Here is a 57,671-nt window from a genome sequence, read left to right on the forward strand (position 1 = left end):
ATCTTTAGCAAGAGAAATTGAAAGTAGTGTTAATTCCTCAAGTTGATCTGACATTCCTGCACGTTCTAAGATTGGTTGAGTCACTGCATAATTATTAACAGTGATATATTCAGCTCCTGCTTCAATATAATCTAAATGTATTTGTTTTATAACTTCTGGGTTATCAATAAGAGCTAAAGCAGACCAGATTGACTCAACATGAGAAGGTACTTCGACTCCTCTGAATCTTAATTCAGAGCCCATTCCTCCATCACCTATGATTAGATTCTTCAAGTAGTTCCCCTAAAGTGTTAATTTTTAAGTAATTTAATTAAATAGTCGAGCACTTTGTTTGGCTCTTCCATCATCAAGGAATGTCCAGAGCCAAGTATTTCCTCTACGAGAGGTTGATTGAAATTATCAATTAAATCTTGTGCTTTAATCCTTGGTGTTAAGAAATCATTAGAACCTAAAATTAATTGTACTTTAGCCTCAACTTTTTTTGCCTTATCAAGACCATCAGTAAATTCAGAGCATGCCTTCAAGTCCTTATAAATAATTCCTTTTTTACTTTTCTGCATCAGTCTTTTAGTTGATTCTGTCATCCACATCCCGGGTGTTTTATTGCCACCTAATCGTGAAGAAAAACTATATCCCATAAATGTGAGTATATTTATAGCAACTTGAGGATTACTTTTTGCAGATTCCAATAATGCTTCATTTACCTGCATTGGAAAAGCTGTTCCTATCATAGATATTGCTTTGACTCTTTCAGGTCGAGAAGATGCCATTTCTAATGCTATTAGAGAACCCATACTATGTCCCACTAAGGAGCATCTTTGAATTTTATATCTATCTAGAAAATTATAAATATAGGTTGAAATCTTAGATATTGAGTCCAGTGGTTTATCTTTATTTTGTCCGTGACCAGGCAAATCTATTGCCAGTACATCTGTTTTTTTTCTAGAAAAGTATCTCACTGGTAAGGTCCATACCGTATGATCCATGCCAGTACCGTGAATAAAAATAATAGGTTCACTTTTATTAATTTTTTGTTGGATAGGATGATAATACATTTTATCGATTCGCTTGTTTTAATGCTTCATCAAGATCTTCTTTTAAATCATTTATATCTTCGATACCTATTGAAAGTCTTACTGTAGATTCACTAATTCCAGCATTTTTTAACGCTAGAGTATCCATTCTATGGTGAGTCGTGCTAGCAGGATGAATTACTAATGATTTTGCATCACCTACGTTTGCTAAATGAGAGAAGATGTTTAATGATTCAATAAATTTCTTACCAGATTCAAGTCCACCCTCAATTTCGAATGTAAAAACTGCTCCACAACCTCTTGGTAGAATTTCTTGAGCTAGTTTATTGTCCGGATGATTCTCTAGTTCAGGATAAGAAACACTTTTAACTTCTTTGTGTTCATTGAGAAATGAAACAATTTCACGAGTATTTGAAATATGTTTTTCCATTCTTAAACTAAGTGTCTCTAATCCTTGCAGAATCAAAAAGGCGGTGTGAGGACTCATGCAAGCACCAAAGTCTCTTGCTCCCTCTTTTCTGGCTCTATTAATAAAGGCGGCAGGTCCAAACTCTTCTACAAATTTCATATTATGAAATCCGTTATAAGGTTCATTTAGTGTTTTAAATTTTTTATTTGAACTCCATTCAAATTTACCACTATCCACCAGCAGTCCACCTATAACAACTCCATGTCCTGAGAGGAATTTGGTAGCTGAGTGAAAAATCAGGTCAGCTCCATAGTCGAAAGGTTTCATTAAATAGGGCGTGGTAAAAGTAGAGTCTACCAAAAGTGGTAATTTATTTTGATGTGCGATATTTGAAACCATTTCAATGTTCATAACATCAAGACCAGGATTACCTAGAGTTTCACCAAATATCAAACCTGTATTTTTTTGTATAGCCGACTTTATATTTTTAGGTTTCCTAAAGTCCACAAAAGAAGAGGTAATTCCAAATCTTGGTAATGTATATTCAAGTAAATTATGACTTCCTCCATAGAGACTCTTAGAAGCTACTATGTGTGAACTTTTACCTAATATTGTTGTAATTGCTAAGAAGAGTGCAGCTTGTCCGCTAGCTGTTGAAATTGCACCTATTCCACCTTCCAATGAGCTGATTCTCTCTTCCAGAACTGCATTAGTAGGGTTTGTTATCCTAGAATAGGTATGACCAGCTCTTTCATTATTGAAAATTCCTGCTGCTGTTTCTGAGTCTGGAAAGACAAAAGATGAGGTTTGATAGATTGGTGTAGCTCTTGAGCCAAAGTCTGAATCAGGTTTATTTCCTGCATGTAAAGATAATGTTTCTAGATTTAAATCTTTAGGTTTTTTCATAATTATTAAAAACTTTGATATAAGTTATGACATTAGAATTCATAGCAGCACATATAGCAATAAAGTCAACGAAATAAAGTTTACTAGGTACAATTGTAAGAAATTGAGAAGTACAAAATATGAGTAAAATCTTATTATTAATTTTTTTTCTTTCAAGCTGGATGATCGCAGCTATAGAGTTAGATAAACAATTAATCATTGGGGATGTTGAATATCTAGCTAAATATCAAACAGATAGCAATACTTTCATTTTCAGAGGAATACCTTATGCAGAACCTCCTATTAATAACCTTAGATGGAAGTCTCCAATACCTGCAAAGAAAAACTTAAAGATTGATGCAAGACAATTTAAACCCGCATGCATGCAAGATAGATACAATACGGATTGGTATCATAATGTCATAAAGGCTTTTGGAAGCGATCCATCTCTTTTTGAGCACGTCAATTCAATATCAGAAGATTGTCTCTATCTGAATATTTGGACCAAATCATTAGAAACTTCTGCTAGAAAACCTGTAATGGTATGGATCCATGGTGGAAATGATACCGCTGGTTGGAGTTATGAGCCTGACTACATTGGTCATAATTTGTCCAATAAAGATGTTGTAGTTGTATCAATTGGCTATAGGTTAAATATATTTGGTTTTTTTAAACATCCAAATATGAGCAAACAAACAGGTAATTTTGGCCTAGAAGATCAAATTCTTTCTTTGCAATGGTTAAAGGAAAACATTAAATATTTTGGAGGCGATCCTAACAACATAACTATCTTTGGAGAATCCGCAGGAGGTGCTCATATTTCATACCATCTAGTTTCGCCAGCTTCTGAAGGGCTATTTGAAAAAGCTATTATACAAAGCGGTGGTTATAACCTTGTTAGCCCATATAGCTTATTAGACATTCAAGAAGCTTATAATTTCGCAAAAGAGGCCACAGATATTATTAGTCCAAACAATTTTGAAGCTTTAAGAAACATAGACTCAAAGAGATTATTAGATGTATCTAAGGCCATGGGTTATCCATTTCATCCAATTATCGACGGGAATTTGATAGAAAAACAAATCTTAAATATTTACTCAAGAGGAAATTTAAATAAAGTTGATCTTATTATTGGAAGTAATAAAAATGAAGAATACCTTTATATAGACAAAGAGATGTCTCTTGAAGACTTGATCAAACAAATTAAAGAAAGAAATCCTGATAAAGCCGATAAAATAATATCTCTACTGGATTTATCTGATATACCTTTAGCATCTGATAGAGTTGGGACAAACCAATTGACAGCTTGTCCTTCAATTTTTATTGCAAGACAAATGACTAAATCTGGCAACAAGGTTTATCAATATTTATTTAGTAAACAAAGAATTAAAAGTGAAAATATTCTCTCTTATCATGGAGCTGAGATTCCATATGTTTTCAGTACTCATGATGCATATCTCCCTACAACAAATAATGACCTAAAGCTTACTGACAGCATAATGAATTATTGGACCCAATTTGCTAAAAAAGGAAATCCAAACTCCGATAATACTGATGTTTATTGGGACGAATTTGGTGATGAAGAGAACTACATAATTCTTGATACTACAATTAAGACTGATCAGAAACTTGAAAAAGAGCTTTGTGACTTAATATTCACAAATTAGTTAAAATCTTGAAATTAATTTGCTATATTGAAAAGTGCAACTGGGGAGAATTATGCGCAAATATATACCAGCCTTTGAATTAAAAGATTCAGTTCTAAAAAAAGCTTTATCTTTCGGAAGTATAGCTACTTTAGGAACAATGCATTCCGGTGATTTACTTAGTGATGAAACAGAAGAACTTAACGATGTAGAAGAAATTATCGTTACTGCTAGTAAGAGAGAATCTAAAATAGAGGACCTCCCAATGAGCGTACAAGCTATAGCTGGGTCAAGATTAGAGAGTGCTAATGTTAATGACTTTATGGATTATGCTGAGCTAATTCCTTCTCTTTCTTACATCCAGTATGGACCTGGAAGATCCGCTTTTTATATCAGAGGCACCTCAGATGGAAACTTTGGGAATCTGGCTGGTCCCAATACAACTGTTGCAATGTACATAGACGAATCTCCTATTAATACAGTTGGCTTAAATCCTGATTTACATATCTATGATATGGAAAGAATTGAGGTACTTAATGGACCTCAGGGGACCTTGTACGGATCTAGTGCTCAAGGAGGAACTGTCAGACTCATAACTAAAAAACCTCAATTAGATGAATTTGATCTGGGTGCAGAATTAGACTTATCTTCTGGATCAGATGCCGATAATTCTGAGAGTCTAGAGGCTTACATAAATTTACCTATATCAGATAATGTTGCAGCAAGAGTCTCTGCCTATAATGTGACAGAAGGTGGCTTTATAGACCTTGTAGGCGGTACTAGAACTTTTTCAGGTAGCGGCTACGAAGTTCCACTATTAAGTGAAGATGATCACAACGAAAGTGAGGTTGAAGGTTTTAGAGCTTCAGTGAGAGCATGGATTAATGAAAATTTAATGGCGACTCTTACTCATATAAGTCAAGAATCTTATACCTCTGGAAGTTGGGATCACCAACCAGATACCTTGGGAGATCTAAAGACCAGTCGGATTAAGGACGAATTTACCGATGATCAATGGGATCAAACTAGCCTTACTCTAGAGGGCAATATTGGTGAATCTTCTTTTACCTATGCAGGTACTTTCTTTGATAGAGATGTTCGTTATCTTTGGGATTACAACGATTATGTTGAGTACTATAGTCTCGATGCAGTAGGTGTAAATGGTTTCGGTTATGCAAGCTATTACACTTGTGATTACTATTCCTATTATTATTACGGTACATACGATTGTAATAATCCAACAATGTGGGCCGATTACTCTCTCAGTATGGAAAGAGATACTCATGAATTAAGATTTTCTGGTGGTGAGGAAGGAGATAAAGTCCAATGGTTAATTGGCGTATTTTATGACAAATTGGAAAACCCTTATCAATACACTTATAAATGGCCTGGTTTACAAGACGAATGGTCAAATGGTTCTTTTGGAGGCACAGGCATAGCTGGAAGAGAAGGAATCTGGTGGGATGCAGATAATCTTAGGAAAGATGAGACTAAAGCAGTTTATGGTGAAGCTATTATTTCTCTAAATGAAAATACTGATCTAACCGTTGGCTTAAGAGCGTTTGACTCAAAATTAACTTTTGATGCAAAGGATGGTTATTTTGGTGGGTACGGAATAGATTATTATGGACATGAAGCCAATAGAACGGAAAAAGATTCTGGCATTTCTCCAAAATTAGCTATATCTAGAACATTAGAAAATAATGCTCTTTTATATTTTAATTTTTCTCAAGGTTATAGGCCCGCGGGAACAAATAGAACTAACAAAAATAGTGACTCAGCTCCTTTATATTACGACTCTGATGAACTAAACAATTACGAGGTTGGTTATAAATATTCGAATTCTGATGGTACTCAGAGATTTAATATTGCAGGATATATGATGGATTGGAAGGATATGCAAACTGCTGTATATGACCGTGATTTAGCAACTATACAATTTAATACAAACATTGGTGATGCAAGGATCACTGGTGTCGAGCTAGATTGGACAATCATTACAGATAATGGATTCTTAATAGTTTTAGGAGCATCTCTTATTGATCCAAAGCTTGAGGAAGACTTTGTGCTTAACGGTGTAGTTCAAGCAACTTCAGGTACTCAATTAGCAAATGTTGCTAAGCAGAAAGCTTCGATTGCGATTAATAAAGAATTTAGTTTTGCTGGAAGAAATGCGTATTGGGATTTAAATTTATCCCGTACAGGAAAAAGAGAGTCTTCTATAACAAACCCTGTAAATCAACCTGCATATACTTTAGGAAGTTTTTCTTCGACTCTAGAAGGGGAGAATTGGGATGGCACTTTGTATGTAGACAATATTTCTGATGAAAGAGCAGTTATATGGGAATATCAAGGCTTTAGACCAGAAACGAAATTTACTAATAGACCAAGAGAAATTGGTATTAGACTTAAATATAAACTGTAAAGATTATTTTTTTATTAGCTCCATTATTATTGATACTGCCATTAAGGGGTAAATAAATAGTAACGGCAATGATGTAATTAGTATTAAGTCTAAAGCCACACTGTGATCTGAATATAAGACAAGTACGGCAGGCAAGATACCTAAAACAACAGCCCAAGCCAATCTTAAATTTTTATGAGGCTCTTTTATTTTTCCTTTTATATTCAGAACATGAGACGAGATTACATAAGACATCGAATCGTAAGAAGTAGTTATAAATACAATTGTAATAATGCAAAAGATACAAAGCATTATTGAACTAGCGGGCAGGGAGGTAATTACAGATATTGCTGTCTCTGCATGACCTATATCTTTCATATTTTGTACTACATTTATTTCATTATTAAGTTCACCATTCATTGAATAGCCTCCCAGCACAAGGTAAAAGAGCCAAGTACCAAGTGTGCCGAAAAACAACATTCCTATAATTACTTGCCTCAGCGATCTACCTTTAGAAATTCTTGCTATGAATAATCCTACTAAAGGTCCAAATGCTACCCACCAAGCCCAGTAAAATATTGTCCATTCTTTTGCAAAATCTGACGGTTCACTAATACCAAGCGTGCTCATGCTCCAGAAGTAGCTAAATGAATAATGAATGCCAGATACTGATAACTTGAGTAATTCTTTAAAGTCTGAAGAAAATACTATCAAACAAAGAAAAACTAAAGCCAATATAAGATTAAAGTTACTGAGGATCTTTATGCCATTTTCTAAACCTTTATAAACACTATAACCATACAAGGCCACACATAAAAGTATTACTCCAATATTTATATGTATACCATTGTTTATATTTAATAAACTTGTAAATCCGCTTGATAACATTGGTATATAAGAACCAATAGTGCCACCAGCCGCTCCGACTGTAGCTAGGATAAAAATAAGATCTATAAATCTACCAAAATAAGAGGATTCAATATCAGGTATTCCTAGACCCTTTAAACTAGAGCTCAATCGTAGTGAATTAAGGTTATATTTATAAAATGCTATTGATAGTGCGATAGCAGGTATACCGTATATTGACCATGCACTTAACCCCCAATGAAATAATCCATATGCAGTTGCAAGAGAGTAAGCTTCAGATGAATATGCCTCAATACTAAATTGCGGTATTCCGACGTAATACGCCCATTCTACTCCTGACCAGTAAATGATACCTCCACCTATTCCGGAACAAAATAGCATTCCTATCCAGCTGAAATATGAGAACTCAGGAGAAGTATTTTTGCCTCCTAAGGTATATTTTCCATAGTTAGTAGTTGCAAGAATGATTAGAAAGAGAAAGCTCACGATTGTTAGAATGAGATAAGAAGATCCAAAATATGAAACTACTAATGAATAAATATTATCGATTATCTTTTTAGCCAAATTTGCATCCCATAAGATGAATGAAGCAGTTGCAATAACGGAGATAAAACTAATAAAAAGCGAAATGGCATCTATGCCATATGACTTTATTGCTTTATAAATATCTTCCATCTAGTGAAGCATAACTCCGTCTAAGATAGAATGAAACTATGTCTAATAAATCCTATACAGAGGTAAGTATTAAAGAAGCATATGAAAATGCTGCATCTTTACTTGAATCTGGTGAAATAGACTTAGCGGAATACCAGCTGACTGAAATTCTAAATAAATTTCCTGATGAGCCCAATGCCCTTCGTTTAAGTGGGCTATCTAGTCTTCAAAAAGGAAAGCCAGAGATTGCTCTTATTCCATTAAAAAAGGCTTTGAAAGTTGCGCCTGATTTTTATCAAGTATATGAAAATCTATCACAAGCATGGGTTTTATTGGGTAATCTTGAAGAGGCGGAGATTTGCTTAAAAAAATATTTAGAACATAATCAGTCGAGTTTTTCAGCCTGGAAAGCGCTAGGTGATATTCTTTTTGATCAGGGAAAAGAAGAAGAATCCGAGAAGGCATATAAGAATGCCATATCTACAGATCCTAAATATCTAAAACTTCAGGAAGCAATGGTATTGATACAAAAGGGAAATCTTGGAGAGGCAGAAAAAATATATAGAGAAATATTAGCTGAGGATCCTGAAAATGTAGATGCAATAAGACTCTTAGCACTGCTAGCATCAAGAGCTGGATCTAATGACCATGCAATAAGAATGTTAGAAAGTTGTGTAAGAATTGCCCCAGATTACGCGTTGGCATGGGAAAACCTGGCAAAACTTTACAGGCAAAAGGATGATCAGGAAAGCCTTATTAAAGCATCTAAATGTTTTTTAAAAGCTACTGAATTAAGACCTGACTGGGCAGAAGGTTGGGCAGGATTAGGAACTATGCAGACAAGAAGTTCACAACATAACGATGGCATTGAATCGTATCAAAAATCTTTATCTCTAAAAGAGAACCAGCCAAGAGTGCATTTGAGTCTAGGGCATGTTTATAAAACGACAGGTTCACAAGATAAATCTATAGCCGCTTATAAAGATGCAATTAAATTTGACGAAAAATTTGGAGAAGCCTATTGGAGTCTGGCAAATTTAAAAACATACAGATTCGATGAAAAAGAACTGAATAATATGGAAGTGCAAATAGATAATCAGGATCTATCAGAAAGAGAAAAAATACATTTTTTATTTGCATTAGGTAAAGCTTATGAAGATATTGGTGATTACGAAAAATCCTTCAAATATTATGATCTTGGAAATCATTTAAATAGAGGAAGGACTTCATATGACCCAAAAGCAATAGAAGCTCTAACAGATCGGTTGATATCTTTTTTTAATCTAGATCTATTTCATCAATTTGAAGATTCTGGTTATCACACAAACGAACCTATCTTTATAGTCGGCCTTCCTAGATCAGGATCAACTCTTGTTGAACAAATTCTCGCATCTCATTCTTTGGTAGAAGGAACTATGGAACTTCCTAATATTATGAATATTGCAAGAAAATTAGGAAATTCATCAAAAGAGAATACCGCATACCCAGAGATAATAGGCAGTCTTAATAGAACTGATTTGATTAATCTAGGCAAGACTTTCATAGAAGAAACTAAATTTATAAGAACTGATAAGCCAATTTTTATAGATAAGATGCCTAATAACTTCAGTCATATTGGATTAATAAAATTGATATTACCAAAAGCTAAGATTATAGATGCCAGAAGAAATCCAATGGATACATGCTTTAGCTGCTACAAACAATTATTTGCCAGAGGGCAGGCTTTTACTTATGACCAAACTGAAATAGCTAGATATTATTTAAATTATATTAGGTTAATGGATCATTGGGATGAAGTCCTTCCAGGACACGTTTTTAGGGTTCAACATGAGCAATTATTAGAAGATCAAGAAAAGGTTACAAGAGATTTATTGAACTTTTGTGATTTAGATTTTGAACATGCAACTCTAGAATTTTATAAGAATTCTCGGGCGGTAAAGACAGCTAGTTCCGAACAAGTTAGAGAACCCATTAATAATAAAGGGCTCCATCAATGGAAAAAATATGAGTCTTATCTTGGTGATCTAAAATATCACCTTAAGAACTTAATCTAAAGGTCTTTAGTGAAATTACAATTTCTATGTATACAATACGCACCCTGTTATGACGGATAAGAAATTTAATAAAATAGTTTTAGCATATTCAGGCGGTTTAGATACTACTGTCATACTGCACTGGTTAAAAAATACCTATGATGCTGAGGTCATAGCTTTTACAGCAGATATCGGACAAGATCATGACCCTGAACAAGTCAAGGAAAGAGCAAATGCTATTGGAGCTTCAAAGATTCTTATAGAGGATTTGAAGGAAGAATTTACAAAGAATTATATTTTTCCAATGATCAAGGCAAATACATTGTACGAAGGTGAGTATCTTTTAGGAACATCAATTGCAAGGCCATTAATTAGTAAAAGGTTGATTGAAATTGCAGAAGAAGAGGGTGCAGACGCAATAGCTCATGGTGCAACTGGTAAAGGAAATGATCAAATTAGATTTGAAATTGGATCTTACTCATTAAATCCAGATATTCAAGTCATAGCTCCCTGGAGAACCTGGGACTATTCTTCAAGAGCTGACTTAGTAGATTATTGCAAAGAACATCAAATAGAAATTGATGCAAGCCCAGATGATCCTTTATATTCAACTGATGAGAATTTACTTCATACGTCTTATGAAGGAGAGATACTAGAAGACCCATCTATAAAAGCACCGGAAGAGATTTGGCAAAGAACATCCTCATTAAAAGATGCTCCAGATGAAGAAGAGACAATTTCGATAGAGTTTAGATCTGGTGAACCAATTTCAATCAATAATGTTATTAGTTCTTCTTCGGAAATCCTGTCAGAATTAAATCATCTAGCCGGAAAACATGGAATTGGTAGACTTGATCTTGTTGAAAACAGATATACGGGCATGAAGTCAAGAGGATGTTATGAAACTCCTGGAGGAACTATTCTTTTGAAAGCTCATCGTGCAATAGAATCTATAACACTAGATGCTGAAGCTGGACATTTAAAGGATGGATTAATGCCAAAATACGCTCAACTTATCTATGATGGATATTGGTGGAGTCCAGAAAGAGAAGCTCTTCAAGCCTTGATTGATAAGACTCAAGAATTCGTTTCAGGTAGTGTCAAAATGTCATTGTATAAAGGCAATATAACTATTTTAGGTAGATCTTCAGATCTAAGCCTTTATGATTCAAAAATTGTCACTTTTGAAGACGACGAAAATACTTATAATCAAGAAGATGCAACTGGGTTCATCAAGATCAATTCTCTTAGATTGAAACAGATAGCAAGAAGGAAGAAGAAAGAAGAAAGTTAATCTGCAACGCCTAGTTTCTTTTGTAACTTAGTATTGGAAGTCGTATAACCGAAAGGAACTCTTTCGCCAGGATTCGATCTTCTGAAAGCTTCTTGGACCGCTAAGGTTGTTTCATGAAATCCACAAAGAATAAGATCTAGCTTGCCAGGGTAATCATTTATATCTCCAACTGCAAAGATTCCTTTCGTTGTTGTTTCATATTTTTCTGTATCTACGGAGATTTTTTTGTTATTCATATCTATACCCCAATCAGCAATAGGGCCTAATTTTTTATTAAGACCAAATAAGAATAGAACTTCATCACATTCGATCTCTTCTATTTTCTTTGACTCAAAGTTTTTAACTAAAACCCCCTCAATTTTTTCTGTACCAACTAGATCTTCTATGACGTATGGAGTTTTCAAATCGACATTACCTGTTTCTACTAATTCTCTCATTTGAGCTTCAGTATTAGGTGCACCTCTGAACTCATCTCTTCGATGAATTAATTTTATCGATTTTGCTATATCAGCTAATTCAACTGTCCAATCTAATGCACTATCCCCACCTCCAAAAATTAGCAGATCTTTGTCTTTAAATTTCTCTTTAGATTTAACAGAGTAGGAAACACCTTTATCAAGAAAGCGGTCAGGATTATGAATATTTGGAGGCCGTCTGGGCTCAAAAGATCCGGCGCCTGCAGCTATAAAGATACTTTTAGCTTTAAATTCGTTTCCTTCAGATGTAGTTATCTTCCAAGAAGAGATATCCTCGTCTTTAATTTCTTCTAAACTCTCGACTCTTTCATTTAAGAATACATCATATTTAAAAGGTTTTATCTGTTTCAGTAATGCATCAACATGTTCTTGTGCTGTTTGATTGGGGACACCAGGTATATCATAAATTGGCTTTTCAGGATAAAGCTCACTACATTGGCCTCCTATTTTATCAAGATTGTCTATAAGGATGCATTCAAGTCCTAAGAGTCCTGCTTCGAAGACAGTAAAAAGACCAACTGGTCCTGCACCGATGATTATAATATCTGTCTCTTTAGTCATTACCTTACTTGCATACCAGGTATTGCACCTTCATCCGGTGATAAAATGAAAATTCCTTTGTCATCATCACCTGCAGCTAATATCATTCCTTCTGAAGTACCAAATCTCATTTTTCTATGTTTCAGGTTATTTACACAAACCACTAATTTATTGACCAAAACTTCTGCATCATAAGATTTTTTCATTCCAGCAAATACCGTTTTATTTCCGTAATCTCCTACATCAAGTTCTAATTTTAATAATTTATCAGCTTCTTCTACAGGTTCGGCATTGATAATTTTGGCTATTCTTAAGTCCAATTTCATAAAGTCTTCGATACTAATTTCATCCATTTTAATTTCCCATTAATTTAGCCAAATGATTGTCATCTATTCTTGTGACTATGGCTTCAAAATTATCTATTTTACAATTTAAAATAGTCTTATTTATTGAATTCCATTCTATTTTATCTTCTTTTAAGAATTTTGAACTCTTATCAACAAAACCAGGTATAACAGGTTGTAACATTATAGTTAGTATTCGAAATAAGTTTAATGAGGTAGTGCAAATCGAGTGTACCAATTGCTCATTTCCTTCTTCTTTCATAAGGACCCACGGTTGCTTTGAATCCACATATTGATTCGCTTTATCAGCCAATAACATTATTTCTTTAAGTGCTTTACTAAATTCAAGTTTTTCATAATGATCAGCTATTTTCTCTGAAGCAACTTTAAATTCTTCGATCAACTCTGGAGAATCTAATGTTTTTGAAAGATTATTATCAAAATTCTTATTTATAAATTTTGCTGATCTGCTGGCAATATTTGCATACTTATTTACTAAATCTGAGTTACATTTTTGTTTGAATTCATCCAAATTTAGATCAATATCATCGACGCCAGTACTTAGTTTGGATGCAAAGAAATATCTAAGATAGTCTGAATCTAAATTTTCGATGTAGTTTTCTGCAGATATAAAGTTACCTCTTGATTTAGACATTTTTTCGCCATTGAGTGTAAGAAAACCATGAACAAAAACTCCATTTGGAGTCTTTAGATCTGCATTTGCTAACATTGCAGGAAAAAATAACGTATGAAAGTACATTATATCTTTACCTATAAAATGGAAAACTTCCGAGACTGAATCCTTGCTCCAGAAACTTTCGAAGTCTTTTTCGCAATCTTGTTTTATTAAGTAATTTAAATGACTGGCTAAATAACCAATTGGTGCATCGAGCCAAACATAAAAATACTTATCATCGTATCCTGGTATTTTGAAACCAAAGTAGGGCCCATCCCTGCTAATGTCCCAGTCTTTTAAATCAGCATCTAACCACTCATTAAGCTTATTTCTTACTGGTTCTTGTATTTTAGATGAGTCTAGCCATTCATTAATCTCATCTTTTAATAGACTAAGTTTGAAGAACAGATGTTCTGATTCTTTAATTATTGGTTCTGTACCTGTTAGAACAGATATAGGATCTTTTAAATCTATTGCATTATATGTAGCACTGCATATCTCACAATTATCTCCATATTGACCTTCTGCTCCACAATTGGGACATGTTCCTTTGACATATCTGTCAGATAAAAACATGTTTCTTGAAGTATCAAACAGTTGGTTTATAACTTTCTTTTCTATAAGGCCCTTTGCATGCAAAGCTTTATATATTCTTTCAGAAAGAATTTTGTTTTCACTACTATGTGTTGAATGATAATTATCATGTGAAATTTTAAAATCTTCAAAAGTACTTTTATGTTCTTTATAGATCTTTTCAATTAATTCTTCAGGGCTAATAGAAAGCTCTTCTGCTTTTAACATTATAGGAGTACCGTGCGCGTCATCTGCACATACGTAAGTACATTCATTTCCATATAGTTTTTGGAATCTAACCCAAATATCAGTTTGTGTATGTTCTAATATATGGCCAAGATGTAATGGTGCATTTGCGTAAGGTAAAGCGCTCGTAACTAAAATTGATCTTTTTTCAGAATCTTGTGCCATTGTAGGGTTAGAATATTAGATAAATGTTAATTATAACCTACTTGCACGAGATCTTTTTTAACAAAATATGGCGCAATCAGATAATAAACTAAGGATTCCTGAAACTCTCAGAAAGGTTAAGAATATCGTAGGTATTTTTTCAGCTAAAGGAGGAGTTGGTAAGTCGGCTATTTCTCTCCAAATCGCTCTAGCTTTAAGGGATAAAGGATTTTCTGTAGGATTAGTTGATGCAGATATTTATGGTCCATCACAACCTATAATGCTTGGTTCATCTGCAGGTGAATTGAAGTTATCAAAAGCACAGGTTATCGAACCACTAACCAAAGAGGGTATTAAATTCATTTCGATGGGCTTAATTTCTGGTGAAAATATGCCTGTGATTTGGAGAGGTCCAATGGTAAGTGGAGCCGTTATGCAGTTACTATCTCAGACTGATTGGGGAGAATTAGATTATCTTATTGTAGATACTCCTCCTGGAACGGGAGATGTTCAATTAACCTTACTCCAAAGAATACCTTTAACTTCCTCAATAGTTGTTACAACTCCACAGAAAGTTTCAATTTCTGACTGCAAAAAAGGTATAGAAATGATTAAAAAATTAGATAAACCAATAACAGGACTTATTGAGAATATGAGTTGGTTTAAGCCTGATGATCAAGATAAAAAATATTTTTTATTTGGAAAGGGCGGTGGTAAAAAACTTTCTGAGGAATATTCTATAGATTTATTGGCTCAACTCCCTTTGGTGGAAATCTCTGAAGATTCCAATATTCAAAATCATCCACTTTTAAAAATGGAATTTGATAACATAGCAGATAAATTAGTAAATTCATTAAAAGCTCTTAAGGAAAAGAAATCATCTGGAATACCACAGATCAACATAATCAAATGAATATAATAAAGATTTGTTTTATTGGAATGATATTAATTTTAAGTGCTACTGCTGCGTCTGAAATTGATCCATTAAAGAATATTAATGAGAGAACACATGTTTTGAATCAAACTTTAGATCTTCAACTTGCTTCTCCGATCGCTAGGTTTTATAAAAGAGTAACCCCTGACTTTATAGAAATATCAATTACAAATTTCACAAGTAATATAGAAGATCTCAGCATAGCAATTAATAACATTTTACAAGGTAAGCTCACTGATGGAATTTCTGACATTACAAGATTTACAATAAATTCAACTCTTGGAATTGGTGGATTTATTGATGTTGCATCTGGACTCGGTCTTGACAAAAATGATGAAGATTTTGGTCAGACATTAGCAGTTTGGGGTATACCCGATGGTCCTTATCTAGTTCTACCAGGTTTAGGACCGAGTACAATGAGGGATACACTGGCCATGATTCCAGACGCATTTTTGACTCCTCTGTGGTTGATAGATCATGATCGTACAGCTTATTCTCTTACTGCAATTGATTTAGTTGACACTCGGGCGAGATATCTTGGTTTGGAAAGTGTTGTAATAGGTGATGAGTACCTTTTCTTTCGTGATGCTTACTTACAAAGTAGAGAATTTGAAATTCTTGATGGACAAGTCAATGATGATTTTGACGAATTTGATGATTTTAATTAATCACCCCTGACTTCTAGCTTTATATTTATGTAGTCATTGTGACTTATGTGAATTAAATCAGAAATTTTTCTTAAAAGGTGCTCCTCGTATTTGTCAAGATTTCCATCCGCATAGGCGACTTTCCAAAGATTCTTTAAAAGACTTAATTTATCATCATACTCAAATTCATCATTTACAATTCTGGTGTACCCATAAAGTGAAGTGCTTTCAGCAACAGTATTTTCTGCATCTTTTATAATTTCATCGATATCAGCTTCTTCAATAGCATAAGTCTCCATCAGTGTTATCTTCAAAGAAGTTTTTTCAGTTTCATCGAATTCTTTGTCCGCGAAGGCAATTTCAACTAATAATGCTGCACAGGCATTATTGAGTTGTGACAAATCAGATTCTTCCTCAATTTCTTCTTTATTACCAAATTTTTTTATTAATTCTTTAATTTTGTTAATCATATGGCTATTTCTGATAGAAAATTCTTATATTTGTCTATTGGATGTACTTCATTGCTTAAAGATACTAAGTACTTTCTTATATTTTTTGCACCATCAAATCCTTTAAACAATCCCATTAAATGCTTTGTTATGTGAGATATTTTAGTTCCTTTATCTACTTCAGATTTAATATACGGAAGAAGTCTATAGAGAATGTCACTACTTCGAATAGGATTCTCAGCATCGGAAAAGATCTCACTATCAACTTTGGTCAAAATAAATGGATTATCGTATGCTTCTCTACCCAACATAACACCATCCACATGTTCTAAGTGTTTTATAGATTCACTTATTGTCTTGATTCCTCCATTAATTATGATGTTGAGATCAGGAAAAGTTTCTTTGAGTTTATAGACTCTTGGGTAATTAAGAGGTGGTATTTCTCTATTATCCTTGGGACTCAATCCATTAAGCCATGCTTTTCTTGCATGAATTATGAAGGTCTCACATCCTGATGAACTGACTTCTTTTATAAATTTATCTAGGTAAACGTTTTCGTCCATATCATCGACTCCTATCCTGCACTTAACAGTAATAGGTATATTTACCGACTTTTTCATAGCATCAATACATCTAGATACTAATTTTGGTTCTTTCATCAGTACAGCACCAAATCTTCCTTTTTGTACTTTGTTGCTAGGACATCCAACATTCAGATTTACTTCTCTAAAACCAAATTCCTCAGATATCATAGATGCCTCGGCTAATGAGCTTGGATCAGATCCTCCTAATTGAATAGCTAAAGGGTGTTCTTCAGTTTTAAACTCAAGTAATTTTTTTACATCACCATTTAGAATAGCGTTCGAATGTAACATTTCAGTGTATAACAAACTTCTCTTGGTTAACAATCTGTGAAAGTATCTACAATGACGGTCTGTACGATCCATCATTGGAGCTACGCAAAATCTATGATCCATCAAGGATGGAGCGGTAGAGCATAATAATCAAAGAACAAGTACATGATTATCGTGCAAATTACCAGCGTCAATAGCATTACTGGTAAACCTTTTTTCGCCCACTTAAGAGGCGTAATTGCTAGATCAGGATTACCTGTTGTCTTCGCAAGTTTTTCCGAAACCGTAACAATGTATACATTAGCTGTAGAGCCAATGTGTGTACCATTACCGCCCATTCCAACACCTATCGCTAGACACCAGCATAAAGCAGCAATATTTACCCCAACCGATTCCAACGAAGCAATGATTGGTATCATGGCCGCAGTAAATGGAATATTGTCTATGGCTGCTGACATAACAGCTGCAACCCACATTAAAGCGATACAAGTCAACATAAAGTTCTCTTGTATAACTTCTCCACTCACAGGATCAACGATGAATGGGACAATATATTGACCTAAATATTCAAGAAATTTACTTCCCTCAACACCACCAACAAGCATGAAGAGTGCAACAAAAAACATTAGCAATGGGATTTCATGTGTCATATTTTTCATAACATCTTCAAATTCAATTTCTTTTGCAAGAATGGTTAAAAGAATCAAACCTGTTCCAGCTACCATCCACGGCTCCCAATGGATTGTGTTATGAATTATGAAAAGAACAACCATCAATCCAAGTATTGAGAGAGATTTATTCCAAAGACTCTTATCTTTATATGGAATGGTTTCTTCAAATTTCCCTTCAGGTACTATTGCTAATTCTTCTTTAAATAGGAATTTCATAAAGTACAAAGTTGCTAACCAGGCGACTAAGACAATAGGGAACATCTTATAAGCGAAGGGCATAAATGCTATGTCGAATGCAGAACCAATCATTAAATTTGGTGGATCTCCAACAAGTGTCGCTACACCTCCTGTATCTGAGAGTAAAGCTGCTGCCATCAGATATGGAATAGCACTGACTCTCATTTTTTGACATATCAATACTATCAAAGGCCCAAATATTACGACTGTAGTAACGTTATCTAATAACAGAGATATAACAGTTACTGCAGTTCCAAGTAGAGCAAGAAGCAAATACTGTCTTCCTTTTGCAATTTTTCCAATATTCCCAGCGAGAACTTCAAAGCCTCCTGTATTAATCATAATAGACACAACAGCCATCATGGCACCTAATAGAAATACAACGTTCCAATCTACTGCTTCAAATGCCGCTTCAGGTGAATAAAAACCATAGGATTGACCAACAACAAGCATGACTGCAGCTCCTGCCATCGCCACTTTAACCCTATGAAATCCATGAAGTGTTTCTGTAAAAATAAGAATAAAACTAGCTGCCAGAATTATTCCAGAAACTAGCATTCCTTGATTCATCACTATTTCGTGCATACTTTATTCTCTTTTAATTTATTTATATATTTTAAACTATTCTCTAATAGCTTAAACTTAAAATATGATTCCCGCAGATAATAATTTAGTGTTTAGACCAGAAAATATCAACACTTCGTCTGAATCGTGTATATCAATTATCTTGAGAAATCAAGAATTCTTAACATCTAAGGCATCAGAAGTCTTGTTATTTGAAGATGATGATCTTAAGTGGTCTGAAATGGAATTTTCACATCGACATTTCTTAGGTTATCTCAACAACAGACCTTGCTTTGTTAGGTGTTTAAAAGACTCTTCACCAACAGCACAAGACACTATACTAAGTCCTTTAAGAAGTCTCCTTGGAAGAATACCTGATACATTGTTCACAATTTTCTCCAGATCACTCCAGATAGACAACTGGTATATCTCTAATCAATTTTGTGGAAGTTGTGGTAAGGCTGTAAAGCCTCATGAAACTGAGCGGGCTATGATATGTGAATGTATGAATAAGCTTATATATCCAACTATTTCACCATGTATCATTGTACTAGTAACAAATGGTGAGGAACTCTTATTAGCTCATAATAAGAATTTTCCTGGTGAGTTTTACAGTACTCTAGCAGGCTTTATTGAACCTGGTGAATCCGCGGAATCAGCGATTGAGAGGGAAGTGTTTGAAGAGGTGAGTGTAAGAGTTAAAAATATTACTTATTATGGAAGTCAATCTTGGCCTTTTCCGAGTCAACTTATGCTCGGATATCATGCAGAATATGATGAAGGAATTATTAGTCCCGATGGAGTAGAAATTGATAAAGCAGGTTGGTTTAACTTTAAAGATTTACCCCAAGTTCCAACAGGAAATATTTCTATTTCAGGAAAGTTAATTGAAAGTTATATTGAAAAATTAAATGGTTAAGATTTATTTCTGGGATCATTTGAAGCTCTTCCCCAATCTTTTGCACTTTTAACCTTTTCTTTAACCTCAGTTTCTTTAACTATATCTGGTTTAGACTCCTCAGAAACTCCTGTATTCGTTTTATCCTTTTGTAAAGACTCAACTTCAACAGATTTTTCAATCCGTTTATTCTCTACCCTATGACTTTTCTTTGCTTCTTCCTTCGAAGGTTTTTGTTTGCTATCGACCTGGATATTATCAATATCTTTATCAGCAATATTTTTCTTAACATCATCCTCTTTTGGCTTCCTTGATTCTTTATTAACTAATTTACTTTGAAATTTTTCCGCATCTTGTTTATTTTGTTTGTGAGAAACTTTCTTTCCAGTCTGTGATTTTGGTTTAGAGTCTTTAGTTTGAAAATCTTTTTTATTTTCTCTAGATTTTTCTCTATTTAAATTTTTATTTTGAGGTTTTTGGATATCTTTATTTCCAAGATTAGGTTTAGATCTTCTTTTATTCTGATTATTGTTATCAGAGTTAATTTTATCTAGACGAGTGTCATTGGATCGCGAATTATTTCTATTTTGTTGTTTCCTATTTCTGTTATCTGGTCGCCTCTTATTCCTTTGATTTCTCTTACTTGATTTTGAATTTGATTTCTTATCATCTTTTGACTCAAATAAATTCAATAATTTTTTAAATAAACTTTCGCCTTTTTTTTTGGGTTTTTTTGGTGGAGTAAGATTTACTGCAGGTTTTTCAAATTTAGGTTTTTTATAAGTTTCTTTATTTGCACCATTAGCTCCAATCTCGCTTTGAATATCATAGCTTGTATTATCTTTGGTTTTCTTTCCACCGGTTTTAAGCCTACTAACTTCAAACCTATTATCAGAACGGGTAGGATCAGAGACAACTATTACTCTAGCATTAGTCCTTTCTTCAATTTCGTTTACTCTGCCTCTTCTCTCATTTAGTAAAAATGTAGACATATCAGATGAAACCACAGCTCTGACTTCTCCACTTTTCTTTTTACTTGCCTCTTCTTCGATAAGCCTAAGGACTGCTGTAGATAAACTAGCAACATCCTGTGTCCATCTCTCTTGCAGGGAAGGCCTTAGCCTTTGTCTGGACATTTCCATCAAGCCAAATCTAGATATTCTACCTACTTGAACTTTTGCTCTATCTATTGAAAGAGCTGACCATAATTTGTCTTCAACTGCACGCTTATTTTTTAGAGAAAGCATATCTATAAAGTCTATTACTACGAGACCTCCGATATCCCTCAGTCTTAGTTGCTTGCCTATCTCAACAGCAGATTCTATGTTTGTATTTAATGCTGTTTCTTCTATATCACTACCACCGGTAGCCTTTGCTGAGTTAACGTCAATTGCAACTAAGGCTTCTGTTTGGTCTATTACTATAGATCCTCCGCTTGGAAGAGAAACTTCCCTTTGATAGGCGGTTTCTATCTGACTTTCAATCTGATATCTGGTAAACAGGGGAATGGTCTCATCATATTTCTTAATCTTTTCTTCGAAGTCTGGCATTAATTTAGAAGTAAAATCGTGAGCCTTTTCAAATTCTTCATCAGTATCAATTAAAACTTCCGTAATATCATCTCGCAGAAAATCTCTTAATGAACGTGATACGAGGTCATTTTCACGAAAGATTAGGAAGGGAGCCTTTCTTTGCTGATTAGCTTCTGTAATTGCATCCCATAGATTCACTAAATAGTCTAAATCCCATCTTAATTCTTCCAAAGAAACGCCATCACCTGCAGTTCTTACTATTAAACCCATATCTTTTGGAATATTGAGTTGTTTAAGCTTATCTCTTACTTCATCTCTAGCCTTTCCTTCAATGCTTTTAGAAATTCCGCCTGCTTCAGGACTATTTGGCATTAAAACTAAATAATGACCGGGTAGAGATATAAATGTACTTATTGCAGCTCCTTTTGTTCCTCTCTCTTCTTTTTCGACTTGGATGATAATTTCATCACCTTGTGTCAAAATTTCATTAATAGGAGCTTTTTGACTTTTGCCTTTGTAAAATCCTGGATGTAGTTCTTTGATGGGTAAAAATCCATGTTTTTCTGAACCAAAATCAACAAATGCTGCACCCAAACTTTGTTCTACGCGAGATACACGTGCCTTATAGATATTTGATTTTTTTCTTTCTTGACCAACTTGTTCTATGTCGAAGTCATATATACTTTGACCATCAACAAGTGCTACGCGCAACTCTTCTGGCTGAGTTGCATTAATAAGCATTCTTTTCATTTTTTACCCTATATAGGGAAGCAGAAAGCAAAAGCCAATTATTATGGTTGTTTTGATAGGCGAATTACTTAATTTGCCACGCCTACGTAGCGATCGTTCTTGTGAGCTTTTTAGCTAATCTGCTTCTTAAATTAAACTCTAATTCTTTATGCGCCTTACAATTAACTCATTAAAATGCGCAATCTGGCGAGTATAATAGCTCATAAACCATCTATTACAAAGCTAAGTTAAATATGGAAGAAATTTTTCATCAAGTATCATCATATAAAGTAACTTCTGATTTCGAAGGGGTAAGGCTTGATAATTGTTTAATTTCAAAGCTAAAAGGGCTTCCAAGAACAAAAATTTACTCCATTATCAGAAAAGGTGAAGTAAGAGTAAATAAATCGAGAGCCAAACCAAGTCAAAAGCTTAAATTAGGAGATTTAATTAGAATTCCACCCTACAAACAGTCTATTAAGGTGTCGGGCATAGCATCAAGGAAAGATAAGGACAAAATTTTTGAATCTATAATAAAAGAGGAGAAGGAATTTTTAATATTAGACAAACCTGAAGGTATAGCATGTCATGGAGGGAGTGGAATTTCTTTTGGAGTTATTGAAGTAATAAGAAAGATAGATAATAAATATAAAGATGCTCATCTAGTTCACAGAATTGATAGAGATACTTCTGGCTGTCTTGTAATTGCACTAAAAAAATCTTTTTTGAGAAAATTGCATGAAGAGATAAGAAATAAGCATGTAGATAAAATCTATGATCTCATTGTTTTCGGAGAGTGGCCAAAGAGCTTAAAAAGTATAGAAGCTCCATTATCTAAAGAAAAAATAGGTTCAGGAGAGAAAGAAGCCGTTATTCACTCAGATGGAAAACCATCTATAACTCAATTTCAGGTTATCAAATCAACACAAAAATTTTCACAGTTAAAAGCAAAAATCTTAACGGGTAGGATGCATCAAATAAGAGCTCACACTAAATTCCAGGGATATCCAATTGTAGGAGACAAAAAATATGGTGACGAGAATCTTAATAAAAGTGAGAGAAAAAACGGTTTAAATAGAATGTTACTTCATGCCTTTTCAATCAATTTTAAAAACCTTGGTATAGAGTGTACTGCGGATACACCAAAACTATTCTCTGAGATAATGTCATGAAAATATTAAATTTAAATGAAGGCTCATTTCCTATAGTAATGGATTTAAACTTAAATTCCATCGATGTACCTGGTATAGGAATCTTAAAAGATACTCTTGTCGTAGAGTTAAAAATATCGAAATTATCATTAAACCTTCTTAAATGTGATGGCTATATCGGTGCTCAATTTATTGATACCTGTCAAAACTGTCTTGAAAATACAGCGGTTCTGGTTGAAGGATATATTGATACAACAATAAAAGACATAAAAGAAATCCATGCAGATTCCTCAGAACAAGATCAAACACATTATCAGGATTTAGAGTACTTCAATATTGATAATCTCATAGAAGAAGAATTAGCCTTAATTTATCCGGATATCGTAAAATGTGATCGGAAATGTCTCAAAAAAGAAGATACTTTGATTGAAGAAAAGAACTTACCATTTAAAAAAATTAGAGACTTGATCGATTAGTTAATTTAAAATCCGCGCCGGAGCGTATTATGGCAGTACAAAAAAGTAAAAAGTCTAAATCAAAAAAGTTACAAAAGAGAGCTCATCAATCTCTTTCTAATCCAACTTTATCCAATGATCCGGTTACTGGTGAAAGGCATCTCAGACACCAAATGACAGCAGACGGATTTTATAGAGGGAAAAAAGTTGTCGAAATTAAACAAAAAGAAGAGGAAATAGAGGAATAGTAACTTGTCGAGAAAACTTGGTTTTGTTTTCCCTGGACAAGGTTCACAGTCTATTGGCATGCTCTCAGAGCATTTCGCTGGCTCAAAAATTTTTAATAATATCTTCGATACTGCAAGAGAAGTTCTCGGAGTCGATTTCAAAAAACTAATTTTTGAAGGAACTTCCGATGATTTATCTGCAACAGAAGTTACTCAGCCTTTACTATTAACTGCTAATCAGGCTATTTGGAAAACTACCAATTTGAGTCCATCAAAAGTCGAGCTTATGGCTGGACATTCTCTTGGAGAATATTCTGCATATGTTGCAGCTGAATCCTTGAGTTTTGAAGAAGCTTTAATCTTAGTTTCTTTAAGAGCTAAATTCATGCAAGAAGCTGTCAAAGAAGGAGAAGGTGGAATAGCAGCAATCATAGGTTTAAATTATTTCGAGCTCTTGACTATTTGTAATGAAATTACCGAAGATGGAGATTTAGTCAGCATGGCAAATATCAATTCTGATAATCAGATCGTTATATCGGGGACAAAAATTGCTATAGATAAAGCCATAGAGATATGTAAGGCTAAAGGAGCTAAAAGGGCTATACCTTTAGCAATGAGTGTGCCATCTCATTGTAAATTGATGACACCCGCATCAGTAAAATTTTCAGAAGAATTAAACAAAATAGATTTTCTTCCTCCAAAAACTCAAATATTGCAAAACTTTTCCGTATCACACACTAATGACTTAAATGTCATTAAAGAGAATTTAGTATCGCAGCTGTATAGTCCTGTTAGGTGGTCAGAAACAATGGATTTTTTTGAAAAAACAAAAATTACAAATCTTTATGAATGTGGACCAGCAAAAGTTCTAACCGGTCTTGTCAAAAAAAGATTTAGAGATATTGAGATATCTTCCTTAAGTGATTACGATGAATTAAATTCCTTAAGAAATGTCTGAGATTAAAACTGCATTAGTAACCGGAGCCAGCAGAGGTATAGGTAAAGCTATAGCTGTGAAACTAAAAGCAGATAACTATAAGGTTCTTGGAACAGCTACGAGTGATCATGGGGTTGATACACTTAATAGTAATGGTATTGAAGGTTATTTATTAGATCTCAATTCAAAAGATTCAATTGATAGCTTTTGGAGTCAATTAGAAAGTGATAACAAAATAATATCTGTATTGGTGAATAATGCCGGCATTACAAGAGATAATATTGTTCTAAGAATGTCTGACGAGGAATGGTCAGATATTATGAATGTCCATCTTTATGGAACAATGCAATTAAGTAAAAGAGCATTGAAAATGATGCTAAAAAATAAATGGGGCCGCATAATAAATCTTTCGTCTGCTTCAGCCTCAATTGGCAATAGAGGTCAGTCTAATTATGCTGCTGCTAAAGCTGGCGTTGAAGCATTTACAAAATCCCTTGCAAAAGAGGTAGGGAAAAGGGATATAACTATAAATGCAATTGCTCCAGGATTTATTTCAACTGACATGACTGAAAATAACAAAGGAGTAAATGCAGATTATCTTGTAAAGGAAATACCACTAGGAAGATTTGGTGAACCTGAAGAAGTAGCATCTTTGATCAGTTTCATATGCTCTGATGGAGCTTCTTATATAACTGGACAAACCATACACATTAATGGTGGTCTTTACATGTAGGTATTTGACATTTTATTTATTTATAAAACTCAACAGAAGAATATTTTTTTAAAATTAGTATAATGCAGAGTTTCTAAAACCCACATCCTTGTTTTAGATAGGAGAGATAATATGAGTGTTGAAGATAGAGTTCAAAAAATCGTTTGCGAACAGCTTGGTGTCTCAGCAGAAGAAGTAAAATTAGAAGCTTCTTTTATAGATGATCTAGGGGCAGATTCACTTGATACTGTTGAATTGGTTATGGCTTTTGAAGAAGAATTTGAAATAGAAATTCCTGATGAAGAAGCAGAAGCAATTCAAACAGTAAAAAACGCTGTTGACTATATAAATAGTAATTCGTAAGTTCCAGCCTTAAGGCTTCTATGGCACGAAAAAGAGTAGTAGTTACTGGTCTTGGTATGTTGTCGCCAGTCGGTAACAACGTCACTTCTTCATGGAAGAAAATAATTGAAGGTTACAGTGGTGTTAAAGTAATAGACAGATTTGATACTTCAGATTTTGAGACTAAATTTGCTGCTACCGTAGATATTAATTCTGAAGATTATCTAGACAAAAAAGAAATAAGAAGAACAGATCCATTTATTCAATATGGTTTGATCGCATCTAATGAATGCTTGGATGATTCAGAAATAGATCTGGAAAATATAGATCTAAATAGATTTGGTGTTTCTATAGGTTCAGGTATTGGTGGTCTTGGGACCATTGAAGAAAATAAAACTTTACTTTTTGAAAGAGGTCCAAAAAAGATTTCTCCTTTTTTTGTGCCAGGAGCTATATCCAATATGGTATCCGGATATGCTTCTTTAAAATTTGGGTTAAAAGGTCCAAATATATCTATTGCCAGTGCTTGCTCTAGTGCAAGTCATTCAATCGGTTATTCGTTTCGTAGTATTGTTCATGGAGATGCAGACCTCATGCTTACAGGTGGCTCTGAAATGGCTACTACACCTCTTGGAATAGCAGGTTTTAATGCAGCCAAAGCTTTATCTACCAATAATGAAAATCCAACAGAAGCTAGTCGCCCTTGGGATCAAGACAGAGATGGATTTGTTTTGGGAGAAGGAGCAGGTTGTTTACTTCTTGAGGAATATGAACATGCTATTGCACGAGGAGCAAAAATCTATGCAGAGATTATTGGTTTTGGAATGAGTGCAGATGCCCACCACATTACCTCACCACCAAATGAAGGAGAAGGAGCTGCATTATCAATGCAAAACGCAATTTCTGATGCCGGCATAGAAGTTTCCTCGATTGACTACATAAACGCTCATGGAACATCTACTCCTGCTGGAGATATCGCAGAAACTAAAGCAATTAAGTCAATTTTTGAGAATGAAGTAGACGACCTGATTGTAAGTTCAACTAAATCTATGACAGGACATCTTTTGGGAGCGGCTGGTGCAATTGAAGCTATATTTTCAATATTAAGCATTAAAGATAATATCTGTCCGCCCACCATAAATCTGGATAATCCTGATCCAGATTGTGATCTTAATTACTCTGCGCACACCGCAACAAAAAAGAAAATAACCCAGTCTCTTTCTAACTCATTTGGATTTGGAGGCACAAATGCTACTCTAATTTTTAAAGAATTAGATTAAGTGAAAAATTTCAAATTTATCTCCATATCATTAGTATTTTTTGCAGTATTCTCTCTAACATTAGTCCATTTCAAAATTTACAAAGAGTCTTCAGTGATAGTAGATATCCCTGAAGGATCAAGTATCTCTTCGATATCAAATATATTATTTGAAGAAGGTTTAATTCTTAATCCAGTTCTTTTTAAAACTTACGCGAGATTTACTTTATCAGATAAAAAATTACAAGCAGGAGAATACTTCATTGATTCATCTCAATCTGTATACACTTTGAATAAAAAACTTGTAGAAGGAGATTTTTACTACAGAAAATTGACACTTTTACCAGGTTCCACTTTGAAGACTATATTAAATCTTGCTAATTCATCGAGTTTAGTGAATGACTTAGATAGTATTGATATTATTCTTGAAGAGGGAATATTTTATCCCGACACTTATTATTACTTGAAGGGAGAGACTTTCTCTTCTATTCTTGTTCAGTCCCATATGAGATGGAAAGAAATCTCCAATAAGCTATGGGAAAGCCGGGATGATGACCTTCCGTATGCCAACATAATGGAAGCAACAACAATGGCATCAATTATTGAAAAGGAAGGTGTTGAAAAAGAGACTATAGCAGGTGTATTTGTTAATAGATTGAAACTGAATATGAAATTACAATCTGATCCAACAGTGATTTACGCATTAGGTGATAATTTTGACGGTGATATTAAAAGAAAAGATCTGAGTATAAACAGTCCTTATAATACTTATCGATATAGGGGCTTACCGCCTGGACCAATATCTATTGTGAGTGAGGATTCATTGCGTGCAGCACTTAGACCTAAAAAAACTGATTATTTATATTTCGTATCTATGGGCAATGGATTTCATAAGTTTTCAAAAAATCTGATAGATCATAATAAAGCTGTTTTAGAGTATCAAATAAATGAAAGGTAAATTTATTACGTTAGAAGGGATTGAAGGATCCGGAAAATCTACAAGCCTAGAACATATCGCTAATACACTCGACAAAAAATCAATTGACTATATCTTAACTAAAGAACCAGGAAGCGGTTCTTTAGGGAACGAGTTAAGATCACTATTATTGAGCAGTGACAATAAAATTTCAGGCGAAGTAGAGCTTTTGTTAATGATGGCCGATAGAAAGAATCACCTTGATAGTTTGGTAATTCCTAATCTTAAGAATGGAATTTGGGTCATATCGGATAGATATTTAGACTCTACATATGCTTACCAAGGTGGAGGTAGGAAGATGGACGTTGCTCTAATTGATGAATTATCAAGTAGCTTAAATTTACTAGCTCCTGATTTGACTATATTATTTGATTTACCTGTAGAAATAGCTTTGGATAGAGCTAAACGAAGAGCTAGTTTAGATAGATTTGAAAAAGAACCAATAGACTTCCACAATAGAATAAGAGATATATATAAATCTAGAGCTGAGGAAGACTCAAATAGAATAAAAATAGTTGATTCTTCAGTTAGTTTTAAAGAAGTAAAAGCTCAAGTTGAATATATTATTTCTCAATTCCTAAATGAATAGCAATTTACCCAGTTGGTTGCAAAGACATATTAATATTTTTGATATTGAGCAGATTCACCATGCATTTATTATTTCTGGTTCAAAGGGTATAGGAAAAAGTCTTCTTATTGAGAGTCTATCTGAAAAGCTCTTGAATAATAAAATATCATTAGAGAACAATCCGGATTTCCATAATCTAAAAATACTTGATGAAAAAAAATTAATAGGGATAGACCAAATTCATGAATTAAGAGATAAGTTATATGAATCCTCTTTTTTAGGAAAAAATAAAGTTGCGGTCATAAATGAGATAGAAAAAATCTCTATAGATGGTTTAAATGCTATCCTAAAAATTCTAGAAGAACCTCCAAAAAATACTTACTTTTTACTTTCTACTAACTTTTTAAATCAAATTCCTTTAACTATTCAAAGTCGATGTTTGGATTTACGAATTTCCTCACCAGATATTGAGCAAAGCTTAGAATGGCTTTCTCATTATCAAACAAAGGATGCATTAAAGGCTTTAGAAATAACTAACAATTTACCTATTAAAGCTAAATATTTTTTAGATAATAATTTACTTGATACTAGGGATAATTTTGTAAAAGATGTTTCGGGTATCATTAAAGAAGGTAAAGACATTATTTCCATCTCCGAAAAATGGATCAAAGATAATGATACCCTTAATTTAAAATTAGAATGGATGTCACAAATTCTTTCTGACTCTATAAAATTTCATGCGGATAAATCTATTGAGAGTCTTACCAGCGATACTGATGCTATCAGCAAGTACTTAAGTGGTGTAGCTTCTCCAGAAAAAATACATAAGCTGATATCTAAAACTAATTATTTATGGAATTTATTTTCCAGAGAAACAAATCTTAGAAAAGATTATCAACTAGGTGCTTTGTTTATAGATTGGGAAAAATATTTAGGAGTCAGCAAAAAAGTTTAATAATTTCTTATTAAATTCATCAGCTTTTTCTAAATGTAGAAAATGGCCACAATCATCTAGAATTTCCATTTCTAAGTTTTGGTAGAAGTCTTGCATTCCATCAGCTAGTTTGTAATCAATACATCCATCATTCTTGCCATGAAAGTAAAGACAGGGGGGCTTAATTTTAGTTCCAAGAAGTTCAGATGACTTAGTATTAATTCTCTCTAATTGAAGTGATGCTTGAAAACTACACCTATAATAAGCTAAGGCCTTGGATAGTACATTTGATTTACTCAGCACGTTCACAACATTATTAGAATATTTTTTATAATCATTTAAGTCAGGAGACCATTCCCTCCATAATCTATGAATAAACTCATACTCATTCATTGGAACTGAAATTTCAGCTAATGGGAGTTGAAAAAAGAACATATACCAAGATTTTCTTTGTTGGTCACCATCAGTTAGCAGTGCAGTTTGGAAACTAACTCCGTAAGGAACAGATGCAGTAGAAAATTTATGTATTAAGTCAGGTCTCAATTGAGCTATACCATTTACGATTGGTGCACCCCAATCATGACCATAAATAAATATTTTCTCTTTACCGCTGACCGACTCAATAAAATCAATCATTATTTCCGATATTCTCAATGTTTGATAAGTATCTAACTCATTATCATTCTCTGAATAACCGGGCAAAAAGGGAGCTATTACTTTATATCCATTTTGTGAAAAAAAGTTAATTTGAGACTCAAAATTTTCTGCACAATCAGGAAAACCATGAACGAAATAAAGAGGTTTACCCGAACCCTTAGAGTAATAATTAATATCATTAGAAGTTTTTTTATCCATAAATGATGCAAACTTTAGTAATTAGATGTAGAAAATTTAATACCTTCAAGTATTATTAAATCTGGATATAGTGACAATTTAATAAGGAAATATCAATGATAGAAATATGGTCTAAACCTAATTGTGTATTTTGTGATAAAGCAGTAATGCTTTGTAAAATGAAATCGCTAGAATTTAAAAAATATATGATCGATGTGGATTATACGAGAGAAGATTTCATAGAAAAATTTCCTGATGCAAGAACCTTTCCACAAATTACCATGGATGGTGTATACATTGGTGGTTTTACTGAACTAGATGCGCACCTAGATTAGTGGAAACATTCACTAATATTTTAGAATTTCTAACCTACTGGTTAGTTGATCAATATTGGTTTCCTGTCTTCTTAATTGGTTCAGGTATCTTTTTTACAATTTACTTGGGTTTTCCTCAGATTAAATACTTTAAACATGGTTGGAGGATTCTGAGCGGTAGATATGTCAAAGATGATACTCAAGGCGAAACAACTCCCTTTCAAGCCCTTACAACTGCATTATCAGGAACTGTAGGGACTGGAAATATTGGAGGTGTTGCTTTGGCTATATTTCTTGGCGGTCCAGCAGCTATCTTTTGGATGTGGATTACTGCCTTTTTCGGCATGACTACTAAATTTGTTGAAGTAACTCTTGCACACAAATATCGAGAGATATTGCCCGATGGATCTATCTCTGGTGGACCAATGTATTACATTGAAAATGGTCTCAATATGAAATGGTTAGCAATTTTGTTTTCAATTTGCTTGCTTCTTATGTGCATTGGCACAGGAAATATGCCCCAAATTAGTAGCATCGCCGTAATTATGAACGATACTTTTGACATTCCTAAATATGTCACTGGAGCTATTCTCGCAATATTACTCTGGATGGTGATTATTGGAGGTATAAAGAGAATAGCACAAATTGCATCAAAATTAGTTCCGTTTATGGCTTTTTGGTATCTCGTGGGATCATTTGCAGTGATTATTTCAAATTATGAAAATATTATTCCTTCGCTTCAATTGATTTTTATCCATGTATTTACTCCCGCTGCAGCTGTTGGCGGTTTTTTAGGGGCTTCAGTAGCTGCTGCCCTCACAAGAGGAGTTAATAGAGGATTATATTCAAATGAAGCTGGTCAAGGTTCAGCGCCTATTGCCCATGCTTCCTCTAAGACTGAAAATCCCATTGAGGAAGGGATGGTTTCAATTTTAGAACCATTCATAGATACCATTATCATCTGTACAATTACCGGTCTTGTTATTCTCTCATCAGGTGTCTGGACTGAGAAATTTGAAAATAAATTTGAAGAAAGTGCGATGTGCTACCTTGATGGAAATTATTCTGATCAAAATCAAGAGGATATACCACTCCTTCAAGACTATCTCTTATCTTGTTCTGGAAATGAAACTTTTACTGGAAGAGAAGAGATAGTTGATGGTGTGATGCAAAATACTTCAGTTACATTGATGCATAATCGTTCTGTTGCAGAACAAATTTTATATAAGCTGGACGGAGAGGTTTTTAATGGTTTTGTAGATATTGAAAATGGAAAATTAAATTCTACCAACTTAACTGTAGAAGGAAATTCATTATTAATAGGCGCAGATCTAACTGGAAAGGCTTTCACGAGAAGTATATTTGGTGAATATGGTCAGTATATTGTTGCAATAGGTTTACTGCTATTCGCATTTTCTACTGCAATCGCTTGGTCTTATTACGGCGATAGGGCAACAGTACACTTATTTGGGGAAGGGTGGGTCCTTTATTATAGAATTATTTACGTCGGAGCTTTTTTTACTGCAGCAATAATCGATACAAAAATTGTATGGGATATCGCAACAGTTATAGGACCCATTGCCACTGTCCCCAACCTATTAGCAATTTTGTTTTTAAGAAAAGAAATAAAAAAACTTGATGCAGAATATATTGTCGTAAAAAATTAAATGACACTCAAAGCATACTCAATTTTTCTTTTGATCTCTATTTCGATCTTAAATCTCAAAGCTTCTGATTATGAAATTACAGTTTTAGCCACGAATACTGCAAATTTCGGAGGAATTGGTGAGTGGAGCTTTTCGGCTCTATTAGAGAGTGATGATGAAAAAGTTTTATTTGATACTGGATTTAATGAGAATACAGTACTTCATAACGCAAAACTCCTTGGAAAAGATTTAAGTCAAGTAGAGAAGGTGATCCTTAGTCACTTTCATGGCGATCATACTGGTGGTCTGATTAAACTTAGAAAAACCTTCATGGAAATAAATCCAAAAGCATTCTCAACTGTTTACGTTGCGGAGGGTTTTTTTGAACAAAGGTATGATCAAAATGGAGAATTAAGAGGTTTTATTGGAGGTTTTAACAAAGTTGATAACTTCCTAATGGAGACTGATAAATTAGGTATTAAATTTATAATCCTTGAAGAACCAAAAGAAATTTCTAAAAACTTATATTTATCTGGACCAGTTGAAAGAATACATGAAAAAGTTGTTGTATCTCCAGGTTTTTACACAAAAAAAGATGGGAAACTTTATGATGATTTAGTACATGATGATCAATCTTTAGGAGTATTGACTGAGCAAGGCTGGTATATGATGTCTGGATGTGGACATGCCGGCATGATAAATACCGCACAAAAATTTCAGAAAATTAAAAATAAAGATGTAATAGGAGCTATAGGTGGATTTCATCTGTTTAGGGCTAGTGAAGAAGTGGTAACAAAAACGGCATTGGCATTAAAAGAGTTCGGATTAAAACAGCTTGTAGGTGGACACTGTACAGGTATTCATGAAGCAAGAAAGATTGCAGACATTGCAAAAATACAAAATAATGATCTTTCTCATGGAGCTATAGGAACTGTTGTCACTAAAGATCTTAAAATTTTAAGAAGTTCTGTTGAGTGATGTTCGAACGTGAACTGATCATTTTAATTGTACAGATTATTGCTGCACTTGGCGTTGTTGTATCTGTTGTTTATCTTGGAGTACAAATAAATCAACAAAATAAAATAACCAAAGCTCAATTTGGTCATTCACTCACGCAGAGACTTTATGAAAGATATTTTGAGACTTCAACTAATAAAGATTATGCCGAATTTTTAGCAAAAGATTGGAATGCTGATGATTTAACCCCAACAGATATCACAAGAATTCAAATGGCTGTGATAACATATTTAGTAGATATTTTCGATGTATATGACAAGGTACAAGAAGGACTAGTTAATAAAAGTCATCTTGAAACAAGAATGAATACTCTGAAGTTAGGTGTCATGAAAACAACGGCTGCAAAAGTTGTTTGGTCTTATTGGAAAAATAATAGAGAACAAAGCTTTATAGATTGGTTTGAAAGTGAGATTTATGATGATGAAGCAGCAGGGAATGTCTCTCTAGAAGAGTCTCTAAAGATGTCTAAGGAAGTTAACACTGTTAGATAGTCTTCAGAGTAGCAAGTAGTTTTTTTAAATTAAAAATTTATAGTAATATTGATATAAATATTTAAGGGGAACAACTTGATCAAGCTCTTACTAAAATCAGTAATTATTTTCTTTCTTTTCAGCTGTGGAAAATCTGATGATAATAAAATTGAATTATTTGTATCTGGAGCTCAAATAGCCGGTGTGAATGGTATGCATTTTGGACCTGATGGTCTTCTTTATGCTGCTTCTGTTATAGGTTCAGATATTTCAATCATAGACACAGAAACCAATAAAATTGTAAAAAGATATGATTTGTCAGATGGTGTCATTGGCCCTGATGATGTAGCTTTTAATTCTAAAGGAGAATTTTATTGGACTTCAATTCTTACAGGTGAAGTAGCAGGCTTTGATATAAATGGAGAAAAGGTTATAGCAGGTAATCCTGGACCTGGCGTTAACCCAATCACATTTTCTGATGATGATAGATTATTTGTTGCTCAATGTTTCTTTGACAATGGATTGTTTGAAATGGATCCCACAGGACAAACTGCTCCTAGAATTATAAAAGAAGAGATAGGAGAATTTTGTGGATTAAATGGTATGGATTGGGGCCCTGATGGAAGACTTTATGGACCTAGATGGTTCAATAATGAAATAGTTAGTGTAAACGTAGATACAGGCGAGATCAGAAAGGAAGTAGGGGGGTTGAATGTTCCTGCTGCTGTGAATTTTAACTCTAAAGGTGAACTTTTCATTTTGGATACCGGTGATGGAAAAGTTGTAAAAGTTGCCGATGGCATCAAATCAGACTATGCCTATGTGGAACTTGGTTTGGATAACCTGGCTATTGATTCTAATGATGATGTCTTTGTTTCAAGTTATTCAGAAGGAAGTATTTTAAAAGTGTCTCCAGATGGTATTGAAAAGGTTTTACCCGGAGGCATTTCACATGCAGGTGGCATTGCAGTCTCGGGTAATGATATTGTTGTTGCTGATATACAATCTGTTAAAGCTTATAGCTTAATAGATGGCTCTGAATCTTGGAATTATAAAAATGTGTTTAGAATTTCACCTCATGGTGCAAATACATCGGTCTCAACTTTCGATGATTATGTAATATTATCTAGCTGGTTAGATAATCACGTTAAGATTATGAGACCAGATACTGGTGAAATTCTAGAAAGTCTTGATGGATTAAATATACCAGTTTCAGCAACTAAATATGGAGATCGAATAGCGGTAGCTTTGCAAGGCGATAAATCAATCACTTTATTTAATGTCCAAAATGGAGAAGGGGAGATATTAGCAGACGGATTCATGGCTCCTACTCATGTAATAAACTATGAAGAAGACTTGCTTGTTTCGGATAGATTAAGGGGCCAAATAATACGTGTTAATAAAGGAGGAGATCAAGAGGTGATAGTTGATGGTCTAGATTCTCCTGAAGGAATTGCGATAAAAGATAATTCCATCTACATTTTTGAAGGAAATACCGGTCAAATAAAAAAGTTTACTGAAGGTCAGATTACAGTTATAGCTGAAGTCATGCCTGGAAGTCCGGTACAATCAGAACTTCAACCTCCTTCAATGGTATTCAACGGACTGGCTATTAAGGATAATTATCTATATATATCAGGGGAACTGGAAAGGTCCTTGTTTCGTCTAGCTCTTTAGACATCACATAAAAGTCATATAAAAATTTGTGACAAAAATAAAAAAATGAATTATCTTAATCACAAGGAGAATTATATGAAAATTTTAAGAAATTTATTGCTCACAACTATTTTGTCATTTACTGCATTCACTTATTCTGATGTTGCAGAAGTATATCAATGGAAAGCTTTTCCAGGTAAAAGTGCTGAAATGATGGAAAGTATGGCGAAAGCTGCTGAAATCCACAGAAAACAGGGTGCTCATGTATCAATTGATGCTCACAATGTAGGATCTACGCAACTAGTAAATTATGTTTTACGTTGGGATGATGGAGCATCATATGCCGCCACTAAAGATGCACAGACTAACTCAGAAGAATGGGTCGAGTTTTGGGCTGAATCAAGTGCTAACCCTTCTGGTGAAATGATGGCTAGTTTTCAAGGAGCTAATATAGACCAAAGTGTCATGGCGTCTGATTTTGATGGTTCTTATGTTTATTCCGTAGCTGTATGGGAAGTACAACCCGGTAAGGCATTGGAATTAATACAGAGATTTCAAACTGCAGAAAAAATACTTGAAGATGCTGGGGCGCGTGTAGAAATATATCAAGGAGGTTGGGGTTCAGTGAATGAATTTCATTATGTTTTGATGTACGAAAATTGGGCTGCTCTTAATGAAAGCTTCACTAAAATGGGCCCGGGTAGTGATTGGGCTGAGTATATGGCTAGTTCAGCTCAACAAGAAATTATTTCTACTCAAACAGCATTTTTCACTGCACAAACAATGGGACAATAATCATGAAAAACTTTATTTTATTAATTTCATCATTTTTATGTTTAAACCTAGCTTCTCTACCTACTTGGACTGCTCTAGAAGTTGAAATTAAGCCAGGGAAATATGAACAGCTGCAGCAGGGTTTAGATGAATTGATGAACTCACCAGTAGGAAAAATGTATCCAGGCTCAGTAGAACTAAACTGGCATTTAAATAATGGCGACAATCCAGCAACACATACAATAGTCAATCTTTTTCCATCTATGGTAGCTTCAAATGAGTGGGGGGCTGTATTTTGGTCTCCAGAAGCAACATCTATTAGACAAAAATGGTTTGACACCCTCAACGACAGCGCTGATGTTGTTAGGGACATGTCATTTATTCAAATTGCGAATTGGCAACCAGAGGAAAATCCTCAAGACTATCCTTATGTTGAATATGTACCAATGCAAACAACAGACACAAGAGCTGTGATTGAGGCTTTAAATAAATTCATAGCAACTGATGATGGGAAGAAGTTCCCAGGATTAGTTTCTATGCATCAATGTAACTATTGCGGAGAATCAGATACTAATTCTGCTCTAATAGTTCAATTTAAAGATGTAAAGGATTTAGAAAGCTGGTATGAAATAACTACTACTTCTGATGCTTTTGTAGATTACTTAAGTGATGCAAGAGAGGGGACTACCTTCCTTGGAAATTCGTTGGTTCTAGTTTTAAGTACATGGAACAATACACCCGAGACTTTCAATCAATAGAAAGGAAAAATAAAAAAGGCTCCAAAGCGGAGCCTTTTTTTATGCTGCTGTAAAACCTCCGTCTGCTAAATATACACCACCATTACAGTATGAAGATTCATCTGAACCTAGAAAAAGAGCCAAATTGGCCATTTCTTCATTGGTTCCATATCTACCTGAAGGTATATTGGCAGTTACGTTTTCTCTGAAATTAGATGGATCGTCTGGTTGGGATTGAGTGCCCAAGGATTCCATCATTCTGTTATCAATGGGGCCTGGGGCTAGAGCATTAAATCTTATACCTTTCTCTCCGTATTCTAGACAGGCGGTTTTAACCATTCCACAGACAGCATGTTTACTAGCAGAGTAGGGACATAAACCGGGAAAGCCTACGACGCCTGCGCCAGAAGCAACTGCTACTATAGAACCATAGCCTTGATTTTCCATATGAGGTATTGCGTATTTAAAGTATAGCCAGACACCTGTGACATTGACAGTCAGTGTATGATTAAAATCTTGCACTGAATAATCAACTAAAGGTTGCACAACCCCTTCAGTTCCAGCATTTGCAATTACGATATCAACTGAACCAAAAGTGTCCTTAGTTTTTTGTACCGAATCCCTAATAGCTATTTCATCTGTAGATTCAGCGACACAAAAAGCAGCATTATTAGGTTTGCCTAAACGATTATGTACTTCAATAAGTTTATCTTCGCTTCGACCAACCATCATTACATTGGCTCCCTCGTCTAAATATTTTGATACAGTTGCAAAACCAATGCCGCCAGTTGCTCCTGTAATGATGGCATTTTTATTTTCTAATCTCATAGAGATAATTAATAAACTCTTTTTAATTCAGCTATATTTGTAGTTGGTGACCCATCTAACATAACCGTGTTCTGAAAAGTTATTGAATCATTATTATTCATAACCCATTTCATGCCTGTAACAAAACTTTCATGTTCAGCATGTAAATCCACCTTAGATCTGTCTAATTTAAAAATCATAGTATCTTCAGATATACTTTCAACTGCAAAGACTGGTTCAGTTCCTAAGCCACAATAGTGTCTTATAACCAGATCTCCATCGTCATCACTATATGTCGTTAGCATTTGGACTCCGTCTTCAATTAGAGTCTCAGTAATAGTATTACCTCCAGAAGTAAGGGCAAATTCATAGGAAACGTTTATAACAGTTCCATTCAGTCCCTGAATCATTGTTCCTTCCCATTTACCTAGCTTCTTCTTAACTTGTTCAAACGCTACACTTTTTTTCTCAGATGCCATTTCAACATCTCCTATCTTTACTACTTCATCAGCAGCAAGAGAAAATGAAAATAAGAGAGAAATAAGCAGATAAATTGTCTTTATTTTAGTTTTCATTTGTTTCCTCATTAATTAAAACCTATCTATAATTTATAACATCTTCCAATAATTGCAATAGAAGTCATATTCTTTGTCTAGCTGTTTTGATACTAGATATAGGTGATATAAAATCCTAAAACACTATATTAGGTTATTATATATGCGCATAATATATATTATGTTAAATTAAATATTATCCACATAATTATCAAAAGCTATTATCACGAGTAAGGTTTATTATGCTCTACCCTAAATACGTATGGTTCTAATACTTCGTATTCCTTAGATTTAACAGTAGAAACATATTTGAATTGGACCTCTACATCTAATTCCGTAATATTTAATGAAACGTATCCTTGGTTTCTGCCGTTCACCCATACTAAATCTTTATTATCTTTTATGAATTCATCCTCAATGATTTCAGTTTTATCTTTAAAAGTGTCACCAAAACTAGGCGATGATATTGCAGGTGCTCCTATCTCTATTCCAACAAATTCATTATATTTGTCATATAAATTTGAAAACCAAGAATTATGTGAATCACCAGCTAATATCAAGTTAGATTCAGAATTTGATATATTTTTATAAAACTCTTCCCTTTCTCTTGGATATCCATCCCACTGGTCAGTATTAAACGGTAGTTCTTCTCCTGCTAATTCACTTGTGTAATAAGAACTATCATTTGAAATTTCTTCATTTTTAAATATTTTAGGTAAATATTTTGGTCCTATTAGAAGTTGTTGTCCGAATATTGACCATCTATATTTCTTATCAACTTTATTTCTAACCCATTCCAATTGCTCCTTACCAAGCAAAGCTCTAGGCTTTAGAAGGTCTTTTTTAAACTGCTCTTTATTTAATTTTTTGTCATAAAAATATTGTCCAATCTCTAATTGCTTTTCTCTTCCATAAAGTCTCGTATCCAGCATCATTAAATTTATTAAATTACCTACTGAAAAACTTCGCCATATTTTTTCTCTTTCCTTAACTTCACGGATAGGCATCCATTCATAATATGCACGTATAGCATTATTTTTTCTGTCATAAAATGAGCCTTCATCTGGCGAATGGTTTTGTGCTCCTAACTTCCATGTATCATTAGTTATCTCATGATCATCCCATACAACAATCATGGGTTTTGATTTATGTAGGAGTTGAAGATCCTTATCGCTTCTATAGGTAGCATATCTTTTGCGATAATCATCTAATGTAATGATTTCATTTGATGGATTAACTTCTCTTCCCATTTTCTTGGCATCAGACGACGCATAGCCCTCTCTACTATATTCATATATGTAATCACCTAAATGTAAAACTAAATCTATATCGGCATCTCTTGCCATTTCTTTATATGCATTGAAATATCCTGATGGATAATTAGAACAGCTGCAAAACGCTATGTTGAATTTATTCGGATTTTTTACTGGTAATGTAAAAGTTGTACCTGTTTCTGAATAGACTCCTCCTGATTCAAATCTATAAAATAATTTCTTTGCATTAACTTCTATTGGAATCTGAGCATCTATCTTTACTATGAAATTATTTTCTTTTTCTGAGATATATGATCCATTGACAATAATATTTAAGAAATCTTTATCGGATGAGACTTCCCAATTTACCTCTTGATTTGTAGAGCTAGGAGTAGTTAATTTTGTCCATAAAATCACATGTGTGTTAGTAGGATCACCACTTGCAACTCCGAAATCGAATGATATTGGTTCTTTTTTTACTGAAGGAAATATCTTGAAAGAAAAAGAAGCAATTGTTAATGCTAGAGCTTTAAAAAACAATCTTCTGTTCATAAATGGAACACTACCAAATATCTATTACATTAAAGTCACATTACTGTGTATTTTTATGGGAAAGAAGATCAATAAACTATGGAAGAATTAATTGAAATATCCGCCCTACCCCATATTTCCTTAAACTTATTGAGAGCTTCAATAGACTCTTCTTGATTATTTAATTTTTTTTGTGCGAGATGTAGTCCGAAGTAAGACCATCCATTTCTTGGGTAATCTTTTAAATCTTTTTCAAAAACTAACGCTGCTTCCTCAAATGAATTATTCATTAAAAGTGCATGACCTAAAGTTTGACGGGTTGGATAATACCAAAATGGAGGTTCTGTATATGGAAGAGTATCTTGGATTATTACAGCTTCTTCAAAAGAAGTTATAGCCTCACTATATTTACTGGAGTACATATCAATCGATCCTGAAGCAAGTAAAGAAGCTATTTTCATTAATGATTTTGTTGGGTGACCTGCCATTACCATGGCGTTTACTTCTTCAGACTCAATATCATTTAATATCATGCTTTGAAATCTATTTGCCTCAAGTGAGTTTCCGTTAGCAGCATGTGCAACAGACATAGCATAGTTGAAAATAGAATTGGAAAATTTGAAATCATCATCTGGTCTTTCATAAGAAAAAACTTTATCCCACTTTGCAAATCGCACGTAAGACAATAAAGGTATTGTGTGAAAGAATTCTAAAAAAGGTATATTTCTAATTTGCTCTGGCGAAACATAATTTGATACCTTTATTGCTGATTCAATAGACAAGTCGCTCATACCTTCCATTGTTGATGCGGCCCAAAGGAAATGGACATTATGAGGATAATACAAGGCCGGATAAAAACCTTGAGCATTACATTGAGCAATATACTCCTCATCGACCTTTGCTGCTGCTATGTTAGCTAATGATGCATCTTCATATCTTCCCACTCTCCAATAGATATGAGATGGCATATGTACTAAATGACCAGCTCCAGGAACCAAATCAGCTAACCTATCAGCGGCTTCTTCTGCCCTACCAGGATCACTTGATGCTTCTACAGCATGTATATAAAGATGAATTGCCAAAGGATGATTTGGATCCTTATCAAGAACTGATTCGATAGTATTAATGACTTTAATTGTATCTGGTTTGGGATTACCATCTTCTGCCCAATAGTTCCAAGGCATTGTATTCATCAAAGCCTCAGCATATAACGATGCTGCATCTGTGTTATCGGGATATTGAGACGAAAGTGCCTCCATTGCTTCAGCATAAGCAATATCAAGCGGCATTCTTGAGGAATTCACATCCCCGTTATATCTTGATTTTAAAGTCAGAATAAAGTCCTTTTCTTTCGGTGAAGCAAATTCTATTAACGCTATGGCTTTATTTGTTTTCTCAAAAGCATCAAGTCGGTCTTGAGGACTCATTATTGCCTTGCCATCACTTGTAACATTAATATTTGGACCCAAGGCCAGAGCTTCTCCCCAGAAACAAATTGCACAATTAGGATCTAATTTTTGAGCAGCTTTGAAGCTTCGAATAGATTCGGCATGATTGAAAGCAAACGCCATAATAAGACCCTGATTAAAATACTCCTGTACGCCTTCGACTTTAGAGGAAATGGTAAAAGAATGAGATCCAAGTCCATTTAGTAATGGTGCACCAGCTTTTTCTATTAAATCATTTCGATCAATCGAAGCATCTTGAGAACATGAGTAAACAACAAACAGAATAGGTAAAAGTATTTTTAATTTCATAAAGTTAATATAACAAACTGACCTATACATTCAAGATGAGTCATTGAGCTTCTAAACTCTGTAGTACAATCTCACCTGTGAAGCCATTAAATGGGGTAAAAGTAATCGATCTGACGCATATGTTAGCTGGACCCTATGCTGGAATGGTTTTAGCAGATTTAGGAGCAGAAGTTGTTAAAGTTGAACCCTTAGGAAGCGGAGAAATGACTAGAGGATTATTAAAAAATGATCCAAATTATTCTTTCAAAAACTTTGGAGCTTATTTCCTAACTTTAAATAGAAATAAGAAAAGCGTCTCTATTGATCTTAAAAACAAAAAAGGTCTGGAAGTTTTTTATGATCTTGTAAGATCCGCTGATGTAGTACTCAATAACTTTAGTGCCGGAGTGGTAAGTAAGTTAAAAATTGACTTCGAAAATTTGTCTTCAATAAACCCAAAGATAATTACTTGTTCTATCACTGGGTTTGGTGAAACTGGCCCACATTCTACCAGACCTGCATATGACCAAATTGTTCAAGCCTATAGTGGTGGTATGTCGATTACAGGAAAAGATGCAAAGTCGCCTACAAGGGCTGGAATACCAATTGGAGATTTAGGATCTGGACTATATAGTGTTATCGGAATCCTCTCAGCCCTATATTCAAGAGAAAAAACACAAAAAGGACAACATATAGACTTGTCTTTACTTGATGTTCAAATATCACTTCTAACTTACATGGCTACTATGCAAACTTTATCAGGCATAGATCCTGAACCAATTGGAAATGCTCACTTTGTTCATGTACCTTACAACAGTTTTACAACTAGTGATGGTTTTGTCGTGATAGCAGTTATAACAGATGAATTCTGGCAATCCCTCAAATCAGTGGTGAATGTTGGCTCTTTGGATGATTCAAAATTTGATTCCTCTATCGACAGGCTTAAGAATCAAGCATTTATTGAAAATGAACTTAACAAGGTACTTTCCACTCAAACATCAGATTATTGGATTGATAAGTTAAATAAAGCGAAAGTTCCCTGTGCACCGATCAATAAATTCAGTGATGCATTAAATGATGAGCAAGTTAAACACAGAAATATGATAGTTGAGGTTGAACATCCTGATGGCGGTTTTGTTAAAATGCCTGGAAATCCAGTTAAGATGTCTTATACAAATGAGGAATCCTACTCTTCCCCACCACACTTAGGGACCAACACAAGAGAAATATTAAAAAATTGGTCAAATTATCAAGAAGATGAAATTGAGAGCCTTGAAAACGAAAAAATTATCCAATCAATAGACTAGGATATATTTATCCAAAACATATGCAGCTAAAGCTATAAAAATGGTAATTAATGCCAAACAAAGTAGTAGCGTTTTAAATTTAAATTCTTTTTCTTTCATCTTTTGCTTTAGTAATTAAGCTATCTGTAAGAAAATGTATTATATATGGCAAAACAAGATTTAATAGAAATGGATGGAGAGGTTATAGAAACCCTTCCTAATACTACCTTTAGAGTTAAATTAGATAATGATCATGTCGTGACTGCTCACATATCTGGGAAAATGCGTAAACACTATATTCGAATTCTTACGGGCGATAAGGTAAAAGTGGAAATAACCCCTTATGATCTATCCAAAGGAAGAATTATTTTTAGAGAAAGATAAATTATTTATTTATTTCTTCTATCAGAGAAATTAGAAAATTAAGTCTATGCCCTCCAGAGTATCTATCCAGAGCTGCTACGTCTCTCGCGCTATGCATTGCTATGACAGTTCTTGAATCTGGATCTACCCAAATAAACTGTCCAAAAATACCATCAGCATAATATGATTTATATCCAAATCCGGCTAGCCACCACTGGTATCCATAGTAACTGAAACCTGGAGATGGTTTAGTAGACCTAATCATCCAATCATTAGGTAATGTATTTCTACCATCCGGTAAGACACCATTTTTTAATGCAAAAAGACCTATGCGGGCATAATCTCTTAGTGTTGCATTTATACAACAACCTCCAAGCTCTTGGGAATAATCACTATCTAACGCCCAATAAGCATCAAACTCCATTCCAAAAGGTTGCCATATTTTCTTTTCTAAATAAGTAGAGAGATTTTGTCCAGTTGCTGCTCTCACAATTCCTCCTATGACATTGGATTCAGCAGTGTTGTAGTTAAATTTAGTACCAGGTTTGTTTGATACTTCAAGTTTATTAAGATAGCTATAAAGCTTAGTGTCATTAAATCCAGAGGCTATATTTACGTCTGAATTAGCATCAGCATAATCTTCATTCCAATCTATACCAGAAGACATCTGTAACACGTCTTCTATGGATACATTCGAATAATTTCCTCGATTTAAATCAGTTACATAAGTGGATACCAGATCATTTACTGATTTGATAAAACCATCTTTAATTGCAGCACCGATCAGCATAGATGTAACAGATTTAGTTACTGAAAATGACATCCACTTTGATGTTTCATCATTACCAAAATTATAATTTTCATAAAGGATTTTATCGTCCTTCACTACAATTAGGCCGGCTACCTTAAATGTATTTATATAATCATTTATAGTAAATTTCTTACCCCCATATCTGTAGGTAAGAGAATCGAGATTTATTAGTTGGTAAGAAAGAGAATAAGGGTCAGAACTTTTGTTTATAAGTCTGGTTGGAAGGATATGTTGTATATTTTTGAATCCAAGAAGTTTCTCTTCAGTATTCCAAAATAGGATTGACTTTGGAGCTTCATCACTGCTCAACTCATTTTCAGATCCAAAAAAAAGAAATGAAAGACAAATTAAATATGCAGCTAAGATAAACCTTATCAAGAGACTTTTTCTTTTTTCTTTGAGGTTTCTTTAAAATCTACTTTTATTTCATTATCTTCCAGAGATACGAAGGCAATACCACCAGATTTTGATAATTTGCCAAATAGAATCTCTTCAGCGAGGACTGTTTTTATACTGTCTTGTATAAGTCTCTGCATAGGTCTAGCACCCATATTCTTATCATATCCGTTCTCTAGTAACCAATCTCTAACTTCTTCGGAGACTTCGAGTTGAACTTTTTGAACCTCTAATTGAACTTGTAGTTCAACTAAAAATTTATCGACTACCGTACGAATAACTTCTGTTGGCAAAGGATTAAATTGTATGATTCCATCAAGTCTATTTCTGAACTCAGGAGAAAAGGTCTTCTTAATCATTTCTGTAGCATCACTTGTATGATCTTGAGACTGAAAGCCCATACTAGCCCTGCTCATATCTTGAGCACCAGTATTTGTTGTCATTATCACAATGGTATTCCTAAAATCAGCCTTTCTACCGTTATTATCCGTTAAAGTTCCATGATCCATTACTTGTAGAAGAATATTGAAAACCTCTGGGTGAGCTTTCTCTATTTCGTCTAACAGTATTACTGAATGCGGATGTTTATTCACAGACTCAGTGAGTAAACCGCCTTGATCATAACCGACATAACCAGGAGGAGCTCCAATCAACCTCGAGACCGTATGTCTTTCCATATATTCGGACATATCAAACCTTACAAATTCAATACCCATTATTTTAGCAAGTTGTTTACTAACCTCTGTTTTACCTACTCCAGTCGGACCAGAGAACAAAAATGATCCAACTGGTTTTTCATCTACTCTCAGTCCCGCTCTGGCAAGCTTTATTGCTGAAGAAAGACTCTCTACTGCTATATCCTGACCAAATATGACTCGTTTGAGATTTTCCTCTAATTTTTCTAAAGATTTCTTATCTGATGTAGATACTGTTTTTTCCGGTATTCTAGCTATGGATGCTACGATCTTTTCAATGTCTAGTTCGTTAATAGTTTTTTTTCTTTTAGAAATAGGAACTAATTTCTGTCTAGCGCCAGCTTCGTCGACTACATCGATTGCCTTATCAGGAAGAAATCTATCATTGATATGCTTTGAAGCCAAAGAAGCAGCTGCCTTCAGAGAACCTTCTGTGTATTTAATTTCGTGATGTTCTTCAAAGCGATCTTTGAGTCCTTTTAATATATTGAAAGTCTCATCAACAGTCGGTTCACTCACTTCTACCTTTTGAAACCTCCTTGATAAAGCTCTATCTTTTTCAAAAATACCTCTAAATTCTTTGTATGTAGTTGATCCGACAAATTGAAGTCCACGTTTTGCTAATGCAGGTTTAAGAAGATTGGAGGCATCCATAACACCACCAGAAGTAGCTCCCGCACCTATGATGGTATGAATTTCGTCAATAAATAATATTGCAGAACTATCATCTTCTAATTCTTTCAAGACTGCTTTTAATCTTTCTTCAAAATCTCCTCGATATTTTGTACCCGCCAGTAGCGCCCCCATATCTAATGAATAGATAACACTATCTTTGATCAAATCTGGAACTTTATTTTCTGTGATTAATTTAGCTAATCCTTCAGCAATAGCTGTTTTACCAACTCCTGACTCACCTACTAATAGAGGATTATTTTTACTTCTACGCGCTAATATTTGTACAACTCTCTCTATTTCAGAAGTTCTACCTATTAAAGGGTCTATTCTCCCTTCTAATGCTTCTTTATTTAAGTTAGTGGTAAATTGTTCAAGAGCATTGTTTGACTCTGGTTCATTAGATTCACCTGTTTCTACGCTATCAGGATCAGTATTTTCGCTTCTTCCATGACTTAAATACGATACGGCATCTAGTCGAGTTAAGCCTAATTGCTCTAAAAGGAAGACACTTTGTGACTCTTTCTCACTAAAGATAGCCACAAGTATATTACTGCCTTTAACTTCGTCTTTACCTGAGGACTGAACATGAAAAACGGCTCTTTGTATTACTCTTTGAAAGCCCAAGGTTGGTTGGATGTCAATTTCAGTTTCTTTTGATATCTTGGGAGTTGTTGAACCTATAAATTCTTGAAGATCAACGCGAAGTTGTTCAATATTTACTTTGTTTGAAGTTAATAATGCAATTGCGTCAGAATTTTCTAAAAGCGCAAGCAAAAGATGCTCGACAGTAACAAATTCATGTTTTTGATCTTGTGCAAGTTTAAAAGCATTATTTAAATTTTGTTCTAATTCTTGGTTAATCATCTTCGTCAATTTCCTCTATATCGCTTAATAGCGGGTGACCATTTTCTTTAGCAAAATTATTTACTTGAGCGCTCTTAGTTTCTGCCACTTCTTTGGTAAAGATACCACAAACTCCCTTTCCATGTGTATGAACAGCTAACATTATTTGCTGGGCCTTATCACCATCAAAACCAAAAAATATTTGCAATACATAGACTACAAACTCCATAGGAGTGTAATCATCATTAAGGAGAATAACTCTATAAAGAGAGGGTTTCTTAACTTTAGGTTTTTCTAAAGTTGCTACTGAAGAAGTGTTTTGATTTTGGTCTTCGCGATTTTTATTATTTTTTACTAAAAGCATTAATCCATATTTGAAATTATTGCCTCTCCAAATTCAGAGCATTTTAATAGGCTTGCCCCACTCATAAGCCTCTCGAAATCGTAAGTCACAGTTTTTTGGCTGATCGTTCTGGCTAAACCTTCAATTATTAAATCTGCAGCCTCCATCCAACCCATGTATCTCAACATCATTTCTGCTGAAAGAATTAATGATCCTGGATTAACTTTATCTAATCCAGCATATTTTGGAGCAGTTCCATGAGTCGCTTCGAATAATGCTATTTTTTCACCTAAGTTTGCACCTGGTGCTATTCCTATCCCTCCTACTTCTGCCGCTAAAGCATCCGAAATGTAGTCACCGTTTAAATTTAAAGTAGCTATAACACTATACTCGTCAGGTCTTGTAAGTATTTGCTGAAGAAAAGCATCGGCTATAACATCTTTAATAACTATTTCTTTTCCTGTAATTGGGTTAGTTAATGTATGCCATGGTCCTCCGTCTAATTCTTTGGCATCATACTTTGAAACTGCAAATTGATAACCCCAATCTTTAAATGAACCTTCGGTAAACTTCATTATGTTACCTTTGTGAACCAAGGTAACAGAGTCCCTATCATTATTTATAGCGTACTGGATAGCTTTGTCTACTAATCTCTCTGTACCCTGCTTAGAAACTGGTTTGACACCTATTCCACAATTTTCCATAAATCTTATTTTTGTTACACCCATTTCTTCAGTAAAAAACTTTATTACTTTATCAGCCTCTTCAGTCCCTGCTTCCCATTCAATACCTGCATAAATGTCCTCAGAATTTTCTCTGAAAATCACCATATCTGTTTTCTCAGGAGACACAACTGGGCTTGGTACTCCGTTAAAATATCTAACCGGCCTTTGACATACGTAAAGATCTAATTCTTGTCTCAAAGCAACATTTAAGGACCTAATACCACCTCCTACTGGAGTGGTTAATGGGCCTTTAATGCCTACAAGATAAATTTCTAAAGCTCTAAGTGTTTCAGGCGGAAGCCAATTATCTTCTCCATAAACCATTGTAGACTTCTCACCGCAGTATATTTCCATCCATTCAATCTTCTTCTTACCACCATAAGACTTATCTACCGCACTATCAACTACACTAATCATAGCAGGTGTAATATCGGAACCTATACCATCTCCTTCGATAAAGGGAACTATAGGATTGTCAGGTACTACAAGTTTTCCTGAAGAATCCATTGATATTTTAGAACCACCTTTGGGTTCTATTATGTGCTCAAATTCCATGATTGCTCTGTATAATTAAAATTGGTGGTGCATTATATATTATTTAGGTAAATAGGTTAATTGAGCTAAATGAGTAAAGGAAAAGTACTGGTTGGACTATCTGGAGGAGTAGATTCATCTGTTACAGCTTTGTTGCTAAAAGAACAAGGTTATGAAGTACATGCTCTTTTTATGAAAAATTGGGATGATGATGATGGCTCTCCATATTGCAGCGCAAAAGAAGATTTCATGGATGCAGTGTTTGTGTCTGATCAATTAAAAATTCCTTTAGAACAAATAAGTTTTTCAAAGGAATATAAAGAATCAGTCTTTTCTTATTTTCTATCTGAATTAATGACTGGAAATACACCTAATCCGGATATTTTATGCAACAAAGAGATTAAATTTAAAGAATTTTATAATTACGCAATGTCTAATGATTATGACTTTATAGCTACCGGGCATTATGCGATAACTGATAATCAAGGCTTATATAAAGGTATAGATAATTCTAAAGATCAATCTTATTTCTTACACGCAATAGATAAGGAAGTTTTAAAAAAAACCATATTCCCATTGGGGGAACTTAAAAAAGAGAATGTGAGGCAAATAGCAAAAGAGAATAGTCTTATAACAAGCAATAAAAAGGATAGTACAGGTATTTGTTTTATCGGTGAAAGGCCTTTTCCTGAATTTGTAGCCAACTATCTATCAGGTCAGGAAGGTAACATAATAAATGAGAATGGTGATGTGATAGGAATTCATCAGGGATTAGTTTTTTATACCTTAGGGCAAAGACAAGGTCTAGGAATCGGCGGTGTTAAAGGATCTCCCGATCTTCCCTGGTATGTAGCTAAGAAGAATCTTAAAACTAATGAACTCTTGTGCGTCCAAGGTAATGACCATCCTCTATTATTTTCTAGAGAATTGTCTACAAAGAATCTCTTCAAACTCGAAGATTCATTGCCGACAAGCTTCGAGGGAACTGCCAAGGTAAGATACAGGCAGGAAGATCAGAAATGTGAAATCAATGTTGAAGATAATGCTTTGAATGTAAAATTTGATAAACCACAAAGATCTGTCACACCGGGTCAATCAGTAGTAATTTATAAAAATGAAAAATGTTTAGGCGGTGGTGAGATTTGCACCATTAATTAATTCTATTTTCCTAGATCTAGTAAGCTTCTTAATCTCAATCTCTCTTTTTAGAGATCTACTTTTATCGTGAGTATGTTCTACGTAAACAAGAGTAACTGGAAGTCGACTTTTAGTATATTTTGCTCCTTTACCGGAATTATGAGTGTCAATTCTTTTAGAAAGACTGTTACTAATTCCGGTATATAAACTACCGTCAGAGCACTTCAAAATATACACGCACCATTTCATTCAGACAAAGCAGAAACGATCCAGAGAGTCAGTACAATAATAACAACCAAAGTACAAAGCCAAGCTCTTATTCTTTCCTCTTTATCCATCAGGCTGAAGCTGAATCCAACTCACTTAATCTAGAATAAAGATTAGAAATATTTTTATTTTCCTCATTAATAACTTGACCAACAGAAGCACCAAAATTTAAGAAGCAATAAAGCATAATATCAGCTAGAGTAAATCTATCGCCACAAATAAATTCTTTTCCTTCAAGTTGTTTATCAAGCCATTGTAATCGTTCTTGTGCAATCATCTTTAAATCATCTGCAGCTTGAGGTATTAGATGTAATCTATCTTTAAAGAGTTCATATCCTTCAGCAGATCTAAAACCATTTGTTAAAGGCTCAATAATTTGTAGATCAATTCTTCGAACCCACATTTTTGTCTCAGCTCTTTCTTCAGGCGTTTTACCTATAAGATCACTATGACCATTTATTTCATCTAAAAATTCACAAATTGCTGTTATTTCTGCTAAGTAATCTCCATTATCAAGCTCCAAGGCAGGCATTTGACCAGAAGGATTTCTTTTTAGATGTTCTTCTTGTCTATTTTCACCAGCCATCAAATCAACTTCAATTGTTTCAATATCAAGACCGAGTTCAGCTATAAACATTCTGACTACATGTGGGTTTGGACCCATTGAATTAAATAATTTCATTTGTTCTTAAGGCTCTTTTACAACCTTACCTCCTTTCATTACAAAATCTACTGTCTCAAGAATTGTTATATCCTCCAAAGGATTTCTTGAAACTCCAATTAAATCCGCATATTTATCTTTTACAATACTTCCTAAGTTTTCCTTTTCACCCAATAAATCGGCTGCATAAATGGTAGCACTCATTATTGCTTCTTTTGCAGGCATGCCACCTTTTAGCATCAAAGAGAATTCTTTGGCGTTTTCTCCATGCGGAGAAACTCCGCTGTCTGTTCCAAAGGCTATCTTAACACCGGCTTGATAAGCCATTGAAAAGGTAGACTGAAGCTTTGGACCTATTTCTAATGCCTTCTTCTCTACAAAGGGAGGATAATAACCCTCTAAAAGAGCTTTATCTGAAACCCATTTTCCTGCTAAAAGAGTTGGAACATAATATACTCCTCTATCCCTCATTAAAGCTGCGCCTTCGTTATCCATTAATGTTCCATGTTCTATCGAATCTACTCCAGCTAATACAGCTCTTTTAATTCCTTCAGCACCGTGCGCATGAGCAGCTACCTTAAACCCATAATCTTTTGCAGTCGAAACAATTGCTTTCATCTCGCTTAATGTCATTTGAGGATTTTGACCGTCTTTAGCATTACTCAGGACTCCTCCAGTTGCTGTAAATTTAATAAGATCTGCATTTTCTTTATAACGAAATCTTACTGACTCCATGGCTTCTTCCTCTCCATTCATGACACCATCTTTAGGTCCTAAATCAGAGGTTAATTTTTGGTTAAGAGAGTTTGAAGGATCGCCATGGCCTCCTGTTGTAGTTATAGTCTTGCCTGAAGAATAAATTCTGGGTCCGATTACGGTTTCATTATCGATGGCATTTCTGAGGGAAATAGTCACCGTATCTGAATCTCCCAAATTTCTAACGGTTGTAAAGCCGGCTATTAGTGTGTTTTTAGCATGTTTTGTTGCCCTGATAGCATAATCTGCAGCATTCAAAGTCACTCTCTCTAGATAGGCATTTCTTGAACTTTGATTTGTTAAATGAACATGCATGTCAATTAGCCCAGGTAAAATATAGTAACCAGTAAGATCTATGTAAATATCATCAGGTTCTGGGTTAACGTATCCTTCAAGAACATTAGTTATTCTGTCTTGATCAATGACGATTGACATTTGAGGTTCAATAGTCCCATTTTCAGCATTAAATAAATAACCAGCATGAATTAATGTTCTAGCATGGATTGTAATGCTAATACTGAAAAAAACTAAAGCTAAAAACATTTTTACCATATCAATAGTTTGTATGTAGTTTATCTTCAAGGCAAGGAATAAAAACATTAAGTTATAATAGAAATATGAAATCTGAAAATCTTTTATCTATTTCGCCTTTAGACGGCAGATACAATCAATCTGTATCAGATTTAAGGGCTATAACTAGCGAATTCGGGCTAATTAAATACCGAGTTATCATTGAAATAAAATGGTTCCTGCACCTCTCAAGTAATTCGAAGATAAAAGAACTTCCTAAATTAAATATTAAAGAAATCACCTATCTCAATGATTTAATTAATAATTTTGACATCAATGATGCTAAACGTGTCAAAGCTATTGAGAGCAAAACTAATCATGATGTCAAAGCTATTGAATATTTCTTAAAAGAAAAATTTAAAAAACAGAAAAAACTAGACAAATATTCTGAATTTATACATTTTGCATGTACTTCTGAAGATATAAACAATCTTTCGTACGCTTTAATGATTAAAGATGCCTCAGCTATTATTGGTGCTTTAATTACTAAACTAGAAAGAAAAATTAAATCTCTGTCAAAAAGGTATTCAGGAAAATCAATGCTTTCAAGAACCCATGGTCAAAGTGCTTCTCCTACTACTATGGGTAAAGAATTTTCAAACTACCTTCATAGAGTAAACAAAGTTTCAAATGAGATAAAGCGACATGAAATGACAGGAAAAATTAACGGCGCAGTAGGTAATTATAATGCTCACCATATTGCTTATCCAAATATTGATTGGGAGAAAGTAGCCAAAAATTTTGTTAAAAGCTTAAAGCTTGATTTCAACAGTCATACTACTCAAGTTGAACCAAAAGACTCAATTGCCTTGCTGCTTGGTGATTATGTAAAGCTAAACAATGTTCTTATAGATTTAAGTAGGGATATTTGGGGGTACATTTCATTAGGCTATTTCAAGCAAAAATTAAAAGATGGCGAAGTTGGTTCTTCAACAATGCCCCATAAGGTCAATCCTATAGATTTTGAAAATGCAGAAGGTAATTTCGGAATGGCTAATGCCAACTTAACCCATATTAGTAACACAGTTACCATATCAAGATGGCAAAGGGATCTGACAGACTCTACCGTCATGAGGAACCTAGGTATATGTTTCGGATACATAAACATCGCACTCAATTCCCTATTAAAAGGTTTAGATAAACTTGAATTAAATAATGAAAAATTAATTGAAGATTTAAATGATTCCTGGGAAGTTCTAACTGAAGCTATTCAAACAATTATAAGAAAAAATAATATACCTAACGGATATGAATTAATGAAGAAACTATCTAGAGGTAAAGATTTAAATAGATCTGATTTAATAAATTTCATAGAAAATATGGATGTACCGCAGGACGAAAAGCAACGTCTTTTAGAATTAACACCTCTCTCCTATATAGGCTACGCAGAGAAGCTTTCTAGGACCTAAAAGTTAGTTGATTTATAACAATATCTGGTTAAACTTACGCCTCCTCAAAGCTAGATTTCATTTTGTTTTGATGAAATAGTTTTAGAGAATAATAGTCAATTCAAATAAAGAAAAAGGGAGAAAAATGGCGTCTTATAAAGATTTAATACAAGAACTTACCGATCTAAAAAACAAAGGTAATGCTTCTAATATAAACATTGAACCTGAAAGTGCAGCAAGAATGAAACTTCAAAATCAGTTTCAATCAGGTCTTGATATAGCCAGGTACACAGCGGCCATAATGAGAAAGGATATGGATGAGTATGATGCTAATCCAGAAGCTTATACACAATCTTTAGGCTGTTGGCATGGATTTATCGGACAGCAAAAACTTATTTCAATTAAGAAACATTTTGGAAATACAGATAAAAAGTATTTATATCTGTCTGGCTGGATGGTTGCTGCCTTGAGATCTGAGTTTGGACCTCTTCCAGACCAGTCCATGCACGAAAAAACAACAGTCGCATCTTTGATTAACGAACTTTATACCTTTTTAAAACAAGCAGATGCTAGAGAACTTGGAGACTTATTTAGACAATTAGACGAGGCTGAAGAAGACGCTAAAGCAGACATACAAAATAAAATAGATAACTTCCAAACACATATTGTTCCAATTATTGCAGATATTGATGCCGGTTTTGGAAATGAAGAAGCCACTTATCTAATGGCTAAACAAATGATTGAAGCCGGAGCCTGTTGTATTCAAATTGAAAATCAAGTTTCTGACGAAAAACAATGCGGACATCAAGATGGTAAAGTGACAGTCCCCCATGCAGATTTCTTGGCTAAAATAAATGCAGTTCGCTATGCTTTTTTAGAATTGGGAGTCGATGACGGAGTGATAGTTGCAAGAACTGACTCTTTAGGAGCTGGTTTGACAAAGCAAATAGCAATTACTCATGAAGAAGGAGATCTTGGGGATCGATATAATTCCTTTCTAGATTTAGAAGTTGTTTCTGAGGATCAAATGAAACACGGTGATGTTCTCATCAACTATCATGGAAAAGTTGTTAGACCTAGAAGGCTTCCAAGCAATCTATATAGATTTATGGAGGGCACCGGTGAGGCGAGATGTATTTTAGATTCAGTTACCAGCCTTCAAAATGGTGCAGATCTTATTTGGATAGAGACAGAAAAACCTCACATTGGTCAAATTGGTGCAATGATGGATGAAATTAGAAAAGTTATTCCAAATGCCAAACTTGTTTACAATAATAGTCCTTCCTTTAATTGGACATTAAATTTTAGACAGCAAGTTTTTGATGCAATGGAGAAAGCTGGAAAAGATACTTCTGATTATGACAGAGATAATCTAATGGATGAAAAATATGATACCAGTGAACTTGGTTTAGAGGCTGATGAAAAAATAAGAACATTTCAAGCGGATGCTGCGAAGCAAGCTGGTATTTTCCATCATCTAATCACCCTCCCCACTTACCATACTGCAGCTTTATCCACTGATAATCTTGCAAAAGAATATTTTGGTGATGAGGGTATGCTAGGCTATGTAAAAGGTGTGCAAAGAAAAGAAATACGTGAAGGCATCGCATGCGTTAAACATCAAAATATGGCTGGATCAGATATGGGAGATGATCATAAAGAATATTTTGCTGGAGACGCAGCTTTAAAGGCTTCAGGTAAAGATAATACTATGAATCAGTTCTAATTAACTTTCACAAAAAAAGGGAGCTTTGGCTCCCTTTTTTATTGTTCTATGCATTTTGATGGATTTCCACCACAGAGTTCACATTCGCGATCTGGATCTAAATTAGATAGTCCGCCACATGAACCGGCTATAGGCTTTTTACCGAAAAATAAACCTACAGACATAAGAGTTATTATCAACAGAAGGACTATGAAAATTAAGAAAGTTTCAAACATTTTTACATTTTAACCTTTTGTAGCTCTTTAGAAAATAATAAATTAGATTTGCCGTCTTGCTCATAAATAAATAAAGCCTTAATTTGATATTCATTGGCATAATCCATTGCAGCTTCTAATTCCATTACGTTTAGAGCAGTGGCTAGAGCATCAGCGATCATAGCATTATTGGAAACTACCGAAACAGATTTCTTGGACGAATTATTTGGTGCACCTACTTTAGGATTTATTGTATGACTGTATTCTTCTTTATTGAAAATTCTTATATTCCTATAATCGCCTGAAGTAGCCATAGCAAAGGAGTCATAGTCACTAGAAATAAACGAATAAACAATTTTGTCAGGCTTTGAAGGACTCACGACTCCTATTTTCCATGGTGTCTCATCAATCTTGTACTTGGTAGTCCTAATTTCTCCTCCTAATTCGACAAATAGATTATCAATACTCATTTCGCTAGAGAGATATTTAAATACCTTATCAATCGCAAAACCTTTAGCAATAGATGAGAAGTCTAATGCAACATCTCTTGTTCTTTTGACAGCTGGTGTTTCTTCATTTATCTCTATGGAATCACAACCAACTTGAGTTTTGAGATACAGAATATCTTTCGGAAGTGGTTTTTGATTCTTTTCAAGTGGTCCAAAACCCCAAGAATCTACCAATTTACCTATTGAAACATCATATAGACCTTTAGATTTTATACATGTATCAACTGCATATCTTAGGACTTCAATGAAGTCTTGAGAAACTTCTACCCATTCATTTATGTCAGAGTAATTTACTTTGTTTATCAGTGAATCATTTAGATAAGTTGACATTGATAAATTTACTGAATTAAAAGAATCATATATTGATTGCTCTAAATTATCGTATTCAGAAAAAGCAATAATATTATAAGTGGTCCCCATAATACTGCCTTCAATTCTTTGAGGTTCATCATCATCTAAAAATAAACTTAATGCTATGACTGATATTAAGATGAATAAAATCAGTATTGGAAAAGTTTTTTGGATCAAACTTTAACTGCCAAAGTCGTCAAATTTTATTGCTTCAGGCTCGACTCCAAGACTATCTAGCATATCAAAACATGCTGCCATCATTGGAGGTGGACCACACATATAATATTCACAATCTTCTGGTGCAGGATGATCCTTTAGATATTGGTCATGAATGACTTGATGAATGAAGCCTGTATGTCCTTCCCAATTGTCTTCAGGTAAAGGATCAGATAAGGCTACATGCCATTCAAAATTATCATGTTCTTCAGCTAATTTGTCATATTCATCTGTGTAGAACATTTCTGTTAAACTTCTAGCTCCGTAAAAGAAAGTGATTTTACGTTTGGAGTTTAATCTCAGTAATTGATCAAAAATATGAGATCTCATTGGCGCCATACCTGCACCGCCACCAATGAACACCATCTCTGCATCAGTCTCTTCTGCAAAAAATTCTCCAAAAGGTCCGAATATAGTGAGAGTATCGCCTTCTTTTAAATTAAAAATATATGAACTCATTTCACCTGCAGGAAAATCTGTACCAGGAGGGGGTGAAGCAATTCTGATATTGAATTTCATTATTCCTTTTTCATTTGGATAATTGGCCATAGAGTAAGCTCTAATGACTGGTTCAAGTGTCTTTGAGGAGTTCTCCCAAACACCAAATCTATCCCAATCTCCATGATATTCTTCTTCGATATCAAAAGATTTGTAATCTAATTCATATGGAGGAATTTCCATTTGAACATAACCCCCAGCTTTAAAAGCTACTTCTTCTCCTTCAGGTAATTTGAGAACAAGTTCTTTAATAAAAGTCGCAACATTTTTATTTGAAATAACTTCACATTCCCATTTCCTAGCACCAAAGACTTCGTCTGGTACAACTATTTCCATATCGTCTTTCACAGGAACCTGGCAAGATAGTCTCCAACCTTCTTTTTTTTCTTTATTAGTGAAATGAGATTCTTCAGTTGGAAGAATAGATCCTCCACCACTTATAACCTTACATTTACATTGAGCACAAGTACCACCTCCACCACAGGCAGATGATAAGAATAAATTCTGAGCAGCTAAAGTTTGCAGCAATTTTCCTCCAGCCTCTACCTCAATGGATTTCGCAGCATCGTTCATAGATATATTGATATTGCCTGAAGAAACTAAAAGTTTCCTTGCACCAAGAATTACAAAAACCATCAAATTAACTGCGATTGTAAAAACAAGTACACCAAGTACGATTTCATTTTGAATAAAGTTCATTTTATAAAGATATTCCTCCGAATGATAAGAAACCAAAACACATTAGTCCTACTGTTATGAAAGTTATACCCAACCCTTGCAGGCCCTCAGGTATATCGGCATATTTTAACCTCTCTGTTATTCCAGCTAAAGCAACGATGGCAAGAGCCCAACCAGTTCCTGCCCCTAGTCCGTAAACTATGCTTTCGGTAAATTCTAGGTTTCTTTCAATAGAAAAAAGTACTCCACCTAGAATTGCACAGTTAACTGTAATTAAAGGTAAAAATACACCAAGTGCATTATAAAGAGCTGGAATATAACGATCTAAAAACATTTCTAGTATTTGTACTAAAGCCGCAATAATTCCTATGTAACATATGAGTCCTACGAAATGTAAATCTGAACCAGGAAAGAGTGCAT

The 57,671-nt window shown here is 34.3% G+C and carries 54 protein-coding genes and 1 pseudogene (2 of these 55 only partly in view); 29 read left to right on the forward strand and 26 right to left on the reverse strand.

Annotated features, from left to right (window positions below; translation table 11 throughout):
- The 3 genes in view from M9C83_03825 to M9C83_03835 are tightly spaced (at most 17 nt apart) and all read right to left on the reverse strand, a layout consistent with a single transcriptional unit that may run on beyond the window.
- On the reverse strand, positions 1 to 273 hold the 5' end (the start) of the coding sequence (locus tag M9C83_03825; protein ID URQ67334.1) for a homocysteine S-methyltransferase family protein. Its footprint begins 630 nt before the window's first position; 273 of the gene's 903 nt are visible here — the first part of the coding sequence; its start codon is at positions 271 to 273; its stop codon lies off the left edge, out of view.
- Positions 274 to 290: 17 nt separating this feature from the next.
- Positions 291 to 1,055: an alpha/beta hydrolase gene (locus tag M9C83_03830; GenBank protein URQ67335.1), complete on the reverse strand. Its 765-nt coding sequence runs from the start codon at positions 1,053 to 1,055 to the stop codon at positions 291 to 293.
- Between the two features lies 1 nt (position 1,056).
- Positions 1,057 to 2,349 carry an O-acetylhomoserine aminocarboxypropyltransferase gene (locus tag M9C83_03835; GenBank protein URQ67336.1) on the reverse strand — a complete coding sequence of 431 codons (1,293 nt, stop codon included), beginning with the start codon at positions 2,347 to 2,349 and terminating at the stop codon, positions 1,057 to 1,059.
- A 119-nt stretch (positions 2,350 to 2,468) separates the two neighbouring features.
- Between M9C83_03835 and M9C83_03840 the strand changes: the two genes are divergently transcribed.
- Both M9C83_03840 and M9C83_03845 read left to right on the forward strand, forming a co-directional pair.
- Entirely contained in the window at positions 2,469 to 3,995 is a 1,527-nt protein-coding gene (locus M9C83_03840; GenBank protein URQ67337.1) for a carboxylesterase family protein, read from the forward strand.
- 52 nt (positions 3,996 to 4,047) lie between these two features.
- Entirely contained in the window at positions 4,048 to 6,399 is a 2,352-nt protein-coding gene (locus tag M9C83_03845) for a TonB-dependent receptor (protein ID URQ67338.1), read from the forward strand.
- Between the two features lie 3 nt (positions 6,400 to 6,402).
- On the opposite strand, the gene M9C83_03850 is transcribed toward M9C83_03845, so the two are convergent.
- Entirely contained in the window at positions 6,403 to 7,920 is a 1,518-nt protein-coding gene (locus M9C83_03850) for a BCCT family transporter (GenBank protein ID URQ67339.1), read from the reverse strand.
- Positions 7,921 to 7,958: 38 nt separating this feature from the next.
- Between M9C83_03850 and M9C83_03855 the strand changes: the two genes are divergently transcribed.
- Positions 7,959 to 9,953: a sulfotransferase gene (locus M9C83_03855; GenBank protein ID URQ67340.1), complete on the forward strand. Its 1,995-nt coding sequence runs from the start codon at positions 7,959 to 7,961 to the stop codon at positions 9,951 to 9,953.
- Positions 9,954 to 10,002: 49 nt separating this feature from the next.
- Positions 10,003 to 11,226 (forward strand): argininosuccinate synthase, encoded by a 1,224-nt coding sequence (locus M9C83_03860; GenBank protein ID URQ67341.1) that lies wholly within the window; start codon positions 10,003 to 10,005, stop codon positions 11,224 to 11,226.
- Here the strand turns inward: M9C83_03860 and M9C83_03865 are convergent.
- Positions 11,223 to 12,263: an NAD(P)/FAD-dependent oxidoreductase gene (locus M9C83_03865; protein ID URQ67342.1), complete on the reverse strand. Its 1,041-nt coding sequence runs from the start codon at positions 12,261 to 12,263 to the stop codon at positions 11,223 to 11,225. The two genes, M9C83_03860 and M9C83_03865, sit on opposite strands and share 4 nt — an antisense overlap.
- Positions 12,263 to 14,246 (reverse strand): annotated as a pseudogene (gene metG / locus M9C83_03870) (methionine--tRNA ligase). The gene M9C83_03865 and the pseudogene metG overlap by 1 nt, the downstream one beginning before the upstream one ends.
- Positions 14,247 to 14,313: 67 nt before the next feature.
- Between metG and M9C83_03875 the strand changes: the two are divergent.
- Positions 14,314 to 15,138, forward strand: coding sequence for an Mrp/NBP35 family ATP-binding protein (locus M9C83_03875; GenBank protein ID URQ67343.1), 825 nt, complete (start codon positions 14,314 to 14,316; stop codon positions 15,136 to 15,138).
- Positions 15,135 to 15,827, forward strand: coding sequence for a VacJ family lipoprotein (locus tag M9C83_03880; GenBank protein URQ67344.1), 693 nt, complete (start codon positions 15,135 to 15,137; stop codon positions 15,825 to 15,827). Before M9C83_03875 ends, M9C83_03880 begins: the two co-directional genes overlap by 4 nt.
- Here the strand turns inward: M9C83_03880 and M9C83_03885 are convergent.
- The 3 genes from M9C83_03885 to M9C83_03895 are packed head-to-tail and all read right to left on the reverse strand — an operon-like array spanning position 15,824 to position 18,602.
- A complete protein-coding gene (locus M9C83_03885) occupies positions 15,824 to 16,276 on the reverse strand; it encodes a TerB family tellurite resistance protein (GenBank protein ID URQ67345.1) in 453 nt (150 codons plus the stop codon). The two genes, M9C83_03880 and M9C83_03885, sit on opposite strands and share 4 nt — an antisense overlap.
- Complete coding sequence (gene dusA / locus M9C83_03890; GenBank protein ID URQ67346.1) at positions 16,273 to 17,232, reverse strand: tRNA dihydrouridine(20/20a) synthase DusA; 960 nt, start codon at positions 17,230 to 17,232, stop codon at positions 16,273 to 16,275. Before dusA ends, M9C83_03885 begins: the two co-directional genes overlap by 4 nt.
- On the reverse strand, positions 17,232 to 18,602 hold the full coding sequence (locus tag M9C83_03895; protein URQ67347.1) for an SLC13 family permease: 1,371 nt from the start codon (positions 18,600 to 18,602) through the stop codon (positions 17,232 to 17,234). Before M9C83_03895 ends, dusA begins: the two co-directional genes overlap by 1 nt.
- Positions 18,603 to 18,666: 64 nt before the next feature.
- Here M9C83_03895 and nudC point away from each other — a divergent pair, with 64 nt between their 5' ends.
- A complete protein-coding gene (gene nudC, locus M9C83_03900) occupies positions 18,667 to 19,500 on the forward strand; it encodes an NAD(+) diphosphatase (GenBank protein URQ67348.1) in 834 nt (277 codons plus the stop codon).
- Here the strand turns inward: nudC and M9C83_03905 are convergent.
- Complete coding sequence (locus tag M9C83_03905; protein ID URQ67349.1) at positions 19,497 to 21,761, reverse strand: Rne/Rng family ribonuclease; 2,265 nt, start codon at positions 21,759 to 21,761, stop codon at positions 19,497 to 19,499. The two genes, nudC and M9C83_03905, sit on opposite strands and share 4 nt — an antisense overlap.
- Before the next feature lie 233 nt (positions 21,762 to 21,994).
- On the opposite strand from M9C83_03905, the gene M9C83_03910 reads away from it, so the two are divergent.
- The 10 genes from M9C83_03910 (at position 21,995) to M9C83_03955 (ending at position 29,321) form a co-directional block, all read left to right on the forward strand.
- Positions 21,995 to 22,912, forward strand: a complete 918-nt coding sequence (locus M9C83_03910; GenBank protein URQ67350.1) for an RluA family pseudouridine synthase — start codon at positions 21,995 to 21,997, stop codon at positions 22,910 to 22,912.
- The gene (locus M9C83_03915; GenBank protein ID URQ67351.1) at positions 22,909 to 23,367 is read left to right on the forward strand and encodes a hypothetical protein; all 459 of its coding nucleotides are present in this window, start codon (positions 22,909 to 22,911) and stop codon (positions 23,365 to 23,367) included. The genes M9C83_03910 and M9C83_03915 overlap by 4 nt, the downstream gene beginning before the upstream one ends.
- A gap of 29 nt (positions 23,368 to 23,396) precedes the next feature.
- Positions 23,397 to 23,594, forward strand: coding sequence for a 50S ribosomal protein L32 (gene rpmF / locus M9C83_03920; protein ID URQ67352.1), 198 nt, complete (start codon positions 23,397 to 23,399; stop codon positions 23,592 to 23,594).
- Between the two features lie 4 nt (positions 23,595 to 23,598).
- Positions 23,599 to 24,531, forward strand: a complete 933-nt coding sequence (gene fabD / locus M9C83_03925) for an ACP S-malonyltransferase (GenBank protein ID URQ67353.1) — start codon at positions 23,599 to 23,601, stop codon at positions 24,529 to 24,531.
- Positions 24,524 to 25,243 carry a 3-oxoacyl-ACP reductase FabG gene (gene fabG / locus M9C83_03930; GenBank protein URQ67354.1) on the forward strand — a complete coding sequence of 240 codons (720 nt, stop codon included), beginning with the start codon at positions 24,524 to 24,526 and terminating at the stop codon, positions 25,241 to 25,243. Before fabD ends, fabG begins: the two co-directional genes overlap by 8 nt.
- Positions 25,244 to 25,354: 111 nt before the next feature.
- Positions 25,355 to 25,585, forward strand: a complete 231-nt coding sequence (gene acpP, locus M9C83_03935; GenBank protein URQ67355.1) for an acyl carrier protein — start codon at positions 25,355 to 25,357, stop codon at positions 25,583 to 25,585.
- Between the two features lie 20 nt (positions 25,586 to 25,605).
- The gene (gene fabF / locus M9C83_03940) at positions 25,606 to 26,844 is read left to right on the forward strand and encodes a beta-ketoacyl-ACP synthase II (GenBank protein URQ67356.1); all 1,239 of its coding nucleotides are present in this window, start codon (positions 25,606 to 25,608) and stop codon (positions 26,842 to 26,844) included.
- Positions 26,845 to 26,937: 93 nt separating this feature from the next.
- Positions 26,938 to 27,780, forward strand: a complete 843-nt coding sequence (mltG, locus tag M9C83_03945; GenBank protein URQ67357.1) for an endolytic transglycosylase MltG — start codon at positions 26,938 to 26,940, stop codon at positions 27,778 to 27,780.
- Positions 27,770 to 28,387, forward strand: a complete 618-nt coding sequence (gene tmk / locus M9C83_03950) for a dTMP kinase (protein ID URQ67358.1) — start codon at positions 27,770 to 27,772, stop codon at positions 28,385 to 28,387. The genes mltG and tmk overlap by 11 nt, the downstream gene beginning before the upstream one ends.
- A complete protein-coding gene (locus M9C83_03955; GenBank protein ID URQ67359.1) occupies positions 28,380 to 29,321 on the forward strand; it encodes an AAA family ATPase in 942 nt (313 codons plus the stop codon). The genes tmk and M9C83_03955 overlap by 8 nt, the downstream gene beginning before the upstream one ends.
- On the opposite strand, the gene M9C83_03960 is transcribed toward M9C83_03955, so the two are convergent.
- Entirely contained in the window at positions 29,298 to 30,155 is an 858-nt protein-coding gene (locus tag M9C83_03960) for an alpha/beta hydrolase (GenBank protein ID URQ67360.1), read from the reverse strand. The genes M9C83_03955 and M9C83_03960 overlap by 24 nt on opposite strands.
- Positions 30,156 to 30,250: 95 nt before the next feature.
- Between M9C83_03960 and M9C83_03965 the strand changes: the two genes are divergently transcribed.
- From M9C83_03965 to M9C83_03995, 7 genes are all read left to right on the forward strand, one after another.
- Positions 30,251 to 30,469 (forward strand): glutaredoxin, encoded by a 219-nt coding sequence (locus tag M9C83_03965; protein URQ67361.1) that lies wholly within the window; start codon positions 30,251 to 30,253, stop codon positions 30,467 to 30,469.
- Entirely contained in the window at positions 30,469 to 32,115 is a 1,647-nt protein-coding gene (locus tag M9C83_03970; protein URQ67362.1) for a sodium:alanine symporter family protein, read from the forward strand. Before M9C83_03965 ends, M9C83_03970 begins: the two co-directional genes overlap by 1 nt.
- Entirely contained in the window at positions 32,116 to 33,072 is a 957-nt protein-coding gene (locus M9C83_03975; GenBank protein ID URQ67363.1) for an MBL fold metallo-hydrolase, read from the forward strand.
- Complete coding sequence (locus M9C83_03980; protein ID URQ67364.1) at positions 33,072 to 33,602, forward strand: hypothetical protein; 531 nt, start codon at positions 33,072 to 33,074, stop codon at positions 33,600 to 33,602. The genes M9C83_03975 and M9C83_03980 overlap by 1 nt, the downstream gene beginning before the upstream one ends.
- Before the next feature lie 75 nt (positions 33,603 to 33,677).
- Positions 33,678 to 35,258 (forward strand): hypothetical protein, encoded by a 1,581-nt coding sequence (locus M9C83_03985; GenBank protein ID URQ67365.1) that lies wholly within the window; start codon positions 33,678 to 33,680, stop codon positions 35,256 to 35,258.
- A 75-nt stretch (positions 35,259 to 35,333) separates the two neighbouring features.
- Complete coding sequence (locus M9C83_03990; protein URQ67366.1) at positions 35,334 to 36,032, forward strand: NIPSNAP family protein; 699 nt, start codon at positions 35,334 to 35,336, stop codon at positions 36,030 to 36,032.
- A gap of 2 nt (positions 36,033 to 36,034) precedes the next feature.
- Positions 36,035 to 36,769: a hypothetical protein gene (locus M9C83_03995; GenBank protein URQ67367.1), complete on the forward strand. Its 735-nt coding sequence runs from the start codon at positions 36,035 to 36,037 to the stop codon at positions 36,767 to 36,769.
- A gap of 39 nt (positions 36,770 to 36,808) precedes the next feature.
- Here M9C83_03995 and M9C83_04000 read toward each other — a convergent pair whose 3' ends face one another.
- The 4 genes from M9C83_04000 to M9C83_04015 all read right to left on the reverse strand — a co-directional run bounded on the left by M9C83_04000 (position 36,809) and on the right by M9C83_04015 (position 41,650).
- A complete protein-coding gene (locus M9C83_04000) occupies positions 36,809 to 37,576 on the reverse strand; it encodes an SDR family oxidoreductase (GenBank protein ID URQ67368.1) in 768 nt (255 codons plus the stop codon).
- A gap of 8 nt (positions 37,577 to 37,584) precedes the next feature.
- Complete coding sequence (locus M9C83_04005) at positions 37,585 to 38,130, reverse strand: hypothetical protein (protein URQ67369.1); 546 nt, start codon at positions 38,128 to 38,130, stop codon at positions 37,585 to 37,587.
- A gap of 203 nt (positions 38,131 to 38,333) precedes the next feature.
- Positions 38,334 to 39,914, reverse strand: a complete 1,581-nt coding sequence (locus M9C83_04010; protein ID URQ67370.1) for an alkaline phosphatase D family protein — start codon at positions 39,912 to 39,914, stop codon at positions 38,334 to 38,336.
- A gap of 68 nt (positions 39,915 to 39,982) precedes the next feature.
- Positions 39,983 to 41,650 carry a hypothetical protein gene (locus tag M9C83_04015; GenBank protein ID URQ67371.1) on the reverse strand — a complete coding sequence of 556 codons (1,668 nt, stop codon included), beginning with the start codon at positions 41,648 to 41,650 and terminating at the stop codon, positions 39,983 to 39,985.
- 77 nt (positions 41,651 to 41,727) lie between these two features.
- Here M9C83_04015 and M9C83_04020 point away from each other — a divergent pair, with 77 nt between their 5' ends.
- Together M9C83_04020 and infA are read left to right on the forward strand one after the other, a co-directional pair.
- Complete coding sequence (locus M9C83_04020) at positions 41,728 to 42,936, forward strand: CoA transferase (GenBank protein ID URQ67372.1); 1,209 nt, start codon at positions 41,728 to 41,730, stop codon at positions 42,934 to 42,936.
- Positions 42,937 to 43,080: 144 nt separating this feature from the next.
- Positions 43,081 to 43,299: a translation initiation factor IF-1 gene (infA, locus tag M9C83_04025; GenBank protein URQ67373.1), complete on the forward strand. Its 219-nt coding sequence runs from the start codon at positions 43,081 to 43,083 to the stop codon at positions 43,297 to 43,299.
- A gap of 1 nt (position 43,300) precedes the next feature.
- On the opposite strand, the gene M9C83_04030 is transcribed toward infA, so the two are convergent.
- The 4 genes from M9C83_04030 to icd are packed head-to-tail and all read right to left on the reverse strand — an operon-like array spanning position 43,301 to position 48,321.
- Complete coding sequence (locus tag M9C83_04030) at positions 43,301 to 44,467, reverse strand: beta-lactamase family protein (GenBank protein URQ67374.1); 1,167 nt, start codon at positions 44,465 to 44,467, stop codon at positions 43,301 to 43,303.
- On the reverse strand, positions 44,464 to 46,719 hold the full coding sequence (gene clpA, locus M9C83_04035) for an ATP-dependent Clp protease ATP-binding subunit ClpA (protein URQ67375.1): 2,256 nt from the start codon (positions 46,717 to 46,719) through the stop codon (positions 44,464 to 44,466). The genes M9C83_04030 and clpA overlap by 4 nt, the downstream gene beginning before the upstream one ends.
- Positions 46,712 to 47,062: an ATP-dependent Clp protease adapter ClpS gene (gene clpS, locus M9C83_04040; GenBank protein URQ65831.1), complete on the reverse strand. Its 351-nt coding sequence runs from the start codon at positions 47,060 to 47,062 to the stop codon at positions 46,712 to 46,714. The genes clpA and clpS overlap by 8 nt, the downstream gene beginning before the upstream one ends.
- A complete protein-coding gene (gene icd / locus M9C83_04045) occupies positions 47,062 to 48,321 on the reverse strand; it encodes an NADP-dependent isocitrate dehydrogenase (GenBank protein ID URQ65832.1) in 1,260 nt (419 codons plus the stop codon). Before icd ends, clpS begins: the two co-directional genes overlap by 1 nt.
- A 69-nt stretch (positions 48,322 to 48,390) precedes the next feature.
- Between icd and mnmA the strand changes: the two genes are divergently transcribed.
- The gene (gene mnmA / locus M9C83_04050; GenBank protein ID URQ65833.1) at positions 48,391 to 49,458 is read left to right on the forward strand and encodes a tRNA 2-thiouridine(34) synthase MnmA; all 1,068 of its coding nucleotides are present in this window, start codon (positions 48,391 to 48,393) and stop codon (positions 49,456 to 49,458) included.
- Here mnmA and M9C83_04055 read toward each other — a convergent pair.
- The 3 genes from M9C83_04055 to M9C83_04065 all read right to left on the reverse strand — a co-directional run bounded on the left by M9C83_04055 (position 49,426) and on the right by M9C83_04065 (position 51,721).
- Entirely contained in the window at positions 49,426 to 49,686 is a 261-nt protein-coding gene (locus M9C83_04055) for a GIY-YIG nuclease family protein (protein ID URQ65834.1), read from the reverse strand. The genes mnmA and M9C83_04055 overlap by 33 nt on opposite strands.
- A gap of 88 nt (positions 49,687 to 49,774) precedes the next feature.
- Complete coding sequence (locus M9C83_04060) at positions 49,775 to 50,386, reverse strand: glutathione S-transferase family protein (GenBank protein URQ65835.1); 612 nt, start codon at positions 50,384 to 50,386, stop codon at positions 49,775 to 49,777.
- 6 nt (positions 50,387 to 50,392) lie between these two features.
- Complete coding sequence (locus tag M9C83_04065) at positions 50,393 to 51,721, reverse strand: amidohydrolase family protein (protein ID URQ65836.1); 1,329 nt, start codon at positions 51,719 to 51,721, stop codon at positions 50,393 to 50,395.
- A gap of 17 nt (positions 51,722 to 51,738) precedes the next feature.
- On the opposite strand from M9C83_04065, the gene purB reads away from it, so the two are divergent.
- Together purB and M9C83_04075 are read left to right on the forward strand one after the other, a co-directional pair.
- The gene (purB, locus tag M9C83_04070) at positions 51,739 to 53,100 is read left to right on the forward strand and encodes an adenylosuccinate lyase (GenBank protein ID URQ65837.1); all 1,362 of its coding nucleotides are present in this window, start codon (positions 51,739 to 51,741) and stop codon (positions 53,098 to 53,100) included.
- Between the two features lie 124 nt (positions 53,101 to 53,224).
- A complete protein-coding gene (locus M9C83_04075) occupies positions 53,225 to 54,805 on the forward strand; it encodes an isocitrate lyase (GenBank protein URQ65838.1) in 1,581 nt (526 codons plus the stop codon).
- 38 nt (positions 54,806 to 54,843) lie between these two features.
- Here the strand turns inward: M9C83_04075 and nqrM are convergent, their stop codons facing one another.
- The 4 genes in view from nqrM to nqrE are tightly spaced (at most 3 nt apart) and all read right to left on the reverse strand, a layout consistent with a single transcriptional unit that may run on beyond the window.
- Positions 54,844 to 55,020 carry a (Na+)-NQR maturation NqrM gene (gene nqrM / locus M9C83_04080; protein URQ65839.1) on the reverse strand — a complete coding sequence of 59 codons (177 nt, stop codon included), beginning with the start codon at positions 55,018 to 55,020 and terminating at the stop codon, positions 54,844 to 54,846.
- A gap of 2 nt (positions 55,021 to 55,022) precedes the next feature.
- Positions 55,023 to 56,036, reverse strand: a complete 1,014-nt coding sequence (locus tag M9C83_04085) for an FAD:protein FMN transferase (GenBank protein ID URQ65840.1) — start codon at positions 56,034 to 56,036, stop codon at positions 55,023 to 55,025.
- 3 nt (positions 56,037 to 56,039) lie between these two features.
- Positions 56,040 to 57,272 (reverse strand): NADH:ubiquinone reductase (Na(+)-transporting) subunit F, encoded by a 1,233-nt coding sequence (gene nqrF / locus M9C83_04090; protein ID URQ65841.1) that lies wholly within the window; start codon positions 57,270 to 57,272, stop codon positions 56,040 to 56,042.
- 1 nt (position 57,273) lies between these two features.
- Positions 57,274 to 57,671, reverse strand: the 3' portion of a protein-coding gene (nqrE, locus tag M9C83_04095) for an NADH:ubiquinone reductase (Na(+)-transporting) subunit E (protein ID URQ65842.1). 202 nt of this gene lie beyond the right edge of the window; 398 of the gene's 600 nt are visible here — the last part of the coding sequence; its start codon lies off the right edge, out of view — the gene reads right to left on this strand; the stop codon is at positions 57,274 to 57,276.

The organism is SAR86 cluster bacterium (assembly GCA_023703575.1).
GTDB lineage: Bacteria > Pseudomonadota > Gammaproteobacteria > Magnimaribacterales > Magnimaribacteraceae > Magnimaribacter.

Excerpts from the sequence above, each read along its gene's own strand:
- M9C83_03830 (URQ67335.1), bottom strand. The coding sequence starts at position 1,055 with ATGTATTATCATCCTATCCAACAAAAAATTAATAAAAGTGAACCTATT.
- M9C83_03835 (URQ67336.1), bottom strand. The coding sequence starts at position 2,349 with ATGAAAAAACCTAAAGATTTAAATCTAGAAACATTATCTTTACATGCA.
- M9C83_03840 (URQ67337.1), top strand. The coding sequence starts at position 2,469 with ATGAGTAAAATCTTATTATTAATTTTTTTTCTTTCAAGCTGGATGATC.
- M9C83_03845 (URQ67338.1), top strand. The coding sequence starts at position 4,048 with ATGCGCAAATATATACCAGCCTTTGAATTAAAAGATTCAGTTCTAAAA.
- M9C83_03850 (URQ67339.1), bottom strand. The coding sequence starts at position 7,920 with ATGGAAGATATTTATAAAGCAATAAAGTCATATGGCATAGATGCCATT.
- M9C83_03855 (URQ67340.1), top strand. The coding sequence starts at position 7,959 with ATGTCTAATAAATCCTATACAGAGGTAAGTATTAAAGAAGCATATGAA.
- M9C83_03860 (URQ67341.1), top strand. The coding sequence starts at position 10,003 with ATGACGGATAAGAAATTTAATAAAATAGTTTTAGCATATTCAGGCGGT.
- M9C83_03865 (URQ67342.1), bottom strand. The coding sequence starts at position 12,263 with ATGACTAAAGAGACAGATATTATAATCATCGGTGCAGGACCAGTTGGT.
- M9C83_03875 (URQ67343.1), top strand. The coding sequence starts at position 14,314 with ATGGCGCAATCAGATAATAAACTAAGGATTCCTGAAACTCTCAGAAAG.
- M9C83_03880 (URQ67344.1), top strand. The coding sequence starts at position 15,135 with ATGAATATAATAAAGATTTGTTTTATTGGAATGATATTAATTTTAAGT.
- M9C83_03885 (URQ67345.1), bottom strand. The coding sequence starts at position 16,276 with ATGATTAACAAAATTAAAGAATTAATAAAAAAATTTGGTAATAAAGAA.
- dusA (URQ67346.1), bottom strand. The coding sequence starts at position 17,232 with ATGGATCATAGATTTTGCGTAGCTCCAATGATGGATCGTACAGACCGT.
- M9C83_03895 (URQ67347.1), bottom strand. The coding sequence starts at position 18,602 with ATGCACGAAATAGTGATGAATCAAGGAATGCTAGTTTCTGGAATAATT.
- nudC (URQ67348.1), top strand. The coding sequence starts at position 18,667 with ATGATTCCCGCAGATAATAATTTAGTGTTTAGACCAGAAAATATCAAC.
- M9C83_03905 (URQ67349.1), bottom strand. The coding sequence starts at position 21,761 with ATGAAAAGAATGCTTATTAATGCAACTCAGCCAGAAGAGTTGCGCGTA.
- M9C83_03910 (URQ67350.1), top strand. The coding sequence starts at position 21,995 with ATGGAAGAAATTTTTCATCAAGTATCATCATATAAAGTAACTTCTGAT.
- M9C83_03915 (URQ67351.1), top strand. The coding sequence starts at position 22,909 with ATGAAAATATTAAATTTAAATGAAGGCTCATTTCCTATAGTAATGGAT.
- rpmF (URQ67352.1), top strand. The coding sequence starts at position 23,397 with ATGGCAGTACAAAAAAGTAAAAAGTCTAAATCAAAAAAGTTACAAAAG.
- fabG (URQ67354.1), top strand. The coding sequence starts at position 24,524 with ATGTCTGAGATTAAAACTGCATTAGTAACCGGAGCCAGCAGAGGTATA.
- acpP (URQ67355.1), top strand. The coding sequence starts at position 25,355 with ATGAGTGTTGAAGATAGAGTTCAAAAAATCGTTTGCGAACAGCTTGGT.
- fabF (URQ67356.1), top strand. The coding sequence starts at position 25,606 with ATGGCACGAAAAAGAGTAGTAGTTACTGGTCTTGGTATGTTGTCGCCA.
- tmk (URQ67358.1), top strand. The coding sequence starts at position 27,770 with ATGAAAGGTAAATTTATTACGTTAGAAGGGATTGAAGGATCCGGAAAA.
- M9C83_03955 (URQ67359.1), top strand. The coding sequence starts at position 28,380 with ATGAATAGCAATTTACCCAGTTGGTTGCAAAGACATATTAATATTTTT.
- M9C83_03960 (URQ67360.1), bottom strand. The coding sequence starts at position 30,155 with ATGGATAAAAAAACTTCTAATGATATTAATTATTACTCTAAGGGTTCG.
- M9C83_03965 (URQ67361.1), top strand. The coding sequence starts at position 30,251 with ATGATAGAAATATGGTCTAAACCTAATTGTGTATTTTGTGATAAAGCA.
- M9C83_03975 (URQ67363.1), top strand. The coding sequence starts at position 32,116 with ATGACACTCAAAGCATACTCAATTTTTCTTTTGATCTCTATTTCGATC.
- M9C83_03980 (URQ67364.1), top strand. The coding sequence starts at position 33,072 with ATGTTCGAACGTGAACTGATCATTTTAATTGTACAGATTATTGCTGCA.
- M9C83_03990 (URQ67366.1), top strand. The coding sequence starts at position 35,334 with ATGAAAATTTTAAGAAATTTATTGCTCACAACTATTTTGTCATTTACT.
- M9C83_03995 (URQ67367.1), top strand. The coding sequence starts at position 36,035 with ATGAAAAACTTTATTTTATTAATTTCATCATTTTTATGTTTAAACCTA.
- M9C83_04000 (URQ67368.1), bottom strand. The coding sequence starts at position 37,576 with ATGAGATTAGAAAATAAAAATGCCATCATTACAGGAGCAACTGGCGGC.
- M9C83_04005 (URQ67369.1), bottom strand. The coding sequence starts at position 38,130 with ATGAAAACTAAAATAAAGACAATTTATCTGCTTATTTCTCTCTTATTT.
- M9C83_04010 (URQ67370.1), bottom strand. The coding sequence starts at position 39,914 with ATGAACAGAAGATTGTTTTTTAAAGCTCTAGCATTAACAATTGCTTCT.
- M9C83_04015 (URQ67371.1), bottom strand. The coding sequence starts at position 41,650 with ATGAAATTAAAAATACTTTTACCTATTCTGTTTGTTGTTTACTCATGT.
- infA (URQ67373.1), top strand. The coding sequence starts at position 43,081 with ATGGCAAAACAAGATTTAATAGAAATGGATGGAGAGGTTATAGAAACC.
- clpA (URQ67375.1), bottom strand. The coding sequence starts at position 46,719 with ATGATTAACCAAGAATTAGAACAAAATTTAAATAATGCTTTTAAACTT.
- clpS (URQ65831.1), bottom strand. The coding sequence starts at position 47,062 with ATGCTTTTAGTAAAAAATAATAAAAATCGCGAAGACCAAAATCAAAAC.
- icd (URQ65832.1), bottom strand. The coding sequence starts at position 48,321 with ATGGAATTTGAGCACATAATAGAACCCAAAGGTGGTTCTAAAATATCA.
- mnmA (URQ65833.1), top strand. The coding sequence starts at position 48,391 with ATGAGTAAAGGAAAAGTACTGGTTGGACTATCTGGAGGAGTAGATTCA.
- M9C83_04055 (URQ65834.1), bottom strand. The coding sequence starts at position 49,686 with ATGAAATGGTGCGTGTATATTTTGAAGTGCTCTGACGGTAGTTTATAT.
- M9C83_04060 (URQ65835.1), bottom strand. The coding sequence starts at position 50,386 with ATGAAATTATTTAATTCAATGGGTCCAAACCCACATGTAGTCAGAATG.
- M9C83_04065 (URQ65836.1), bottom strand. The coding sequence starts at position 51,721 with ATGTTTTTATTCCTTGCCTTGAAGATAAACTACATACAAACTATTGAT.
- purB (URQ65837.1), top strand. The coding sequence starts at position 51,739 with ATGAAATCTGAAAATCTTTTATCTATTTCGCCTTTAGACGGCAGATAC.
- M9C83_04075 (URQ65838.1), top strand. The coding sequence starts at position 53,225 with ATGGCGTCTTATAAAGATTTAATACAAGAACTTACCGATCTAAAAAAC.
- nqrM (URQ65839.1), bottom strand. The coding sequence starts at position 55,020 with ATGTTTGAAACTTTCTTAATTTTCATAGTCCTTCTGTTGATAATAACT.
- nqrF (URQ65841.1), bottom strand. The coding sequence starts at position 57,272 with ATGAACTTTATTCAAAATGAAATCGTACTTGGTGTACTTGTTTTTACA.